The organism is Streptomyces sp. CA-142005 (genome assembly GCF_050942335.1).
Classification (GTDB): domain Bacteria; phylum Actinomycetota; class Actinomycetes; order Streptomycetales; family Streptomycetaceae; genus Streptomyces.
The window spans coordinates 55,631-111,824 of sequence record NZ_CP192078.1; the positions used below are offsets into that span (position 1 = coordinate 55,631).

The following is a 56,194-nucleotide window of genomic DNA, read 5'->3' on the forward strand; positions in this document are numbered from 1 at the left end:
CTCCAACGCATCGTTCGGAGGCTGGACGAGGACCTTCACCGATCCGCGGCTCTGCGCAGCGATCGTGGACCGGCTCACCTTCGGCGGCACCATCATCGAGACCGGCACCGACTCCTACCGCCTCGCCCGTCCCATCCCGCTCGGTTAAGACCTGGAACAGCAGTTCGGCGCCGCGGTGGTCCAGTTCCATGGAGCCGAGCTCATCGATCGCGAGGAGATCCACGCGGCCGTAGCGGGCGATGGTCTTGGTCAACTGCCTCTCGTCGACGGCCTCGACGAGCTCGTTAACGAGTCCCCCTTTCCGTGCCCCTCGCGAGCATCGACACTCACCGCACGTGTCGCCGCGTCCGACCCCGCCGCCCGCCGTCGGGGTCGATCACAGCGGCCTACGGCACGGTTCGCAGTATTCCTGACCTCCTCGCAATATGCCTCAAATCATGCGGATTCGGTGACATCATGAGTAATGAATTCCGCGTCATGACGGTCGTCCGACCAGGCGACACCCGAGCCTCTTCCTGCCTGCCAGTACGGGAAGGCGGTGAACACGTGAGCGACACCGAGCAGGAACCCACTGCGACCGAAGGAACAGAGGCGGAGACCACCCCCGAGGAGTCACCGGCCACGACTGAGACCGGCCCCGCGGAGGGCGAAGAGCCGACCCCCGAGGCGGCGGAGACGGAAACAGCAGCAGAGGAAGAACCAGCCCCCACCGAAGCCGAAGAAACCGAAGCCGAAGAACCAACCCCCACCACAGCCGAAGAAACCCAGGCCGAAGAAACCGCTACAGAGGAGTAGGAGAACGGCTGTGCGCGACGACCGTCGCGCACAGCCACGACGGCAGTCTCGAAAGCAGGCTCGGCACGCCCCTCAAGCAAACTCGCCGGCAGCCGGCTCGCTGCCCGCACCCACCGCTCACGCATCCCGCCGTGTGAGGACAGGACGTCCGGATACCTGCAGCACCGCCGATGCCACCACGGACGGGTCTCCGCAAGCCACCCAAGCGGGCCACCATCATCATGCCGTCAACGCTCTCCCGCACGCACCCCGCCACGACGCCAAGACCGCCCGGACGTTCACGCAGCACCACCTCGCCCGGCTCCTGATCATCCGCGATCTGCCGGTAGTCCCCCGAGTCGGGGCAACCCGAGAACTCGTACACCCAGCGGCCCATGCCCGCCATCCTGCCGGGAACAACAAGCACCCCACTGATCAGGCACGAAGGCGCTGGAGCGGATCCGCCCGAAGGGATGACAGACACTGCTGATCAGACAAGTCCACGCCCCCGAGGCCCTGGAGCCGTTGGTGATCACCTGACTCACGGATCTCGATGAGAAACGACGGCACTGTCGTGTCCCACGAACGCGGGACAGCCGGCCTCTCGTCACAGTGGCCGGCCGTCGATCGGGCCGACGGAGCCGGGCTGGAACGTCGTGCCGAGGTCGTACTGCGCGATCCCGAAAGGTCGAAAATCGGCATCGGCAAGGACGCGGTAGAGGAACTCCGAGGTGGACATGTCCTACCGGTGCCATGCGCCGACGTCATGGGACCGCGCGAGGACGGGGTGCTCACCCGGCCGCTCGGCATCGATCAGCCAGAAGTACTCCTCGGCCCATTCGGTGGAGCCCCACTCAACCAGCCCCTTGCCGCCCGGCGCGTAGATCGCATAGGGCTCGACGGCGGAGACCCTTCCGAGCCCGCTGTCCTGGTCGACCGACAGGGAGACCCGCCACTGTGTTAGGAAGTCGAACGCGAGGCCCTCCTCGCGCCCCAGAAAGTAGACGGAATCACCGAAGACGCCGCCGCCGAACACCTCGTAGAGCTCCTTGTAGTCCGCCGGCAGCGGGGCCCCCAGCTCTCCCTCCATCGCCGCCCAGCCGACAAAGAACCCGCGGCTCCCACCCGGTCAGTTCGATCACCCGCTGAACCCACATACAACAAACTTTTAGCACCGGCCTTCGTCCCGATGCCGCTCAACCCCTCGTCCCTCACGCCAAGATCGGCAGCTATCGCACTCAGCCCACCTCGGCGGGTTCCTCAGCCCGGGCTGGTGTGCCGGCGAGGCGACAGCAGCCGGTGCCGGTCTCGATGATGGCGCCATTGAAGGTGAGGCGGTCGACGATGGCCGCGCAGAGCCGGTGTCCTGGGTCGAGAGCAGGTCGGCGGCGTCTCACAGCAGTTGCCAGCCGATCTCGGCCGACCGGCGCAGCTCGTAGCAGAGCGGTTCACTCACGGCGAGCGGGCACCCATTCGTCCCGGGACGCGGGGCTTCACCGAGATCGCTCCAGGCCCCCGCACGGTGGCCGCGGACCACCCGGCGCTGCTGTCAGAGCCGAGTGGTCGCCGCCGAGGCCTACGCGGTCGCGTAGTCGCGGAAGCCCCGGCCGCTCTTCGTGCCGAGCAGACCGGCCTCGACCATGCGCAGCAGCAGCGGAGGCGGCAAGTACAGCGGTTCCTTGAACGCGGCGTACATCGACTCGGCGATCGCATGCGTCGCATCCAGCCCGATCAGGTCGGCGAGCGCCAGCGGGCCCATCGGGTGCGCGCAGCCGAGCACCATGGCCTGGTCGATGTCCGCGGCGCAGGCGAAGTTCGCACCCCAGCATCCGGACTGCGGCGAGCAGATACGGGATGAGCAGCGCGTTCACCACGAAGCCGGCGCGGTCGGTGGAACGGATGATGTGTTTGCCCAGCACCGCGGTGACGAAGTGCTCCGCACGCCGCTGCGTGTCCTCGCCGGTCAGCAGAGACGGCACGAGTTCCACCAGGGGGAGCAACAGGTGCGAACAGCGGCGGTCGACGCTGGACCTCAGCGGACAGCCGGTCGAGGTACAAAGCGGGTTGGCCGAGGTCGAAGTCTCCCCGTGATCGACCTGATAAGGATGAGGCCACAGCTTCAACACCGTGGCCATTGCAGGGAAGCTTCCCAGTCCACGGGGCGGCGCTACCCCGGTGGCCGCACGCCTCTGCCGCTCGTCTCAGGGCCGGAGCTTGTCGTATTGGGGGTCGAAGCAGACCAGCCCCATGGACCGCGCCAGGGACGCTGCGAAGGTGGAGGCCTCCTCGGCCATGCTGTAGCGCATCGGGAAGTAGATCAGTGGGCCTCTGGCCTCACCGATCAAGGGTCCGGTCGACCAGGGGGAGGTGTCATCCTCGTCCTCGGTCAAGTCGCACCAGCGCTCAAGGAGCCCGGCGACGTAAGCCGCGATGCGCTCAGTCGGTGGGTGGTCGGTATCCGAGTCGATGTAGCGGAGGTAGAGGTCTTCGAAGACCCGGCCAGCGGCCTTGTCGTCCGCCGGTCTCTCGCCTTCCCAGACAGCCAAGTCGTAGCTCATGCCCGCGAGACTCTCACGAGGCACCGACGCCCTGCCGAGAGGACCTCGCTCGATGCCCGGGCTCCGGGCCGTCTCTGGGCCGTGCGGGGGCGCTCAACGACGACCAACGCTGACAACCACCGACGGCTAATACTCCAGCCGTAGATCGTGATCTTCATGCTCGAGCGGCTTGTCGTCGGTAGTGGCTGGTCTGGGATCGGGCCTGGTGGCGGCGTCGCCAGACGGACCAGCCAAGCCGGTGGACAGGGTCAAAGACGCGTTGGATGACGAGCGTGATGAACAGTCGTTGGATCTCGTTGCAGGTGAGCGGTATCAGCTCGTCGGGTGAGGGATGACGGTCGTGTTCGTTCGCGCGGACGACGGCGAGGAAGGCGTGCGCAAGCATGGCCATGGTGACCCAGCGGGACCAGGACGAGTAGCGCCGGACCTGGTGCTCGTCCAAGGCCGCCAAGCCCTTGCCGGACTGGAAAAACTCCTTGACCCGCCACCTTGATCCAGCGACGCGCACCAGGGTGGTCAGCGGCACTGCGGCCGGCGAGTAGCAGAGGTAGTACGCGAGTTCGCCGGTGCTGCGGTTGCGGCGGATCAGCAACTGCTGGCTCCCGGGCCGGGGGTCGGTGAGGTCGATGACGGCCCAGTCGTAGAAGCGGTGGCCCTTGGCTCCGACCCCTGCGGACAGCTTCTGCCAGGCCCTCTTGGGCACCTTTCTGGCCAGCGTGTCCGCGCGGAACTTCCCGGCGCCTGTGGTGACTTCGTGCGAGCAGGCCACCGCTAGGACGTAGCCGGTGCCGCGTTCCTCCAGCGCGGCGCGCAGCCTCGGGTTGCCGCCGTAGGGGATTCGACCCGCGTGAACCGTCCCGCTATCCGGCTCATCAGGCCCTCGAACGCCTCCTGCCAGTGGGCAGGGTTTACGCTGTGACCTGCGGCCACCGCGTGATCTTCAGTCTTCACACACCGATGATCAACGGTGGCCGCACCCGTCTCCACAGCGCGTCAGGCTCGCGCAGCGTCTGTCTGCCGTCCTATGTCTGGAGGACTTGTGCAACGTGGCGAAGTCTGGTGGGTCCAGTTCGACGAGCGGAGGTTGGTCGTACTGCTGTCGGGAGACGACGCGTCCGGGATCCGGGTGATGCAGGTCGTCGCTCCGGCGGGCGTCGACATTAGCGGTCTGGGCATCGAAGTGATGGTGGGCGCCGGTGAAGGAGTGCCGTTCGAAGGCGTGCTGCGGCTCGCGTTCCCGCGTCCAGGCTTCACCCCTTGCACGTGGCTGACCACTGTGTCACGGGACGACCTGATAGAGCGGGCGGCCGTCCTGTCCTCGGCGAAGCTCAGCGAGATTGACGATGCCCTCCGACTCGCTGAACAAGCGCAGGAGCAGACCCCGGCGGCGACCGCGAAGCTCAGCGAGATAAGGGACGCCCTCCGTCTCGGTGAACTCGGGTGGGGGGAGAAGGAGCCGACGGCGTGGGCCGTCTCGGCCAGATGGTCGACGCTGTCCGACTGTCGCCTCGGCGCCCCTCACCATCGAGATCACGATCTACGGCTGGAGTATTAGGAGCTGTCCCGCCGATCATGTGACCCTGCCGAGTTCACATCGTTGGCCCCAGCATGAGGCGGGGTGAGCGTGGTGATCTGTCGGATGCCGAGTGGGAAAAGCTGCGGCCGTTCCTGCCGGTGAGCAACGGTCGGTGGGGCAGGTGGCGTGACCACCGGCAGGTGATCGACGGGATTCTGCACCGGGTACGGACCGGGGTGCAGTGGCGAGATCTACCGGAGCGGTTCGGGCCGTGGAAAACGGTCTACGAACGTCACCGGCTATGGTCCGGCGACGGCACCTGGGAACGCCTTCTGCAGCAGGTCCAGGCCGCGGCGGACGCGGCTGACGACATCGTCTGGGACATCTCGGTCGACTCCACGAACGTGCGCGCGCACCATCATGCCGCCGGCGCCCGCACCGACCCCCTCCCGTGCCCGTCACCTCAAAGGGGGACGAGGTGACAGAACACCAGGCCGAGACCGTGTGGCAGAGCCTGGTCGACCGCCTGGTGGAGGTGGTGCAGGAGGCGAGGGCCTGGGCCGCTCGCGGGGCGGCTTCACCAGCAAGATCCACCTGAGCACCGACGGGCGCTGCCAACCGTTGTCCCTGATCGTCACCCCCGGTCCAGTGATCTGCAGGTCGTACGCCCTGCCACCACCACCAAGCGGGGGGCACAAGCTCAGTCGGCCGCCGTGACTGCGTCCCTGATGAGGCAGCGGGCGGCTGCGTCGGTACGGGCGACGTCATGGGTCACCAGGCGGTCCGGCACAAACCGCGCAGGCCGGAGACGAGGAGGCGCCGACGAAGTTGTGCGCCTTGCTCGACGCGCACCGCGACGATCTCGGTCTCCGGAAGGCCGCCGCGCCTGCGCGGCGGTGGACCCCCGGCTGGTACTCGCCCGCCACGGCGGCCACACCCAAGCTGGCCAGTTTCGTCCACGCCTGCCGCGGCCCGCTCCGGATCGGCCGCAGCGTCCCGGACCACCAGCTCAAGTGGTCTGCCATTGATCCCGCCGACCTGAGCCGAACTTCCCGCATCTCTAGTGCAGTTGGCGATCAGTCCAGGGAACGCAGGGCGGTGTTCACGGCGTCTTCGAGGAACGCCCGGTCGGCGCGGGCCTGTCCCATGACGCGCAGCCCCTGGATGAAGGTGGTCAGGAACCGTGCGAGGCGCGCGGGATCCTTGTCGGGACCCAGCTCTCCTCGCGCCTGGGCGCGTTCCAGCGTTCCAGCGAGTGCGGATTCCACGCGCCGGAGGGTGGCGCTGACCCGTTCGACAGTCGCGGGGTCGTCGCTGCGCTCCGTGGCGGAATTGACCAGCAGGCAACCCCGTCCGGGATCGGCCAGGTCGGCTTCCGCCATCTCCGTCAGTACAGATGCGAGGGCGGGACGGATTTCGGTGGCCTCCTCCAGGCGGCAGATCAGGCCTTCGGCCTGCTGTGAGCAGTAGCGCTCCAGGGCCCGCTCGTATAGGCCGTCCTTGGAGCCGAACGCCCCATACAGGCTGCCGCTGCCGATCTCGAGTTCCGACATCAGGTCCTGCAGCGACGTCGCGGCGTAGCCGCGGCGCCAGAACAGCTCCATCGCCCGATCAACCGCCCGGTCGACGTCGAACTCGCGAGGTCTTGCCATATCGGCAACGTACCAGTTGTGGAATGTTCAATCAACTACTTCTTGTCTGCGTCGGTGGCTGCGCAGCTAGGTCTAGCTGACGCGAGGCGTTTCGGCGCGCTGCTCGCACATGCGGTCCCGGACGCGCGGTCATGCCGGGTCGGCACTCTTGGCACCGGGCCTGCGGAGAGGATGCCCTGCTCGACCATGACCCGAAGGCGGGGCTTGTCGGGCTTGCCAGAATCGGTCAGCGGCATGCGGTCGATCAGCGCCACCTCAGTAGGCCGGTACATGGTGCCCCAGCGGCTGGTGACGAAGGCCTGTACGTCGCTGCCGGTGAGGGTGCTGCTGCCCGTGGCCGGCACCACGACGGCGCACACCCGCTCTACGGCGTCGGCATCGCGGACCCCGAATACTGCGCTTTGTTCAATCTGCGGGTGGGAGTTGAGCAGGTCTTCCACTTCGGTCGGATACACGTGGCCGCCGACCACGATGATGAGGTCTTTGAACCGATCGACGACTGTCAGGTATCCGTCCGCATCCATGAATCCGACGTCGCCGGTGTGCAGCCATCCGTCCCGCAACACCTCCGCGATCAGCTGGGGCTGCTTCCAGTAGCCCTCCATGACGGTTGCCGAACGCACGCAGATCTCCCCGGTGCTCCCGATTGGCAGGGTCCGGCCTTCCGTGTCACGGATTGTCACTTGCACGTGAGGGAGGGGCCGCCCCGCCGAGCGCAGCCGCTCGGGGCGCAGCAGATCGTGTTCGGCGGGAGTGAGCGCGCTGATCACTCCCGCCTCGTTCTGGCCATAGAACTGGATGAGTACCGGGCCGAAGCGGCGGATGGCTTCAGCGATCTTTGTCGGCGAGGACGGCGTCCCGCCATAGATGATCGCCGCCAGGCTGGAGGGTCTGCTGCGCGGGTGGCAGCATGGTCCGTCAGGGCACAGGGCAGCGGAGGAAGCAGATACAGGTGAGTGATGCGCTCGCGCTCGATGGTCTCCAGCACCTCGGCCGCGTCGAAGCCGTCGAGCACCACCACCGCGCCGCCGGCACGCCCGAGTTTCCTCCAAGGGGAAGAACGAGCCGACAGGCCATCGCTTCCCCCGCGATCACGCCCCATGCCCGACCAGAGGTCGCCGCCCGGGCGTCCACGGTACCGAGACGCCCGGACCCAGGCCGGCAAGGGGCTGAATGACAGCGCCGCGGGTGTGGGCTGGGGCGTGGAAGACCTCTGGCCTGCCGGTGCGCACCGGGCATGGACGCACACCGAGTGCACCGCGCCGGCTGCCCCGTCACTGCTCAGCGCCGCATCCGCCGCAGATGCCCCACCATGCTGGTGCAGATGCCCCTCTGCGGCTTTCAGCTTCGCTGGTGACCTTCACCACCAGCATCGGCGTTCAGGGCCGATCTCAAAAGCGCTCATGAATGCGATTCCCGCTGTGCCATCCGTCGGCAGGCTGGAGGCATGTGGTCAAGCGAGGCAAGTAGGAGACACCCCGGACTCCGCTACCGGCCGGTTACGACACCCCGGGGGCGCGCACAGCTTCCGGCCGTCCCCTTCGTGCACCACCGAGGGCGAGTAGTTGACTGTTGAACTTTATTGGGTACAGTGAAGGAACAGGCAAGCCAGAGCGCTTCACCTCCGGGCTCCCCGATGCTGCCGTCGACTGCCTTACGACACTCGACGATCCTGGTGGCCCACCATTCCTCCACCCCTTATGGCCGTTCCGTCTCCACATCCTGATTATGGAATGGTCAATCCTAAACATCTGGAAGAGACATGCCTCACCTGCTCCACATCGATTCCAGCTCGCGCGGCGCTGACTCCCTCACCCGGCAGATCAGCGCTCGGTATGTCGCCGCATGGCGCCGGCAGAACCCTCAGGGCACCGTGACCTACCGGGACGTAACCGTGAACGTGCCGAACTTCGTTTCGGCGGACTGGGTCACCGGCGTCTTCGCTCCGGCCGAGTACCACACCTCGCGGACGCAGGCCGCAGTCGACGCGTCCTCCGCACTCATCAGCGAGGTGGAGGCCGCCGACGTGCTGGTGCTGGGTGTACCGATGTACAACTTCAGTGTTCCTGCGACCTTCAAGGCCTGGATCGACCAGATCTGCATGGCGGGTCGCACCTTCGCGTACGGGGCGGACGGCCCGCGCGGTCTGCTCGCCGGCAAGAAGGCGGTCATCGCGCGCGTGTCCGGCAGCGACTTCAGCAACCCCGCCTTCGCCGCCATGGACTTCCACGCCCCCTACCTGCGCGGCATCCTCGGCTTCATCGGCATCACCGACGTCGAGTTCATCGCCGTCAGCGGACAGACCCCCGAGCAGGTCGAGGCCGGGCTCACCGAGGCCGACCAGGCCATTGCTGCATCCCTCAAGGCTCTCTGAGTCGGCGAGGGATACGGGCCATCCGGCGGCAGCCGAGAAAGCACTGCTCCAGCAGCCGGCTTCCCTCGGCTGCCGCGCCGTCCGGCTTTCCCAGCGGCAGCGGCAGTCTCTACGCGACGTTCGGCTCGAAGTAAAAGCTCTACGCCCCGGCCCGGAAGAAGTACTGCTCCCACAACGCCGGAGCGCTCATCGCCGAACTGCAGTCGGTGGCCAACGTGCGATCCGCGCTGCGAGCGGCACTCATGGCCATGGCCGAGGAGGACCTGTGCGCCCCCGAACAAGGCTGTTTCCTGGTCAATGCCGCCACCGAGCCCTCCGCCGATCCGCCAACCGTGGACCGCGTCGGAGGGACGCTGCGCCTGGTGGAGAGCGCCATCACCGGGGCGCTGGAGCGGACGCAGACGCGTGGGGAGCTGTCCACCGACAAGGACCCCGCAAGGCTGGCCCGGTTCCTTACCGCCTTCATCCAAGGGAGGCATGTCATGGGCAAGGCTCACGTCGGCCGGGCATTCATGGAGAGTGCTGTCTCCAACGCTCTGACCGCCCTGGACTGACCGGAGCTGCTGCCCCGGATCCTCCTGAACAATCGCGCCTGGAGGATGTGGCGGTGACGGCACGCACCGGCCTACCGCTCTACCACTTCCATGTGCGGACCGCCGCAGCGGCCGTCTTCGCTGCCCAGCAGCTGCCATCAGCTGCTGGGCAGCCGGATCCGGGCGGACGGGGTCACCCTGGTGACTAGCTAGGCCGTGGAGCTGGTGGGCCGACGGCTGCCGACTCCCCCGTTGTGGGCCTTCACCTGTTTCGTAATGAACTACGGGGACGGCGGTGGTGTCGCGACCGTCGTGAGCAAGGGAACGGTGACCGTGTGTCGAGATCCTCAGGGTCCCAGAGGTTTCCGGGCCGCCGACGCTTGTGTCTGGCCCTGTGGGTGGGCCGTTCATACGGCGGGCCTGGCGCCGGGTGCGTGGCAGCGCTCAGCGCAGCGGGCGCAGAGAAACCGTCTCAAGGAGCTTCCGGGCCGCCCTCGCCTGACCGCGTGCCGTCCCCCTCCCCCACCCACCTTTATCCATTCACAGCAGCGTCACGTCCGGGCCGAGTGCTGGCCCGGGTCTCACTAAGGAGTCACATGATGAACAAGGTCCTGATTCCCGCTCTGGCCGCGACCGCCGTCGTCGCCGCCCTGGTCACCACGGCGCTTCCCGCATCGGCCAACGATTCCACGGCCAAGGCGGCCACGGTGTCGAGCAGTGCCACCGGGCACACCGACCCGGGGGGCGAGAAGCTCCCGGCTGGATTCACGGAGCACCGGGTCAAGGCGGGGGACGTCCACATCGACTACATAGCCGGCGGACACGGCAAGACCCTGGTGCTGCTGCACGGTTACCCGCAGACCTGGTACGAGTGGCGCAAGGTGCTTCCCGAGCTGAGCAAGCACTACTACGTCATCGCCCCCGACCTGCGCGGCGCCGGCCGCAGTGACGCACCTGCCACCGGCTACAGCAAGAAGACCCTGGCCAACGACATCCACGGGCTGCTGGTACGGCTGCACGGGACAAGGCCGTCCGGCTGGTCGGCCATGACATCGGCACCATGGTCGCCTACTCCTACGCTGCCGCCCACCCCCAGGACGTGACCAAGCTCGTGCTGAGCGAGGCCCCGATCCCCGACCAGAGCATCTTCAACTGGCCGGCACTGACCCAATCCGGCCCCGGCCTGTGGAACTTCGGTTTCTTCAACGTCACCAACGGCCTGCCCGAGCAGACGGTTCGCGGCCGTGAGACCCAGTGGGTCGCCAGCTTCAGCGACATGCTGGAGCACGACAAGAGCGGCATCAGCCGCCAGGACGCCTCGGTCTACGGCACCTATCTGAAGGACCCCGCGCACCTGAGCGCCAGCTTCAAGTGGTTCCGCACCATAAACCAGGACGTCGCCGACGACGCGGGCTATGCCAAGAACAAGCTCAGCATGCCGGTCCTCGCCATAGGCGCCCAGTACAGCCTGGGTGACCTCGTCCCCGAGCAGGTCCGCAAGTACGCCACCAACGTCAGCAGCGCGGTGGTGCCGAACTCGGGCCACTGGATCTACGAGGAGCAGCCGGCCGCGGCCACCAAGATCCTGCTGGACTTCCTGGGCAGGTGATGGGGTAGACGGCCAACCGTCAGGCGGGCCCTGACCACCAGGTCCGCGCCCGCCTCCTGTGGCTCGCGGCGGAAGTCCTCGAATGGCTGGCAGCCGTCCGGGCACACCGGGAAGCCCTTCCGGAAACACACACCTTGCCTTCGCGAGCCAGTCCAGGCAGGCAGTGACCAGGTCACCCCAACCGCCGTCGACGGTCGCGCATGTCCAGCACCCAGCCGCACTGCGGGAGATGGCTGGGCTCATGCGCCGGCACGCGGGCACCGCTACGTAACGTGCGTTTTGCACGTCGCGGACCGGCCGGTCATTGCCACCGCACACAGGAACGGGTCGTCGTCCGTGGGATACGGCTGCGGCATGACGGTCCGAGCACGTACGCCGCGCACGCCGATCCGGTGCAGTCGTATGACTCAAGTCGGCGCAGCCGCTTCGAACCTAGCGTGGCAGCCCAGGCCGCACCAGCAGCGGCAGGAGCTGACGGTGAGCGGAGCCAGAGATGACATCCCTGCCCGTCGCAGGTCTCGTCGCCGGAACGCCCGCACAGCCTGCCGACCTTGTCGTACGGAACACGAAGAGCTTCACGGGCGATGACCGACTCCCCTTCACCACCGCGCCGGCGGCCACTGCCGGCGTCATGGACACCGGGCGAGTCGTTCAGCCCTTACACCACCCGGTGGCCCATGGCATCCACGACCACGGGGCGCACTCACCCTGCCTGCCGGAATCGCCTCGGCTCTCCTGCTCGCCCTGATCCTTCTGCTCGCCGTGGCCGCCACGGCGAGCACCCCGACCGAAAGGAACCTCTCGTGACAACCGCCGACACCTCCGGATGGAGTGCCCGACGCGCGCTGCTCAAGCGTGCCGCGCTGGCCGCGTCTCTGCCTGCCGCCGCCGTGCTGGGCGGCGCCATGCCCGGCACCGCCCGCGCAGCCGACGGCCCCGACCTTCCCGACTTCGCCTCCGTGCCCAGCCAGGCCTTCGGACCGGCGCTGAACGAGAAGGGCTACTACGTGGGCAGCATCGGCGGCGCCCTGTACTGGGTCACCGACGGCAGCTACCAGGCGATGTTCCTCGCCACCCGTGAGGGCGTGGTGCTGGTCGACGCGCCGCCCACGATCGGCCACAACCTGCAGCGCGCCATCGACGACGTCACCGGACCGCTCGGCCTGCCGAACCGGGTCACGCATCTCGTCTACTCGCACTCCCACGCCGACCACATTGGCGCCGCCGGGCTGTGGGATAAGGACGTCGAGCGCATCGGCCATGTCGAGAACCGTCGCCTCCTGCGCCGCGACGCCGATCCCGAGCGGCCGGTGCCCACCACCGTCTTCGAGGACCGCCTGGCCGTCGAGGTCGGCGGCGAGCGCCTGGAACTGGCGTACCACGGCCCCAACCATTCGCCGGACAACATCTATGTGTACGCGCCCGACTACCGCACCCTGATGCTGGTCGACGTCGTCTACCCGGGCTGGGTCCCCTTCAAGGAACTCGCCGTCTCGCAGGACATCCCCGGCTGGATCAAGGCCCATGACACGGCGCTGAGCTACCCCTGGCTGACACTCGTCGGCGGCCACCTCGGGCGCCTGGGCCACCGCTCGGACGCGGAGACGCAGAAGCAGTACATGGACGACCTGACCGCCAGCACACGCGCCGCTCTCACCGGCCTTGACCCAACCCCGTACTTCGCCAAGTACGGTCCGTCCGGCAACTCCTGGGCCATCTTCAAGACATACCTGGCCGCCGTCGCCGAGCACGCGGCCGCCCCGGTGACCGAGAAGTATCTGGGGGTTCTGGCCGCAGCCGACGTCTTCACCGTGGACAACGCCGCCGCGCTGCTCGAATCGCTCCGCATCGACTCCGACGTGCTCGGCCCGTTCGGGATCCACGCATGAACCCCAAGGCACCGAGCTTCGCCTGGCTGCAGGCTTTCGGCCAAGGCATTGCCGGCAACGCGGAATTCGGCAAGACACCCCTTGAGATGCCCGTTCTGGCCGTCGGTGCGGCAGCGAGCCACGGCACACGCGTCGCGGACCAGGTGCGCCAGTATGCCCGGCACGTCCAGGGCTTGATCGTCGACGACTGCCGCCACTGGCTCTACGAGGAGCGGCCTCTCGAAACCGCCCGGCTGCGCAGAGAGTTCCTCGCCTGACACACCGGCGCGGAACTCGTACGTCTCCCGCACCGGGACCCTGCACTCTCCCGGTCCGGACTGGGGCGGCCGTCCCGACGCCCGTACTGCATTCCGCATCCGCAGTCATCCGACTCAAGCCACTCCGGATGCTTCTCACACAATTTTGCGGAGAGCCGCCCCGCGCTGACCGAGCGCCGGTTCGGCCAGGTGGCCCGACCGTCCAGGAAGGGAGTCGGCATGTCCCCAACCCGCATCCTCGTCGTCGGTGGCGGCTTCGCGGGAATCGCCTGCGCCTGTCGCCTGGAAAAGCTGCTGGCGCCTGGTGAAGCCGGGCCCGTGCTCGTCACCCCGCTCAGCCGCGCTGCGCACCGCCGTTTCCAAGACCTGTGTCGCGACCCACTGGGCTCTGCACGCTCTGACAGGTGATGACTTCGTCCGCACCAGTGTCCTGAACGGGCAGCTGAGGACCCTGCGGGCGCTGGAGCCGGGGTCCGGATACCTGGCGCCCGGGGCGCTACGGAGGTGAGGGCCGCCGTTGAGTCGGACGAGGCTGCCTGACCTCATTCGACCCTGCTCCGAGATGGCCGTTTCCATGAACTCTTCCCCTCGGCCGCGCGCCGCCCACCAGGACCGACAGCGGCACGCCGCCCGCCGCGACATGGATAGCTGCTTCCCCCTCCGCCCGCCGGGCGAGCGCGGCGCAGCCCGGCGACACCGGGCGGCACGCGCCCGCGCCGCCCGGTGCAGGCCGCCCGCGCGCTGCAGGCCATCGCAGCGAGGCCACCACCGAGGACCAGTCTGCGTCGGGACACCTCGCGGCTCGCCCTGTTCCATCCCTGATCGTGGCTCAGCTGCGCGCCGCCCATCTCAGCGGGCTTCACCGACCGACAGCCCGTCGCAAGGATCATCTGCGCCGCCTGCGCGCCATGCTCGTGGACCAGGGGCCGCAGTTCGCTGAGGCGCTCCACGCCGATCTCGGCAAGGGCCCGGTGGAGGCACACCACACCGAGATCGACTACGCCATCCGCGAGATCGACTACATCCTGGCCCACCTCGACGACTGGCTGAAGCCCCAATCCGTCCAGGTACCGCAGCAGTTGGGAAAGGCCGAGGCCTGGACGCAGCTGACGCCACTGGGCGTGGTGCTGGTCATCGCACCGTGGAACTACCCGCTTCACCTCGCCGTCGTGCCGCTGGCGGGGGCGCTCGCGGCCGGCAACACCGTGGTGGTCAAGCCCAGCGAGCTTGCCCCCGCCACGTCCAGCCTGCTGGCGCGGCTACTGCCCGGCTATCTGCAGCCGGACACAGTCGCCGTCGTGGAGGGCGGCCCGGCGCAGACCACGGCCCTCCTGGAACAGCGCTTCGATCACATCCTTTACACCGGCAACGGCGCAGTCGCGCGCACAGTCATGGCCGCCGCGGCCCGCCACCTCACCCCGGTCACCCTTGAACTCGGTGGCAAGTCACCAGTCTTCGTGGACCGCGACAGCGATGTGGAGCAGGCCGCTTCACGGCTGGTGGCGGTCAAGTTCATCAATGCCGGGCAGGCCTGCGTGGCGCCGGACTACGTCCCGACCGACCGGCAGACCGCTCCGAGGCTGGAGGACGCTCTCGCCAAGGCAGTCCACTCGGCGTACAGCTCCGACCCCGCGCTCGCCCCGGAGTACGCGAGGATCGTGAACGACCGGCACTACCGGCGCCTGGTCGGGCTGCTGGCGTCGGGCCGCATCGTCACCGGCGGTGACCACGACGCCACGACCCGCTTCATCGCCCCGACCGTGCTGGCGGACGTGGCACCGGACGCGCCCGTCATGCAGGAGGAAATCTTCGGCCCCATCCTGCCCGTGCTGACGGTCGAGGACATCGACGAGGCGATCTCCTTCATCAATTCCCGGCCCGCACCGCTGGGTCTTTATGCCTTCAGCAACAACCCCTCCACCCGGGAGCGCCTGCTCGCCGAGACCACCTCCGGCGCCATCACCTTCGGCCTGCCCATGGCCCAGTTCATCGTCCCGGAGCTGCCCTTCGGCGGCGTGGGAGAAAGTGGTTTGGGCAGCTACCACGGCCGGCACAGCGTCGTCACGTTCAGCCATCGGCGTTCGGTGGTGGCGGCCCAGCCCTCACGTCCGGGCTCGATCGGAGGGAACTCGCGCCACATCGCCACTCCGACCGCACGAGAAAACTTCGCGACCAAAGAATCGCGCCACTCACTGTAGGCATTCCGCCACGAGATGCTACTTGAGTCGGCATGAGTCCATTGCATCCCTGTACGGCACCGCGCCTCGCCTCGTCCCCCGCCGATTTCAGCCATATGACGGAAGCCACCCGCTCCCATCGCTTGAATCATGGATACGAACCACCGGGCCCCGGACGTCCCAGAAGAGCACGAGACCGAGTCCGGGAGCACCACCTGATCGCAAGGAGTGACGGACTGATGACCACGATGCGCGCTGTACGAGCCCACAAGCGGGGCGGTCCGGAGCAGCTGGTGTACGAGAACGCGCCACGTCCCGAACCGGCCGCGGGCGAGGTACTCGTGTCCGTGCACGCCGCCTCCATTACGAACGGCGAGCTCGCCTGGGACGCCGCCTGGACCGACAGCTTCGACGGGAGCGGAAGGGACCGAACGCCTGTCATCCCTTCGCACGAGGTCAGCGGAGTCGTGGCGGAGGTCGGTCGGGGGGTCACCGGCCTCTCCACGGGAGACGAGGTGTACGGGCTGATCCCGTTCACGCGTGACGGAGCCACCGCCGAGTACGTCACCGTTCCCGCGGACGCGCTGGCGGCGAAGCCGTCCCGGCTGGACCATGCCGGTGCGGCGGCCGTCCCGCTGGCGGCCCTCACGGCCTGGCAGGCGCTGGTCGGCAAGGCCTCGTTGGCGTCGGGGCAGCACGTCCTGGTCCACGGCGGTGCCGGAGGCGTCGGCTCCTTCGCCGTGCAGATCGCCGCGGCGCTCGGCGCACGCGTGACGGCAACGGCTTCCGCCCGCGACCGGGAATTCGTCTCGCGGCTCGGTGCCGACCAGGTCATCGACTACGTCGACGAGCGCTTCGAGGACCGCGTGGACAGCGCCGACATCGTGCTGGACACCGTGGGCGGGGACACGCAGGCCCGCTCGTGGGCGGCGCTGCGCCCGGGCGGCACCCTGGTCAGCATCGTGCAGCCACCGAATCCCGAGGACGCCGCCTCGCGCGGAGCCCGGGGAGTGTTCTTCGTCGTCGAGCCGGACCGTGCCGGCTGGAGTCCGTCACCGCGCTGATCGACGACGGCCGCCTCACACCGGTCGTGGACCGTGTCGTCCCCCTGTCCGAGACCCGTGCCGCCTACGAAGACCTGCAGGCCGAGCACCCCCGTGGCAAGATCGTCATCCAGGTGAGCGAGGACCACAGCACCTCCTGAATCGGTGAGCTCATGGGTCACCGGGTCGACCGCCCGGTTGCCCATGACCCATTTCCGGCGCAACCATCATGACCGCGCCCATAGGCCGCTGCATGAATCCCGGACCGGGCAGCTCATGCAGACGTTTCGCGCCCGCTCTTCACGAGCGCGCCGTAGGGCCAAAGAGCCCCTGCCTACGCGGCCGTGGCCGACTCCCGGATGCAGTGGTCAGAGCAGTCGTTCGATGTCAGCTCCGGCCAGGAATGTCTGGACCGCACCTGAATCTCTGGTTGCAGGTCACGCCGCAGGAGCCCGTACAAGCCCGACTGTCCTGCTGCGACCCAGCCACACCAAAGGCACCGAAGACGCGTGCTGAGGCCCATGAAGAAGGGCCGACCTCTTCCGATTCTGTTGCCGGGCGACCGCCCAGGACCGTCTCATCGCACCCGCCCCTTACCCGCGCTACCGTGTCCTGACCACCGGCGATGCCCACGTGTCCGCAGGTGGTGAGGCGTCGGAACGGACGGGGCGGTAGCAAGTGGCGCGCGACGAGCATCGGCTCATTGGGCGACAGGGGGAGCTCGCGCGGTTGGAGCAGGTGCTGACGGCTCCCTCGCACCAGGCCTTCACCGTGCTGCGCGGCGAAGCGGGCACGGGCAAGAGCGCGCTGCTTCAGGCAGCCATGTCGCTGGCCGGCGAGGCGGGACTGCGAGTCATCGGCGCCTCCGGCGTCGAGGCGGAGTCCAAATTGCCGTTCGCCGGTCTGCACCAGCTGCTCCTGCCGTACGGTGCCCACGTGCCCGCTACATCGCACGCGATCCTGGACCAGGTCACAGGCATGCGCGCGGGGGCGGCTCTGGGCATGGCGGAGGTCGCCGGCGCGACGCTCTCGCTCATCGCCGCCGCAGCGGAGGATCGGCCGTTGTTCCTCGCGGTCGACGATGCGCACTGGTTCGACAGCGAAAGCGCCAGGGTCTGCACGTTCGTGATGCGCCGGGCCGGTGCGGTCGGTGGCCGCGGCGCCATCACCGTACGGGCGGACATGCCGTCTGCGTTCGACGACGCCGGGCTCGAGGAGATCGAGGTCGGACCGCTGCGCGGGCAGGAGGCGGCAGCGCTGCTGGAGCGCACCGGCAGCCACCTCGACCCGCGCGCCCGTGAGCGCGTGCTGCGCTGGGCCGAGGGCAACCCACTCGCGCTGATCGAGCTGCCCAAAACGGCCGGGCGCATGCCTGCGGCCCCGTCCGAACAAGCATCTCCGCTGCCCCTCACGCGCCGCCTGGAGAGTCTGTACGCACACCGGATCTCCGAACCAGGAGGCTCTGCTGCTGGCCGCCCTGGACGGCCTGGCCTCCGTGGCCGGGCCCCGCCGTCCCGCACTGGAACGACGGCTGGGCGATGTTGACGAGGCGATCGGCCACGGTCTGCTGGTGGTCGACTCGGCAACCGGCCAGCTCGGCTTCCGGCACCCACTCGTCCGTTCCGCGGTCGTCCAGCTCTCCTCACCCAACCGCCGCAGGGCGGCCCACGCTGAACTCGCCGAGCTCTATCCGGACGACCAGGAGCGGCGGGCGCACCACCTCGCCGTGGCGACGATGGATTCGGACGAGAAGGTCGCCGCGCTGCTGGAGCACGCCGCCGAGGCAGCGACCAGGCGAGGAGCCTCTTCCGTCGCGGTGAGCTGGCTGGAGCGGGCCGCGCAGCTCAGTGAGAGACCGGATCAGCGCTCCCGGCGGCTGGCGGAGGCGGCCTTCGTCGCCGGACAGTCGGCCCAGCTCGAACGGGCACAACACCTGTCGGAGAGTGCGGGCACGGTCCAAACCGATGTGATCATCGCTGAGTGCTACGCCGCCCTGTACCGGGACGGTGAGGTGCGCACTACGCATCGTAAAGTCGTCGCCGCCTTGGAAGGGATGGCCCCTGTCCGGGACAAGCGGACGGTGGAGCGATTGATCAACCTCCTGCTGGTGATCTCCCTTTTCGCGGCCGACACCGCCACCTGGACAATCACCGAGTCCTGTGTGGACCGTTTCTGCGACCCCGCCGATCCCGCGGGGTCGGCCAGCCTTCTCCACCGCGACACGTGGGGCGACGTGGTCCGCCGGGGCGCAGGCGGCGTGGAGCGCCTGCGCCAGGAGTTCGTCCGTGCCACGTCCGACCGACCGTGGGACGCCATGCGACTGCTGGTCAGCGCCTACTATCTCGACGCACTCGACGAGTTCCGCACCCTCCTGACCCGCCTGGTGGCCCGGGAAGGAGAGGCAGGCGCCGCCGGAAACGCCATGACCCTGCTCCAACTCGTGATGCTGGACCACATGGGGGCGGGCCGCTGGGCCGACGCCGAGCAGACGGGCCACCGCGGTCTGGAGTTGACCGCACGGCACGGCTACGCGCTCTTCGACCATCAGTACCGCGCGTTCCTCGCCATGGTCGCCGCCTGCCGCGGCGACACCGGCACGGCCGACGGTCATCGCAGGGCGGTGGAGGCCTGGGCCCGGCCCCGCGGGATCGGATACCTGACCCAGTACGCGGACGCCGTCGGTGCGATGACGGCGTTGGCCCGCTCCGACTATACGGCCGCCTACCGTTTCGCGACCTGCATCACGGCACCCGGTGAGTTAGCACCCCACAACCAGCAGGCACCGCGGACCCTGCTGGACTTCGTCGAAGCGGCCGTGCGCAGCGGACACCTCGACGAGGCCCGCCGTCACGTGCAGGCGGCCGTCAACGACGGGCTGCCCGCCATTTCCCCGCGCTTGGCGCTCGTCACCGCTGCGGTGCATGCCATGACCTCACAGGATCAGGCGTCCAGCCTGTACCAGCGGGCTCTCGCGCTGCCAGGTGCCGCTGTGTTCCCCTTCGAGACCGCCCGCATCCGCCTCGCCTACGGTGAGCGATTGCGCCGTGACCATGAGACAAGGGCGGCACGGGAGCAGCTCAAGGAGGCCCTGCGCGTCCTCCCCGAGCTCGGCGCCCTGCCGTGGGCCGAGCGGGCCCGTGCAGAGCTCGCCGCCGCCGGCGCCGCATTCGGCGCGCGCGGCGAGGGATGGCAGTCGCTGACCGTGCAGGAGCGGCAGATCGCCGAACTCGCGGCGACCGGGCTGACGAACAAGGAGATCGGTGCGAAGCTGTTTCTGTCCCCCCGCACAGTCAGCTCACATCTGTACCGCATCTTCCCCAAATTGGGGATCACCAGCCGCGCCGCGCTCCGCGACGCCCTCGACGGGGGCACAAGCGCCGCTCCGCACGACGAGGTGTGACCTCACCCCACGGCACCATGTGTCCAACGTGCGTGCCCCGCACGCGGTGCCGTCCATGGGAACGACGGCGCCGCGGAGTGCCTGTCCTCAGTCATGCCTCAACCCCATCGTTTGGGTCATCTGACTGAGCCGACCGGGATGACCCTGACGGCACCTTGGAGAGCACCAAAGGAGATCGCATCAGGCGGTCCTCCGACGCAAGGAGGCTCTCATGACGGACCAGCGCACCCCCGTGGTCTTGATCCACGGGCTGTGGCTGCACTCCTCCTCCTGGCGCCCCTGGATGGAGCTGCTGCACGCCGAGGGATTCGCCCCGCTCGCCCCCGGCTGGCCCGGCGAACCGGACAACGTGCCCGACGCCCGGGCGCACCCGGAGACCATGGCCGGAGCCGGCATCAACGAGGTGACCGGGCACTACGCGGCCCTCATCGAGACATTGCCGGCCGAGCCCGTGCTGATCGGGCACTCCTTCGGCGGCCTGATCGCCCAGAAGCTCCTCGGCCTCGGCCTCGGACGGGCCGCCGTGGCGATCGACCCGGCGCCGATCAAGGGGGTGAAACCCCTGCCGTTCACGCAGCTGCGCTCGGCCTCCCCGGTTCTCCGTAACCCGGCCAACCGGTCCCGGACAGTTTCCCTGACAGCGAAGCAGTTCCGCTACGCGTTCGGCAACGCGATCCCGCAGCAGGAATCCGACGCCTTGTTCGAGGCACACGCCATACCCGCCCCGGGCCGACCGCTGTTCGAAGCAGCGTTCGCCAACTTCAGCCGCACGTCGCCGGCCGCGGTCGACACCGGCAACACCCGTCGGGGGCCTCTGTTGCTGATGTCGGGCCAGCGCGATCACACCGTGCCGGACATCGTCACTCGTGCCGCCTACAAGCTGCACGGCGACTCGACGGCGACCACCGAGCTCAAGCAGTTGCCGGACCGCGGCCATTCCCTGGTCGTCGACCAGGGCTGGCGGGCCGTCGCCGACTGCGCTCTGGGCTGGCTGGCCCGCCAGGGCATCACTGGCCGGTCCGCCACGGCCCGCCCCTGACCGCCGCGCCCCTACTGTCCACCACCCCCTGCTGCCCACCACGCACGCGCATCCAACGAACAAGGAAGACCTCATGGATCTGCACCTCAAGGACAAGGCCGTCGTCGTCACCGGTGCAAGCCGCGGCATCGGACTCGCCGTCACGCGGGCCTTCGTCGAGGAAGGCGCCCGCGTCGTGGCCGGCGCCCGCACCACCAGCCCCGAACTCGCCGAGCTGGCAGCCTCCGGAACCGTGATCCCGGTGACCGCCGACCTGGCGACGGCCGACGGCGTGGAAACGCTCATCGAGACCTCTCTGGAACGACTCGGCGGCATCGACGTCCTGGTCAACAACGTCGGCAGGGTCCAGCCACGTCTGGGCGGCTTCGCCTCCGTCACCGACGAACAGTGGCTCGAGACCCTGACCGTCAACCTCCTGAGCGCGGTACGCGCCTCACGTGCCGCTCTTCCCGCGCTGCTCGCCTCGCGCGGTTCGATCGTCACGATCAGCTCGGTCAACGCCTTCCTGCCCGATCCCGGCGTCATCGACTACACGGCCTCCAAGGCCGCCCTGACGAACTTCTCCAAGGCTCTGTCCAAGGAGGTGTCCCCGCAGGGTGTACGCGTCAACACCATCGCGCCCGGCCCGGTGACCACCGAAATCTGGACCGGTCCCGGCGGCATGGCCGACACCATCGCGACCGCCATGGGCGTCGACCGGCAGGAAGCCGTGGACCAGGCGATCAACAGTCTGGGAGGCTTCGCCACCGGTCGCTTCACCCGCCCCGAAGAGGTCGCCGACCTCGTCCTGATGCTCTCCAGCGACCGCACCGCCAACATTACAGGCACCGATTTCACCATCGACGGCGGCCTGATCAAGACCTTGTGACAGCCGCCAGTGGTTCACCGCCCGGAGGCGCGGCTCCGAACCGAGCCGCGCACAGGCCGGCACCGTTGATGCTGTTGGTCGGCCTCTCCTGCTGCAGTTCCTCGGCTGACGCACGCACACCGCTCAACAGCCGTACCCGTCCGGCAGGGCGAGTGCGGACTTCAACTCATCCAGCACCAAGATCTCCGTTACTGAAGTTCTCAGGGAGAGAACCATGACCGAGTCCGCCTCCTCCACCCTCAGCCCCCGCCAGGTCGCCCAGACGATGTACGCGGCCCTCCTCCGCTCCGACCGCGAAGCCCTCGCGGCCATCACTTCACCCGACATCGAGATCCATGTGACCAAGGAACTCCCCTACGGCGGCGACTACTCCGGGCTTCCCGGATTCGCCGCCTTGTTCAAGAACACCTTCGACCTCATCGAGAGCACGATCGAGATCGAGCAGTTCTTTGACGCAGGCTCCGACGTCGTCGCCGTCGGGCGCACCCGCGGAACAGGGCGGGCCACCGGTGCGCAGTTCGACGCGGCCATCGTGCACGTCCTCACCGTGAAGAACGGTCTGCTGGTCGGATTCGACGCCTTCGTCGAGGACAGGCCGATCACCGCAGCGATCAACGGCACCGCCGGTCAGGACTGAGGCCGGTCGCTTCCTCAAGGATCGGCGCACCAAGGTGCCGCTTGCAGCCGTACGACGCAAGCGGCGCCTTGGCATCGGCAGCCGCCCTCATGGAGCAGCTGGAATCCGCCTCGGACAGAAACCGACCTGGCCGATCCCGAGCGCGGCTGCCTGCTGTGGAGCTCGCGCGCCACTGCGCAACGAGGGAGAGAGCCTGCGCCCATGGCTGATGGGGATCGTGGATCGGTTGCCCCCGCCCAACGTGAGGTGTTCGCGCTGTGCGTGTGGTCCGGGCTGGGATATGGGGAGGCCCTGGACCGCGCCGCCGAGTGCTGGGCCGTCACAACGGTGGCCGGGGCGCCAGGAACTGGGAACGCGGCCCGGGTCTGGGCCCGGGCCGGCGTCTGGTTGGAGATCAGCTCGTGAGGCCCTGCTTGCGCAGCCAGTCCAGTCCGGCGTCCGCGACCTGGCGCCAGCCGTGGTCGATGGTGAGCGAGTGGCCGCGGTCGGCGAACTCGACGAGGTCGGTCACGGCCTCCGAGTGGCGGTACTGCTTGAGTGTGGCTTTGGTGACCGCCTCGGGGACGGTGTGGTCCTGGCCGCCCATGATCAGCAGCAGCGGCCCGCGGTCCTCGTTGAGCGTGTCGACCTTCGCCCGTGAGTGGGGCGAGAAGTTGGCCGTGGCGGCCTCGAACACGGCCTGCCGGGCGCGGGAATGGTCCACCGCTCGTACAGCTCATCGGATTCCTCGGGGCTGACGGCGTTGCCGAAGGCGAACCGGAACTGCTCGGCGGTCAGCGACACCGCACGGTGCTTGTTGGCCGGATTGGCGAACACCGGGAAGGTCAAGCGCAGCGCGGACAGGGGCAACGGAAGCACGCCCTTGATCTGTGCTGCGTCGATGGCGATCGCCGCCGCGCCCCGGTTCTGGCCGAGCAGCTTCTGGGCGATCATGCCTCCGAAGGAGTGGCCGATCAGGATCGGTGGCTCGGACTGTTCGTCGATGACGGCCGCGTAGTGCTCCACCACCTCGTCGATGCCTCGGTCCGCGATGCTCTCCGGCGCGGCCCGGGCCAGTTCCACCGTGCCCGCGACGCCGGGCCAGCCGGGCGCGACAGTCGGGTGCCCTGCCGCTTCGAACAGTTCCTGCCAGGGTGCCCAGGAGTCCCCGTGCAGCCAGAGTCCATGGATGAAGACGACGGGTGTGGCAGTGCCTGTCCTGATCGAGTCCTTCCGTCGGTAGGGAACAGCAGGCCGGATAGCGCCTGTGCCGCCTCCCATGCTTCTCCGGTTCTGGGCGCCTCCGCTTGAGTCACCTGACTGCCGGGCCGAGGGTGGCTGGGTGACCACGCGCGGGTGCAGCTCCGTCCGATGGAGCTCACAGCCGGGCACTGGGTCCAAATAGGCTGTCTCCAGGGAACGTTGCAGCCAATTGACCCAACCACGGAATCCGTGACGGGGCGTGGCGGGAGTCAGGCCGCGAGCGCTCACCGGGGTCAGGAAAGCACGGCGAGCTCCGCGTCGGCCCTGGCGGTCCACATGACCGCGCCGAGGTCGGCCAACAGGGTCCGGGCTTTCCGCAGTGCGGTTGCCGCCTTCTCGGTGTGTCCGGTTCGGCGCAGCCACGAGCCGTGGGCCAGGGCGAGGCGGGCCGCGACCCACGGCCAGCGGCTGAGGTCCGTAGCCAGGGCGCTGGTGTAGAGGGGGCCTGCGTCGGCGTCGTCGGCGAGGACAGCGCGTGCGTACGGCAGTTGGGCCGAAAGGAGCGGGGCGGGTGTGATGCAGGCGAGTCGCTCGAGTTCGGCGAGGACCGCCCTTCCCTCGGTTACGTTGCCGGTCCGTACGGCGGCCTCGGCGAACAGCGCGACGGCGTCCAGGCCCTGCCGAGCGTGGTAGGCGGCAGAATCCGTAGCGAAGAGACCGCTGTGGAACGGCTCGGCGGCATCGACGTCCTGGTCAACAACGTCGGCAGGGCACAACCGCGTCTGGGCGGCTTCCTCTCCGTCACCGACGAACAATGGCTCAACACTTTGACCATCAACCTGCTGAGCGCGGTGCGCGCATCACGCGCGGCTCTTCCCGCGCTGCTCGCCTCGCGCGGTTCCATCATCATGATCAGCTCGGTCAACGCCTTCCTGCCCGACCCCGGGGTCATCGACTACACAGCCTCCAAGGCAGCCCTGACCAATTTCTCCAAGGCTCTGTCCAAGGAAGTGTCCCCGCAGGGTGTACGCGTCAACAGCATCGCGCCCGGTCCGGTGAGCACCGACCTGTGGATGGGGCCCGGGGGCATGGCCGACACCATCGCGGCCGCCCTGGGCGTCGACCCGCAGGAAGCCGTGGACCAGGCGATCAACAGTCTTGGAGGCTTCGCCACCGGTCGCTTCACCCGCCCCGCCGAGGTCGCCAACCTCGTCCTGATGCTCTCCAGCGACCGCGCCGCCAACATCACAGGCGCCGACTTCACCATCGACGGCGGTCTCATCAAGACGCTCTGAACCAACCCCGTCGCGGCGCCCTGCGCCCGCTTCCCTCGACCTGGGAGCGAGCGCAGGCGTGTCATCGGCACACCGTTCGCGCTATGGGTAGCTCGGTGCGGTCGTCGATCGTCTTGACCTCACCCTCTGCGCGACACGCGCTCCCGGGCTGCGGCAGGCGCAGTGTGCTGGACTCGATACTGAGCCTGTGCGTGTCGAATACGCCCCCGAGGCGATGAGCAGCGCGGACTTCTACAGGCTTCTGACATCGGTCGTCATTCCACGGCCGATCGCCTGGGTCTCCAGGATCACACCGGACGGAAGTACCGAGAACCTGGCCCCGCACTCCTTCTTCAGCATCGCCAGCACCGATCCCCCGATCGTCCAGTTCACCTCCATCGGACGCAAGGACTCCCTTCGAAACGTCGAGGACACCGGGGAGTTCGTCGTCAACTTCTCCTCCGAACCACTCCTGCAGCTGATCAACGCCACCGCCATCGACTTTCCCCGGTCGGTCAGCGAATTCGACACCGCGGGCATCGAGCGCGAGGCCAGCCGGTGTGTACGTCCGCCCAGAGTGGCCGCTGCCCATGTGGCTTTGGAGTGCCGTTCACACACCACCCTGCGCATGGGCAACTCCACCCTGGTCTTCGGGCGGGTGCTCCATGCCGCGGTGGACGAGGACTACATCGTCGACGGCCTGCCCAACAGCGAGCGACTGCGGCCCCTCACCAAGCTCGGCGGCGATGAATGGGGCACGTTGGGCGAGGTCCTGCACTTGAACCGGATCCCTTACGAGGAGCCCCGCGCCAACTGATCGGGGCCACCGGCGAGGTGTTCGCCGCGTCCGACGTCGTCGTTACCCTTCCGCTCGACATCCTCGCTGGGAGTCTGACTCGAAAATGAACCACCCGGGGACAGCGGTGCAGTCAGCTCCCGCAACAGCTGTGTTGGGACCATCAGCCAGTCGCGCGCTGACAACCCCTGGGCAGGGTCGGCGCCGATCTGGTCGCCGAAGAAGGCCTGCAGATCGTTGACGTGCACCCAGTGCCGGGCCGGTGCGCCGTCAGCTGAGCGGGGCCTGCTGGAGTGCGTCGGCGAGTTCGGGGACTATCCGCTGTATGACGAGCGGCAGCTGACCTCCCCCACGCCACAGATGTGCGCGGCGCTCGAGCAGATCGTGGCCGAGCGGGTCGCCTGGCTTCTGGCCTCGGCTCGTAGGGATGAAGCCGCTGGCCGGTGTGGCTGAGAGGTGGCCGAGTTCGAGAAGGCGGCCGAGGAGCAGGGCATCCGGCCTGGCCGGTTCGGCCGGTGGGCGCTTGAGGACGTCGAGCGGCTCGCTGGCAACGAGGACCTGGGGGCGGACATCCTGGCCGCGCGGGCCCGGAGCTGGCGGCGCAGCACCTGGAGATCCGGCGCCGGGACCTGGATTACTGCATCGAGGCCGGATGGCTGGCACCGGTCAGCCACGTGCGCCGCACGGTGTGGTCAGGTGGCCGCGGCCACCAGAAGGTCGTCGAGGTGCCGATGTACCGGGTCGGGGACCTGAACGCGCTCAAGGACATCCCCGGGGTGGACTGGGAGGCGGTGCGGGCGACCAAGCCGGGCCGACCCTCCCCGCTGCGGGCCTTCGCCCAGCTGGCGCCGCAGCGGGCCGCCGTCGTCCGCGCCTTCGTCGACGAGCTGCGCGAGGCCTTCCGTCTGCCGGTCTGGGCGCGATTCGCCAACCTCGACAACCGCTGGCTGATCGACTGGGAGCCGGGCCTGGACGGCAGCCCGTCACGGGACGACGTCGCCGCGCTGCTCGCCGGCAACCCGGTCGCGTCCCGCTTCGCGGACGGCATCCAGCTGCTCGGCGCGCAGGGCAAGGCCATCCACTGGGCGCCGCGGATGCTGCAGCCGGGCGTGGCGGTCGTGCTGGACACCGAGACGCACGATCTGTGGGGCCGGGTCATGGAGGTCGCTGTGGTCGACGCGGCCACCGGCGAGGTGCTGCTGGAGAGCCTGGTCAACCCGCAGATCCCGGTGACCGAGGATGCTTTCGACGTTCACCGGATCAGTGACGCGATGGTCGCGGACGCGCCGACCTGGGACCAGGTGCTGCCGGACGTACTGCGCGTCACCGCCGGGCTGAAGATCCTTGCCTACAACGCGGAGTATGACAAGACGGTCATCGTGGGCGACTGCCTGCGAGTGGAGGCGGATCCGCAGCACCTGCGGGCGAAGCATCAGTGGGGTGCATCACCGGGCGCCGGGTTCAGACGTAGGTCCTGCGCCACTGGTCGGCCGCGCCGAGAAGGGTCATGCCGGCGGAGGTGTAGGCCTGCATGGCGCCGGTGTTGTGGGTGTCCACGTCGACGCCGACCGTGCGGTGGCCGCGGTTGCGGAGGAGGCTGAATGCGGTGGTGAGGAGTTGGGCGCCGAGGCCGTGGCGGCGGTGGGCGGGGTGGACGCCGAACCAGGCGATCCAGGCGCGGTCGACGGGGTCGCGGGCGATGAGGGCGCCGGCGGGGACGCTGTCGAGTTCGGCGAGGAGCCACAAGTCGGGGTTGTAGCCCTCGCGTCGGCGCTGGGCGTGGTGGAAGGCGTCGAAGTCCGGATGGGGGTGCTCCGGGTCGTCGGTGAAGGCCTCGTTCAGCACGGAGTGGACGGTGCGGAGGTCGGTCTCGTTCCGGGCCGCGCGCACCGCGGGCGCGGGGTGCTCGGGGAGGCGGATGGCGTCCAGGTCGACGGTGAGGCGGCTGCTGCTGTCCACGACGGTCCAGCCGCGGCTGAGGAGTTGGTCGTGGGGGAAGCAGCCAGGAAGCTGATACAGCGTCACCGGCGTGTCAGGGGTCGGCAGGTCGTGGGCGGCCCAGACGTCGAGGCGTTCCAGGAGGGTCGCGGTGACGGCAGGTGCATCCGGGGACCGGGCGACGACCAACTGGGCACGCAGCTCGCCCGGCTGAGGCGCGGGATGGAGGGCGGCGAAGCCGAGCAGGCCGCCGTCGGGGCCCGACGCGGTCCACGTGCGGGAGGGCAGGTCCAGGCCGGGGGCGGCGGCCAGCATGCTGCGCGCCTCGGCGGGGCCGGACTCGCGGCGACCGACCGTCGCCTCCTCGTCCCGGCCGAGCAGTTCGGCGAGGGCGTCGACGTCCGCCATGCAAACGGCTCTCCACTCCATTCCCGCACTGTCGCAGGACGAGGCGTTGGCCGCCAGCGGATTTAGGCGGCGCCGCGGCAGTGAGCGACGATGAGGGAGGGCGCCCACGCCTGCTCGTCCTCACAAACGGGGAAGCCGTCCGCTGACCGACGATCTCCACCGAAGTCACCCGCCCGTCACCAGCATGAAAGTACCCCGGAGCCGACGCACACCAGGCCCGTGACCTGCTACTTCACGATGCGCACCACTCAATCGGCCATCACGCGCATCTGGCGGACCTTCGGCCTCAAGCCGCATCTGGTGGACACCTTCGAGCTCTCGAAGGATCCGCAGTTCATCGAGAAGGTCCGCGATGTGGTCGGCCTGTGTCTCGCCCCCGCCCGAGCATGCGCTGGTGCTGTGTGTGGACGAGAAGACGCAGATCACGGCGTTGGACCGGTCGGCTCTGGTGCTGCCGATGATGCCGCGCATGCCAGAGCGCCGTACCCGCGACTACGTGCGCGGCGGCGCCACCACGCTCTTCGCCGCACTGAACCACCGGCGAGGCGATCGGCCAGAGCGGTGGTTCGCGCTGCTGACGGACAAACAGATACGGCGAGGTGTCCACAGGAACGTTCCGTCCCTGGAGAAGGACATCCGCAGCTGGATCAGGACCTGGAACCAAGACCCTTCGCCTGGACGAAGACCGCAGACGAGATCCTTGAACGCCTCGCCGGACGTCTGACGCGAGTTCCCGACTCGGGGCGCTAGGCCAGGGGTGGCTGGGAGAGCCACTCGGCGACCGCCTCCGAGATCGGTTGCCCGGTGGCCAGCTCGACGAAACCGAACTGGCCACCCTGGTTGCACTCCAGGAACCACCAGAGGCCGTCCTTGTCCTCGGCTAAGTCAAAGGCCGCGTATGCCAGTTGGCTGATACGGAGGTACTCACGCACCGGCCCGCCGATCCGCGCCGGCACGGGTATGGCCTCCCAGGTGTGCCCGGTGTCGCCGTAGCGTCCGTCGACCTGGTCGGGCTCGGCCGTCTTCCGGGCGGCGAACAGCCGGGTGCCGACGCAGGTCAGCCGGATGTCGGCGCGCTTGGGCACGTACCGCTGGAGCAGCGCCGGACCGGCCGCGACGGCGGAGAAGTCCGCGTCGGGCCGGATCAGCGTGGTGGGCAGGGTCAGCGCGGGATTGCCGCGCGGCGGCCCCGAGGCGGACTTCACCACGACGTCCCCGTGCTCCTCGGCGAACTGACGTGCCAGGCGCGGTGAGGTGGTGAAGACGGTCGGCGGTACGGCGAAGCCGCTGCGATGGGCGACCCTCAACTGCCAGGGTTTCAGGCGGGCCTGCTCCGCGTGGCGCGGGTGGTTCATCCAGCGGGCGGCGGCGGAATGCAACATGCCGTAGAACGCCTGACGGCTTTCGGCGGTCAGCCACGGCGAGGGCTGCGCCGCGTGCGCGGCCGGTTCGCCGGGCCGGCGCAGCCACACGGACCGCAGACCCCGCATGCTGAGCACATGCCCGCCCACCGACAGGTGGCCGTCGAAGTCGCCGTGCGCGTAGCCGGCGGACAGCACGGCCTTCCCCGGCAGGTCGGCGGGGTCCAGCCGCATCACGGGGGTGCCCGTCTCATGCAGCCTGGCCACCACCATGTCGGCGGTCACGTCCTTCTCGGAGGTGAGGATCAGTACGGTCATGCGCTTGCGTGATCGTCCGTTCGGTCGCGGATGGTCAGTCGTCGAAATGGGTCGCGGAACCGGCCGTCGACGTGGTCGTGCCGGCCGCCAGGAGCAGCTCCGGGTCGCTGACCGCCGGGCGGCCGTCGGGGAGCACGTTCAGCTGGAGCGAGGCGTCGTAGCGGTACGGCGGCAGCTGGCCCGTCATGTCTCTGGGGGCGGTGTAGTTGAGAGTGAAGGGGCGCACGTGAAACCTCCAAGATCGTCCATCACTTACCTACGTTGCCTACACATCTGCAACGGACGTGGCGTCACATCTGTCACACCAGACACGACAAGCACAGCTGTCATCTACGTCACACCGGCCGGGCCTCCCGCAGCTCCGCGAACAGCCGCCGTGCCTTCTCCGCGTCCCAGCGCACGGCGCTGCCCTTGGAAGTGCCGTTGGAGCGGTCGGACACGAGGACGGCGAGCTGTCCGCCTTCGCGGGCCGAGACGTCGCACATGGCCTGGAACAGGCGTACGAGGGCCGACAGATCTGTTTGCTTGTCGACGACGCGGGTGCGCGGCGCCGCGTTCAGCAGGGGCTGGGTGCACAGCGGATCGAGTGCCGTGCCCGGCTCGGCGGCCTGTGGGCGAGCGCGGAGAGGAACTTCCGCCGGTTCCTGCTGCGGCCAAGGTCGCCCCGCGCCTCCTGGTGCCATGGGCGGACGAACGCGAGCTCCTGGGCGCCGTCCAGGTTGTGGCAACCGTTACTCAGGTCCAGGCCGGACTCGTCGTCCTTGATGGTCCGGCCCACGCACACCGCGACGCCGCCCCTCGCGTCCACGCCGCCGACGAAAGTGGTCGACGAGCAGTCCGGTGTTCGACTCGATCGTCCGCACGAGCAACCGCGACCGCCCACGGAGTAGGCGGCGTTGAGCTTGTTCTTCGCCGGCCGGTGGTGCTTGCCGGTGCCGGGGTCGAGGGGGCCAGGGATAATCAGCTGGCCTGCGGTCCTGATCATCCCGGTCCACAACCTCGCGCACCGGCTCCGCTGGTCACAGTGGCGCCGACGTCACCAAGCCCGCGCCTCGCACTACCGACGACGAGCAACTGCCCATCCGTAGGGATCGCGGGCCCTGGGGTGGGGCCGCCCGGGCGTAGCCCCGCATGCCGGAATGCCGAACTTCCGCCGCAGGCGGCATCCATGACCGCACAGACGCTGCTGAGCCGAGGGCCGACGACGACGCAGAAGTGGAACTCATCCATGATGAGCTCGTCAACCCACCTGTGCCCTCGCTCCACCCGGGGAATCCGGTGATCGCTCACACCACCTCGCCGCCCTGGGCTATACCTGTACCGTGACTGTGCCGAGGGACATAGACGAAGTACGCAACGAACTGCGCTCTGTTCTCGATCGGTGCGAGGTGTGGCTTCGCGCCGCGTCAGCCGCCCCCGAGACTCCGGCGGAATGGCCAGAGGAGGTCCTCAGCGACGCGGGCACGATGACACGGCTGAGGACACGTGCGGCCTCAACCCTGATCAACGTGGCGCTGCTGGGTGCTTTCTCGTCCGGCAAGAGCTTCCTTCTCAGCGGTCTGCAGGGCGGGCTCGAGCTGGTCGAGGTACCGACCGCCGACGGTCACACGGCGGACAAGTTCGTGGGCCTCCTCCCTTCATCCCCCGTCCCCACCACTGCGTGTCCCGCCAGTGTGGTTCCGGTGGACGACCAGTCCAGCTTCGACGCTTCGGGCACTGGCTATCTGCGGGTGCGTTTCACGGATTCCGGCGAGGACAGGTGGGAGGAGGTGGGGAACTCCCCGGCCCCCTCTGTGGTCGCAGCGTATGCGATGCAGGATGCGGATGTGACCGACCGGCTCAGGCCTCACCGCGGACGTGAGGTGGCCGAACTCGAGATCATGCTCGCCAGCGCCAAGCTTCCGGCGAAGCTCTACGACCTGCCCGGCTACGGTTCCCCGAATCCGGTCCACGACATGATCGTCCGGACCGCGATGGCCGACGCGGACTGCTTCATGTACGTGTCGCATGCCAGCCGCACCCTCTCGGAACGTGATCTTGATCTGATCCGCTTCCTGTACGACCACTACCTGTTGTCGGGGAAACGGGTGGTGTGGGTGGTCACCGCGATCGACGCGGCAGCCAATCTCGACCTCCGGAACATCCCGGAGTGGAAGGCAACGATCGCCCGCAACAACACTTACCTGCGAGACAATTTCACGCTGCCGAACGGCCAGCCGGATCTCGGCTTCATCGGTGAAGGCTTCCTGCCTGTCTCCCCCGCTTTGGAAGCGCGTGCCGACAAACTCGGCGCAGAGGGAGCGGAGGCCGCAGCACAGCGGCAGCGTGCCGAAAGCCGCATGGAGACACTGCGCCAGGCGATCGAGGACCTGATCAGTACCGGGACCGGCGCCCGGCACATCGCCGCGGTGGCGACGGAGGCCCGGATCCTCATGACCCCGCGGCACCAGGCGCTTGCCGTGCGGCTGCGCGACGAACGCCTTGAGATCGACGAGCTCAAGGAGTTGCTGAAGAGCGAGCGGCAGCGACTGGAGCTCCTCGACACTGCATTGCCGCGCATGCGCGAGGAGCTTGAGCGCAAACTCCACAACCGCATCGCGCGGACCGTTCGCCCCTTCACCCGCCTGTCCGCCCATCTCCACGCCGAGCTGGACGATGTCATCAGGGCCACGGACCTCAACAGGCCCACCAAGGCGAACCAGATTCAGGTGTCGAAGGCCCAGGCGCTCCGGACATGGATCGAAGGACCTGCCGGTCCGGCGACACTGTGGACCGAGGAGTTCGAGGGCTTCAAGAAGGACTTGGTCCAAGCAGTGGACCAGGTCTTCGGCGACAAGGATCTCGCGGGACGGCTTCCGGACTTCGCTCTTGACGTGAACAGCCTCTCGCTTCCCCAGCAAAGCCGGCGTTCGACCACCCGCCACGACGTGGTGCAGCGGGCAGCGGCGCTGGTCGGCATCGTCACACCCGTCGCAGCCAGCGGGGGCTGGCTGTACGGTCTGGCCGCGGCCGGCACGCTCTTTCCGCCCGCAGGCCTTGTCGCCGGGATCGCCGCCCTGATCTACATCGGTGTTCAGCGCCGGAAAGGCCGGATCAGCTCCCTGCAAGTTCTCCAGGACGAGTGGATCAGCGCGATGGACGCCGAAGTTGCGGCGATCAAGGACCAGTTCACGCTGGCCACAGGTGTTCAGGGAACCGATGTCATTGATCATCTGATGGATAATCTGGCGCAATACCGGGAGCAGCTCGAACAGTCCCGCGATCGCATCAGCGAGCGCATCACGAACCCCGAGAACCAGATCCGGCAGGGACTCATCGACCATCTCGAACCGCTTTGCACCGAAGCGCAGAGTCTCGTCGAGTCCCTCCGGGCTTTGGAGGCGCTCTGACCGGGCGGCGACATCCGCATCGCGACGACCCCGGCCCGGGCCGAATCCCGAGCAGCACCGGCTGCACCAAGGCACCCTCCTCAAACGCATCCGCGGCGACCGGGTACGGCACGAAGCACTGACCGTCGGCGCCGACCCACTTCATCCTGCCTTGGTCGTGCGTGGACGGCGGCCAGGGCAACGATCAGCCGTTGCGCCGGGGTGGCGGCGATCCGTTGGACGGCGTGCACTTCGGTGTCGGTCATCGGCAGCAGGCTGCGTGGGATGTCTTCGGTCTTGAGACGGGTCGTGGGCTTGGTGAAGATCAGGCCGCGCTCCTTGGCGAGCGGAGCAGTGAGCGCAGTGCCTCGATGGTTGCGCCGCTGCCATCCGCGCAGGGGTGACAGCGCGGCCGTGACGTCGGTGTCCGTCGACCGTAGCCGCCTCCGGCGGGCCGCAACCGGTCTGCTCAGCCCAACCGAAAGGCCAGACCGAGCGTCACGTCAGGTGCTCCCTCCGGGGGCGCTCGGCCGCGCCGAGGAGCGGACACGTGGTTCTGCCGGCCCGCTGAGAAAAACCCGTGCGAGTGACCGTCATTGGAGGTCTGATTGATCGGCCACACCGATAGGGGAGGGAACATGAGTATGTCGCTGCCTACCCCGTCGTTGCACACCGCTCGCCTTCGGCTGCGTGCCTTCGAAGACGTGGATGCGAACGACCTCTTCGCACTGCACAGCAACGCCTACGTGCTGCGTTACTGGGACGCGCCACCGTGGAGCGAACGCGTGCGCGCCGAGAAGTTCATCACGGCTTCCTGGCAGATGGCACAGGAGGGCACCGGCGCGCGGCTGGCCGTAGACCGTGTCTCCGACGGGGCGTTCGTCGGCTGGTGCAGCCTCAACAGGTGGAATCCGGACTTCCGCAGCGCGTCGCTTGGCTACTGCTTCGACGATGCGGCGTGGGGCCACGGCTACGCGACCGAGGCGGCGCGCGCTTTGCTGCGGTGGGCGTTCGAAACGCTGCGTCGGTGGACGGCGCGGCCGGGGCGATGATCTTCACCTTGCACGATCTGCGGTCCTGGGCGGCCGCCCTCGCCGAAGGGACCCTGCCGTCCAAGACGACGCAGGCGGAACGGCTCACGATGACCCCGACCGGCCTTCAGGGCGTGGGCTACGGCCTGGGAGCGTTCGACAACCACGGGTGGGTAGGGCACAACGGCTCGCTGCCCGGCTACCAGACGGTGATGGTCTACCTAGCCAAGGCCAAGGCCACGCTTGTGGTGCACACCACCAGCGATATCGGTTCCCAGGGCAAGGCGCTGAGCACGAAGTTCGCCCAGGCGGTCACCAGCATCGTGACTCCGAAGAACGTCTACGACATCAGTCCCTCCTAACAGGCGTCCAAACGTGGCGTACCCCGGCCCGCACCGTGGGCGGCGGGGAGGACCCGTGCCGCGGGAACCAGTCGGGCCGGTGGCACGGCGGCGGTTCAACTGCACCTGTCTCAGCCTGGTGAATGGCCCAGGCGGCGTTGACCAGACCGATGTGACTGAAAGCCTGCGGGAAGTTGCCGAGCAGCTCACCGTTTGCCGGATCGACTTCTTCAGCAAGAAGTCCCACGTCGTTGGCGCGGTGCGCGGCTCGTTCAAAGACCGTGCGGGCCGCTTGGCTGTCGCCGGCCAAAGCCAGGGCATGGGCCAACCAGAAGGTGCACAGCAAGAAGGTGCCTTCCTCGCCGGGCAGGCCATCGTCGGCGTTCAGATAGCGGTAGACGAGGCCGTCTTCGCTGGTGAGCCGGTCACGGACGGCGTCGATGGTGGCGCGCATGCGGGGAGCGTCGGCAGGCAGGAAGCCCACGATCGGCATCATCAGCACGGAGGCGTCCAGCACCTCGCTGCCGAAGGCTTGGGTGTAGGCGCCGGCCTTCTGGCTCCAGCCGTGTTCCTCGATCGCCGCACGGATCTCCTCCCGGGCCCGCATCCATGCGGGGATGCGGGTGTGGGCACCCAGGGCGTCGGCGAGTGTCAGTGCGCGGTCGACGGCGACCCAGCACATGAGCTTGGAGTAGACGAAGTGCTGCGGGCCGCTGCGGACCTCCCAGATGCCCTGGTCGGCCTCGTTCCAGCAAGCGGCGGCCATGTCGGCGCAGGCGGCAAGGAAGGCCATGGTGGGGGCGTCCAGTGCACCGAGGTCGTCGCGCAGGCGGTGGGCGGCTGCCAGCAGCTCGCCGTAGACGTCGAGTTGCCGTTGCTGCCAGGCACCATTGCCGACGCGGACCGGGCGGCTGCCCCGCCAGCCGGGCAGACGGGGCAGTTCCCGCTCGGTCAGGTCGCGTTCGCCGCGGATGCCGAACATGATCTGCAGAGACTCGCAGGCGGCGGTGTCGCTGGCGCCGGCCTGGGCCATCCATCGAAAGAAGGCCTCTGCCTCATCGGGGCAGGCGGCCACCCACAGGGCGTCCAGGGTGAAGGAGGCGTCCCTGATCCAGGCGAAACGGTAGTCCCAGTTGCGGACGCCGCCGACGCGCTCGGGCAGGGAGGTGGTGGGGGCGGCGACGATCGCGCCGGTCGGCTGGAACGTCAGACCCTGCAGGACGCGCCCGCTGTGGTGAACCAGTTCTTCCCAGGGACCCTGGTAGGACTGGTGCATCTCGGACCAGGAGAACCAGCCGTCGACGGTGTCCTGCAGGTGCGCGACGATCTCCTCCTGCGGCACCAGCACGAGAGGGCTGCCAGCGGGCACCTGGCGCAGGGCGAAGGCGACGCGTTGGCCGGCCTCAAGGCGGGTATGGGCGCGGGCCATGCCGGAGATCTGCAGTGGCAGCGGGCAGCTCAGGCCCAGCGTGTCCGGGCCGCCGTGGCAGCGCAGTCCGCCTTCCATGGGCAGGAGCAAGGGTCTGACCAGCCCGTACTCGGGGCGGGGCGCGAACTCCATCTCGATGTCCGCACGGCCGCCCGTGCACTCCACCACCCGCAGCAGCAGATGCGGAGCCTGTTCGCCCAGGTGGTGGCCACGTTCACTCCACCCCGTGGCGAGCGCGTCGGTGACCGTCACGGTGGCGGTGGGGGTAGAAAACCGGGCGCGCAGGACCAGGCTGCGCTCGAGGTAGTACCGGCTGACGGTGTACGGGCCGGCGGGGCGGATGGACCAGTGGCCTGCCTGCGATCCCAAAAGCCGGGCAAAGACCGCCCGGGAGTCGAAGTGCGGAAAACACAGCCAGTCAATGGAACCGTCCAAGCTGACCAGCGCCGCGGTCTGGCAGTCGGAGAGCAGCGCGTAGTCCGAAATGGGACGGTCACTCGTACCGGTCACCTCCTCATGGTCTCGCCGACACGCGAGTGAGGCAGCACGGTGGGCCCAGGACGCCAGGCCGGGCGATGAACAGAGATGCCCCTGGCTCACCGCGTCGACCCGCCCCAAGTCGTCCGCGGCCGCGGGGAACCTGCCGGACCGCCGCTGCGCCCACCCCCGGCCCCCAGCAGCCGACTGACATCACCCCCACCCGTGGCGCACCCCCCCCACAAGCAGCCGAAAGAACACCCAAGACTCTGCGCGAGCTACACCACACACCACCAATCAGGCCACCCCTCACCTTCACGTTCTCGACCAACGGGATGACCTTGGGCACGGCTCATCCTTACGGCTGAGCCGGAAGTTCGTCACGAATACCGAAGGCGCCCGCAGGAGGCGGTCCAAGACTGGATGCGTGCCCTGACCAGGGCATTCACCCCACTTGAGCACTACTGACTTCGAGCGGAGCACAGCCGCATGGCTACCTTCCTTGACCAGCGGGGCAGATTCGCCTTCCGGCACCGGTTCGCCGTGGCCATCGCGTGGGTGGCACTCCTCGTTGCGGCCGGCCTCGGGGCGTCCGCGGCGACTCCTCCTGCCCCGAGTTCGTTCGCGATGCCCGGGACGGAGGCTCAGCGCGCCGTGGACCTGCTGAAGGAACGCTTCCCCGGCATGGACGCCGAGAGTGCGACGGCTCGTGTGGTGTTCAAGGCGTCGGCAGGCCACCGGGTCACCGAGCCGGCGGACCGGGCGCAGATCGTGGAAACGGTGGCTGCGCTGAAGCGGAGCTCTGCGCAGGTGGCCTCCGTCGCCAACATTCACCGTCCACACCGTCAGCAAGGACCGGACGACCGCTTACGCCCCCATCGCCTACAAGGCCAGGGCCGTGGCGTTGAGCGAGCAGACCAAGACATCCCTCCTGCGCACGGTGGAAAAGGCCCGCGCCGCCGGGCTCACCGTGGAGGTGGGAGGCAGCGCCGTGCAAGTGAAGGACGAGGGTTCCGGCATGGAGATGGTGGGCATGGCGATTGCCGCGGTGGTCCTCGTGATCACCTTCGGGTCGCTGGTGGCCGCAGGCCTGCCGCTGATCACCGCACTGCTGGGCGTGGGCATCGGCGTCTCCACCATCGGGGCGCTGGCCCGCACTCTCGACCTGGGGGATACGACGTCCACCCTGGCGTTGATGCTCGGCCTGGCGGTCGGTCCCGACTACGCCCTGTTCATCCTCACCCACTACCGCGCCGAACTGGCAGAAGGGCGGGAGAGGGAGGAGGCAGCCGGCCGGGCCGTCGGCACGGCCGGCACGGCGGTCGTCTTCGCCGGTCTCACGGTCGTTGATCGCTTTGGCGAGCCTGTCGGTGGTCGGCATCCCGGTGCTGACGAAGATGGGTCTGACCGCGGCCGCAACGGTCGCCCTGGCCGTGATCGTCGCCCTCACCCTGCTGCCGGCGCTGCTGGCCATGGCGGGCAAGCGCATCGTGGGGCGGCGCGCCCGCACCGAACCCGCACACACCGCATCCACGAAGCCGACCATCGGTTTCCACTGGGCACGTTTTGTGCTGACTCGACCCGCATCAAGAACCGAGGCCCGGTTAGGGCGCGAGCCGTTCTCGGCCGGTCGTGCCCATGCCCGTCCTCGTCGTCCACCGCAGATCGCACAATCCGTCGGTCCCGGATCGAACACGGGTCGAGATCACATGGGACCGTCTACGGCGGCGATGCCGACCAGGACGGCACCGCCGGAGGGCACCGCCGCTGTCGGCGGCAGTGCCCTCGCACTTGCTGTAATGCTCAGGAAAGTACGCACGAAATGAATCTGTCGCTAATTTCCTGGGCGTCCGTGCTCAAGCTCCGGATAGGAGCCGTATGTGCGGCATTCGCGGCTCTGCGATCCGGACCGTTCGCAGAGCCGCTACCCTCCCCCTTCCTCATGCCCCAGTCAGCGAAAGCGCGGTCAGGTTGCAGCTTGCCGACGGGTCGAGCCCCCCTTGCCGGGGTCTCAGCGTTCGAGGTGGACGCTGAGGTGCCTCTCCGTTGTGCCGGCGGGAACCGTTGTGATGTAGCCGCGGGCGTTGTGGTAGGCGCCCGTTCCGCCGGTGATGGCCAGGTCGACGGACTGCGGGGCCGGCAGGTGAAGCAGCGCCTGTCCGGCGAGTTGCCCCTCAGGCAGGGAGAACGTTCCCAGGCACTGAAGCAGCCCCGGATCCACCCGGACGTACGTGCAGACCACACCGTGGTCGCCGACCTTCTTGCCGTCACGGTAGAGGTCCTCTGTCACCACTCGTTCGTCGCCCAGGCTGACACCCTTCTTTCCCAGATCGATCTCTTCGTACTGGGTCTGCTTGCCGACCAGCTCGAACTCCTTCGAATGGCCACGCGCAAAGCCCGTCGAGTGGTCACGCTCGAAATAGCTTGAGTGGTCACGGATGTCATGCGCCACATGATGACCAGTGGTTGTCGCCGATGCCGGCGTAACGGCCACGGTGCCGGCGAGGGTCAGCGCGACGCCTGCGGCCGCGGTCAGAGAGCGAAGCTTCTTGATCTTGGACATATTCGGCATTTTTTACTCCGTTGGATTGGGCTTCTATTCGGTGCTTGAAGGGAGAGCGCGACACGGTTCGGGCGGAACTACCTGTCGCGACCCTGCTTTGCATTCAGGGTGCTTCACCCTTCAGGCCCAGATCACCGCTGCGTGCGGCGACGGGCTGCTGCAAGGCCTCATTCATCGAGCGCATCAGCATCAGGAGCCGCTCTGGAGCCAGCGCAATTAGGAGCGTATGCTCTTAGTTGTTAAGAAGATGTAAGGGCTTGAGCGGCCATCGCGGCGACTCGCCCCTGAGCGGCGAGCGGCCGTGCGGCTCTCCGGATGGGCCGTGACTTGCGTGGAGGGTTGGTGGCGCACTGGGCGATGGTTGCGGACGCCCAGATGTCGGTTCACACCCCTGAGTGCACGCAGGGCCGCATACATGTTCAGGCAGTGGGGCCAGCGTCACACGGGCCTTGACCCAAGGCCGGGTAGTTAGCGTTTTCGCAGGTCATGCAAGGTGGTTGGGGGTCCATGCCGTGGCGGCATAGAGGCCGGGGCCGAGTTTGTGGATGAGGCCGGTCTCGGCCCATCTGGAGAGCTGTCGATACATGGTCTCCATGGTGATGTCGCCGAAATGGGCGGCGATGTCACGGGGGCGCCAGAGCCGGCTGGGCTCTTTCTCCAGCAAGGCCAGGATCCGGTGACGGCGGCGCTCGGGAAGAGCGGTGTTCCGGTCGTCGCGGGAGACGACGGGGAGCTGGGGGCGGGATTGCGGAGGCTCGAGGACGGTGATGTCGAGACCGGTGATGGTGCGGCTGGTGTCGGGCCTGCCGTCCTCGTGGCGGGTGCTGTAGCGGGACATCGGTGACTTGACCTTGCGGGTGCTGACCCGCCGACGCCGGGGCGGGAGGAGTCGGGTCAGGATCCGGTGCCCGATCAGTCCGAAGCGACCTGCGTCGGCGGGGTCGGTAATGACGGCGGCGGCCCGGATGACCTGGTCACGGGCAGTCTGCAGGGCGACGGTGAAGCAGCAGCGGTCCGGGTCTGTGCCGGGGAGCGATTCGGCGGCGTCGACCATCACAGTGCGCAGGACCTGGTAGAGCGTGAGCAGGGACCACATCTCCTGCTCGATGCCTGCCGGGTCGCCCGAGCGGAGGTTGCGGCCGTTCATGATCGTGTGGCGGAGCGCGTAGTACGCCGATTCGTGTTCCCACCGCTGGTGATAGAGGCCCACCAGCATGCTGGCGGGGTGACGGCGGGCGTCGGTCAAGGTCGTGACGAGTCGGTAGGACCCGGTGAAGGATGTGCCGTCCGCACAGGTCACGGCGATTTGTGCGTCGATGATCCGCACTTTCACGGTGCCAATCGCCGACAGGTAGGAGCCATCGACGAGGCGGGCGAGGACCGGCGTGCGCCGGTTGTTGCGGAGCCGGCCCAGGACCTGGGCGCCGGTGTCCGTGACCGCCGCGAGGAAGGCGTTGCTGTCGAATCCCTTGTCCCACAGCACCAACATGTCCGACCGCAGCAGATGCAACAGCCGGCCGGCGTAACTCGTCTCACCCTCGGCGGTGGGGCCGAACACCGCGCCGACCAGGGACCGAGTGCCGGTCTCGATCAAAGTCATCAATTCCAGCGTCGGATAGCCATGATGCGAAGTCCTGCCCAGCCAGGCCCGGTTCCGCTCGGAATCGGGAACCCTCAGCGAACTGCAGCCGTCGAACGACACCGTCCGGTACGGACCAAAACAGACACCTGGCGTCGCCGGCCGGGCCAGCAACCCGGCCAGCACCTCGAACAACGCCCGCACCGGCGCGCTGCCGATCCGCCGACGCAGGTCACGCAACGCTTTCGCCGACGGACAGACCACCGGCATCCTGGACAGACCCGCAGTCAGCTTGTTCCAGACAAGCCGATAGCCGACCTCGGGGAACAGACACATCGCCAGCAGGAAGTAGACCCCGACCCGCGACGGGAGATCACGCAGCCGCTGCTGCACCGTCCTTGTCTCTGCAAGGACCGCGTCCACCAGCTCGAACGGCACGACGGCAGTCAACTCGCCCAGATGCCCGGGAGCGAACCGTCCCGCGGCCACAGTGACCGTACGGGTGATAGTCGTCAGCGCAGACGGCAGGAAACAATGACGGGGCAACGGAGCTCCTTCGGGACAAGCTGTCTTGGTCGACTGCCTGTACCAACGAGCTCCGTTGCTCTGCGTCGAGAATCCTTCAACTCACTTGCATGACCTGCGAAAACGCTAACTTCCCGGCCTTGGGCGAAGGCGAGCGAGTCATGGCCGACGCCCTCATGTACTACGCCGTCGAGAGCGAACACCGACGAAAGCTGCGCGCCCTCGTCGAAGTCGACCGCAGCACCATGAGCAGCGAGCGGTTGGCCGCGAAACTGATCGAATACGCCCGCCTGTTCCAGTACGAGGCCCAGCCCGTCGGCCAGCGGAGGCGGACCGCCGCGGGTCCTGCCTGGCTGCGCTGGTATCCGGTCTTTCCCCGCGTGCTCTTCGTGCTCACCGGCGCCTCCCGGGCCCCGCTGGAAAATCGGATGAGCGATCTGCAGGCGATGGTTGCCCACCACCCGCTCGTAGCGGCCCTCGCCCGCGAAGTCCCACTAGGAGCTGCCGTACTGGTGGGCCGCGATGCGGCGCTGGTCTTGAGTGGGACATGGGAGCTGGGCCTGTGACCGGCCGTAATGACGGTCGGATCTACGTCAGCCCGTTAGCGGACAGCCATTTCTGGGCGACGCTGTCCGGGTCGGCGCCGCTGGCTACCTGTGCGTCAAGCTCACCCAGGGCGGTGGTGGTGAGCTTGCCCGCGACGGCGTTGCAGGCATCGGCCATGGGCTGGGTCAGGACGTCCCGCTTGAACAGGGGCACGATGTTCTGGGCGGCGAATAGGTGGTGCGGGTCCTTGAGGGACACGAAGCCGTAGCGGGGGATGGCCGGGTCGGTGGAGAAGATGTCCGCGGCGTCAACGGTGCCGTTCCGCAGTGCCGTTTGGGTGATCGTTCCGGTCGGGGCGAGCGCAACGAACTGCTTGAAGGTGACGCCGTACACCTTCTTCAGACCCGGTACGCCGTAGGGGACGGTCAAAAGGGGCTGGGGGGCTCCGAGTCTGAGCCGGCCTGCGACGCGCTTCAGGTCCCCGATGCTGCTGAGGTGGTACTTGTCGGCGGTGGTCTTGGTGACGGTGATGGTGTCGGCGTCCTGAGCGGGCGCGTAGTCGGTGACCGCAAGTCCCTGCGCCTGAGCGCTGCGCCGCAGCTGGGCGTAGATGTCCTGCGGGCTGGTGGCCTTCTGCTCCGGCGAAAGGTAGTTGAGGATGGCGCCGGTGTATTCGGGGACCGCGCCGATGGAGCCCTCCTTGAGGGCGCTCATGTAGGCGGCCCGCTCGCCGATGTTGGCGTGGATCTGTACGGCGACTCCGCGGGCCTTCATCGCGTCGGCGTAGAGGTGGGCCAGCAGCTCGGACTCGGGGAAGTCGGCCGATCCCATGGTGACCTTCCCGGGGGCGGCCGGGAGGGGATGTTCTGCCGGGGAGGTGCCGCTGCTGGCCTGGGGCGGGGCGCTGGTCTGGGAGGAGGAGCCGGGGGCGCCGCATGCGCCGGCGGCGAGGGCCGTAGCCGCGATGAGTACTGCGGGCAGGATGCGCCTCATGTGAGTTCCTTCGACGAGGTGGAGTTGCTGGTGTGCGGGGTGGGGATACGCCCCTGGGCGCGGCGCGGCCGGGGGCGCGGTGTCGGTTGAGCGCCGGTGGGGGCGAGTCCGGGTGAGGTGGCCTTGCGCTGTGCCAGTGCGAGGAGGGCGTCGGCGGCGACGGCGAGAACGGCGACGGCGATGCCGGCGGCGAGCATGGCCGGGTAGCCGTAGCGGGGGTCGGCGAGGTCTTGCTGACCGTCGACGATCAGCCGTCCCAGTCCGCCGACGAGCGGCGCGTACGCGGCGACGGTCAGGGTGGCGATGACCTGGAGGGTGGCGCTGCGGACGCCGGAGATGATCAGCGGTGCCCCGGCGGGCAGCTCGACCTTGAGCACGACCTGCAGGGGGGTCATGCCGCAGCCGCGGGCGGCGTCGCGGACGGCGGGGTCGAGGGCCTGGATTCCGGCGTAGGTGCTGGTGAGGATCTGCGGTATGGCCAGCAGGACCAGCACCATGGCCGCGGGGATGAAGTAGGGGACGCTGCCGGGAGCGAGGATGCCTGGCACGCCGCCCTGGATGTGGATGTGCGGGGACAGGACCACGACCAGGAGGATGAGCAGTCCCAGGGCCGGTATGGCCCGCAGTGCGTTGGCCAGCCCGGCCACCAGGAAGGTGCCGCGGCCTGTGTGGCCGATCACGAGGCCTGCGGGGATGGCGATCAGGGCAGCCACGGTGACCACGATGAGGGTGTAGATGACGTGCTGGCGGGCATCGGCCGCCAGTCCGCCGGGGCCCCACCAGTTCAGGGGGTCGTTGAACCAGATCAGGACGCGGATCGGGCTGGGCAGGCCGTTGTCGAGGGCGAGGTTCATCGGGTCACCGCCCGCCAGGGGGTCAGCAGCCGGAGGGCGGCCACGATGGCCAGATCGAACAGGAGGGCGATGGCGGTGAAGGATATGAGGCCCAGCACGATGGGCGGGAGCGATCCGGTGTTGTTGCCGGCGAGGAAGAGCTGTCCGAGCTGAGCGGTTCCGATCACGGAGGCAGCCGAGATGAGGCTGACGTTGGAGACGGCTGCGACCCTGAGCCCGGCGCCGATGACGGGCAGCGCCAGCGGCAGTTGGACGGACAGCAGGCGCTGCCAGGTGGTGTGGCCCATGGCGGTGGCCGTCGACAGCACTGGTGCGGGAACGGAGTCCAGTCCGTCCAGGACGCTGCGCACCAGGAGAGTGAAGGTGTAGAGGGTCAGGGCGGTCACCACGTTGACCGGGGAAAGGATCTTCGTGCCCAGGACCTCGGGAATCAGGAGGAACATGACCAGGGAGGGGATCGTGTACAGAACGCCCAGTCCCGAGGTCACCAGGGTGCGCGCGGCTGGGTGGCGGTAAGCGAGCCATCCGCAGGGCAGTGCGAGGGTCAGGCCGATTGCCACTGGGAGCGTCGCCAGCCACACGGTGGTCTGGGCCCACCCGAGGATCTGGTCCTGGTGGGCGGTGAAATAGGTCCAAAGCTGGTTCACGGTCGTTCCTTGGGTCCGTCCGTGCCGGTTGCGTGGGCCGGTTGGTGTTCGGCTGCGCGCCAGTGGGAGACCCGGGTTTCGATGCGGGTCAGGACTTCGGCGGCGGTGATGGTTCCGGCCAGTTGCCCGTTGTCGTGGACGATCACTCCGCGGCCGCTGGGTGAGGACAAGGCCGCGTCCAGGGCCGCGCGCAATGTGCCGTGGGCGGGGGCGAGCGTGCCGCCCAGGTTGAGGAGTTCCGCAGTGACGGTCCCGCTGGCCTGGCAGCCGGTCAGAGCAGCTGCTGCCAGCCATCCTTGGGGGGCATCGTGGTGGTCGAGGACCAGGACCCAGCCGTCCGTGGCCCGTTCGCGGGCCAGGGTGAGGCAATCGCCGATGTGGACGGTCTCCTCATGGGCCAGCGCGAGGGGGCCGGCGTCGGCGAAAGCCAGCGCACGGTATCCGCGGTCGCGGCCGAGGAACGAGGCGACGAAGGGGTTCTTGGGCCTCGACAGCAGGTCGGCGGGGGCGCCGACCTGGGCGAGTGTCCCGCCGGCGGCCAGGACGGCGACCTTGTCTCCCAGTTTGATCGCCTCGTCGATGTCGTGGGTGACGAAGATGACCGTCTTGCCGAGATCGTGCTGCAGGCGCAGGAACTCGTTCTGCAATTGATCGCGGATCACCGGGTCGAGGGCGCTGAAGGGTTCGTCCATGAGCATCACCGGCGGGTCGGCGGCCAGTGCCCGGGCCACGCCGACACGCTGCTGCTGACCGCCGGACAGCTGGCTGGGGTAGCGGTCGGCGAGGTTGGCGTCGAGCCCGACCAGCTCGAGCAACTCGGCGGCGTGGGTGCGGGCTTGGCGGCGGGTGTGGCCGGTGAGAACGGGCACGGTGGCGATGTTGTCCAGGACGGTCTTGTGGGGGAACAGGCCTGCCTGCTGGATGACGTAGCCGATGCCGCGGCGCAGTTCGTGCGGAGGGATGGCAGCGGTGTCGCGGCCACCCAGCCATACTCGCCCGGAGGTGGGCTCCACCATGCGGTTGACCATCCGCAGCGAGGTGGTCTTGCCGCAGCCGGAGGGGCCGACCAGCACGGTTATCTCACCCGAAGCCGCCTCCAGGGTCAGGCTGTTCACGGCTACGGTCCCATCGGGATAGTTCTTGGTCACCGAATCGAACCGGATCATCGTGCATCTCCTCGCGGCCGGGCCGCGTCGCGGGAACGGGAAGGGCATGGGGACGTGGTGGTACCGGGCTGATGCGTGTCAGTGGGGGCGGGGCAGGCCGGTTCAATTCGCCCAGAGGCTAAAAATCAGGGCCCTTAACGCTGCACGGTTTCCACATGCGTCTTTTCATGCCCGGGGTCAGATTTCTCGCATGCCATGACGTCAGGCGCCGTGGCGTAATGCGTTATGGCGGCAAGCTCCGCGTGCGTGTGGTGCTGGGGGTCAGCGCGCCTTGACCTCGTTGACGTCCAGACTGCGGTCGATGCCGTGAGAGATGACCTTCTGGCCGGGCTCGAGTTCGAGGCGCTTGCCGTCGAGGTAGACCTCGACCTGGTCGGGCTCGAAGGACACCATGTCGTCGATGCGTCCGACCTCGGTGTAGGCGTTGCGGTAGGACCAGGCGGCGCGGTGGGCGTCGCCGATGTCAAAGTAGTCGCACAGGCCCTTGTAGGGGCAGAAGGTCTGTCCTTCGACGGGTCGCAGCTGGGTCTCGTCGATGTCGGCGCGCGGGACGTACCAGCGAGGGGCGAAGCCGGATTCGTAGAGCACGACGGGGTGTTCGGAGCGGGCGATCACGCTGTCGCCGAGGCGGACTTCCAAGGTGCGGGAGGTGTTGCGGATGTCGATGCGGTGATACGGGTCCGCGGCGTGACCCAGGATGCGTTCGTCCTCCTCGTAGAAGGCGTCCATCGCCCGCCACGCGAAAGCGATACGGCCCTGGAGTTCGGTGGCGTGACCGGGCAGCGCGGTGAATTCCCAGGCGGCGCGTTCGGCGGTGCGCTCGCCCGCGCGCACGGTGTACCAGGCGGTGTCTCCGAGATCCTTGTGGTGGGTGGTCTTTCCGCTCGCGACCAGGGCCTGCTCGTCGACGTCCTCGCGGGGGAAGTAGGCGACCGGGTAGCGGCCCGGTTCGTGGAGCAGGATGACGTTCTCGCTGTCGGCGATCCAGGTGTCGTTGAACTTCACGCGCATGCGGCGGCGCAGCCGCTCGGCGAACAGCAGGCGCTCGGGCAGGGGCTGGGGGGTGAGGAAGCGTCCGATCGCGCTGGCGGAGAGGGGGCCTTGCTGCCAGGACAGTCCCATGGTGTGTTGCCTTCCGTGTGCAGGGTGCGGCGTGGAACCTGCACCTTGAGGGGTGTGGGTGGTGGTCGGCGCCGGTCAGGGCGTGCAGGAGCAGCGGGAGACGGCTGCTTCGGGCCGGCGGAAGCAGATCCAGACGACCTTGCCGTCGTGGTCGGCGTCGTCGGTCTGCACTCCCCAGTCGTCGCAGAGCTCCCGGACGATGTGCATGCCTCGGCCTTCTTCGGCGCTCCAGGAGAGGCCCGGGGTGCGGACGGCGGCGCGGCGAGCGCTGTCTTGGACTTCCAGGTGAAGGCAGTAGGGGTGGCGGATGAGCCGAACCAGGTAGTCACGGCCATCCGGGCTCCCGTGTTGGACGGCGTTTCCGGCCAGTTCCGACAGGCAGACTCGGATGTCGTCCCGGCGCCCGCAGCCTCCCCAGGACTCCAGGGCTTGCATCGCGAAGGCGCGGGCGGTGCGCACTGTCTGGGGGGTGGGGCTGAAGGCCCGCTGGGCAAGGTGTGGCATGACGGATCCTTTGCCGGCTGCGGCAAGAGGGGCTGGTGGGCGGTCGCCGCAGCCGCTCGACGCCCTGCGTGTCAAGCGATGACGCGGGCGAGGAAGTCGCGGATGTGTTCGGTGATGGTCTCGAGGTGGCTTTCCAGGGCGAAGTGCCCGGACTCGATCAGGTGGATCTCGGCATCGGGCAGGTCCTGGCGGAACGCCTCCGCGCCCGCGGGGCCGAAGATCTCATCATTGGCGCCCCAGACCGCCAGCAGCGGGACCCGGGAGTCGCGGAAGTACTGGTGGACCTGCGGGTAGAGGTCCACGTTGGTGGGGTAGTCGCGGAAGAGCTTGAGCTGGATCTCGTCGTTGCCGGGCCGGTCGAGCAGCGCTTGGTCGTGGACCCAGTTGTCGGGGCTGACCAGGCTCGGGTCGGCGACACCGTTCACGTACTGCCAGCGCGTGATCTCGGGGGTCAGAGCGCCCCGCATCGGGGCTTCGGTGTCCGGTCCCGGTGCCTGGGCGTAGGCGAAGACGCCGTCCCAGAACGGCTTGACGAAGCCCTCTTCGTAGGCGTTGCCGTTCTGGGTGATGATCGCGGTGATGCGGTCCGGGGCCTGGAGTGCGAGGCGCCAGCCGATGGGCGCGCCGTAGTCCTGCACGTACATCGCGAACCGGTCGATGTCCAGCTGCTGGAGCAGGCCCGCGGTGACTTCGGTGAGGGCATCGAAGGTGTAGGGGAAGTCCTGCAGGGCGGGCATCGCGGACTGGCCGAAGCCGATGTGGTCGGGCGCGATGACGTGGTAGCGGTCGGCGAGTGCCGGGATCAGGTGGCGGAACATGTGCGAGCTGGTGGGAAAGCCGTGCAGGAGCAGCACGACGGGCGCCTTCGGGTCGCCGGCCTCCCGGTAGAAGACCTCGAGGCCGTTGACGGTGGTGGTGCGGTGGTGGACTGCGGGAGCCATGTTCCTAACCCTTCTACTGGAGGTTGAGTGGTTACATATCCAGTCGAGCACAGACGCCCTAACCTGTCAAGCTACTTTTACAGGTTAGATAGAGGGCGGATGCCGCCGGACTCGGACGGGGCGCCCATGGCTGGCCATGAGGCTGGATCCAGGGGTCGGGTCAGGGCGGGGTCCAGATCCAGCCTCCGCCCGTGGACGGCCGGGAGCCAGCGCAGCTCACCGTGAGCGCGCTCAGACGGCCGAGGTCGAGCCGTCGGTCTCGCGCAACACGGGGATCACGTCCGGCCGCCTTCCCGGGCCGGCGTGACCGACAGGCCTGAGGTGGCCGGGCGCCGGCCTGGTGCCAGCTGCTGCAGCTTTGAGTTCGAGGCCGTGCGGGCGCAAGAGGCGGCGCGGTCCTCGGGCCCGGTAACGACGCGCTACCAGGCGCAGGACGCAGAACTGCTCCTTGGGCACCGCCAGCAGGCGGGAGTGCTCGGATCCCGCAAGCGCGGCATCAAGGGCGTGCATGAGTGCGTCAAGATCGTGGGCGCCGTGGTGGCGCTGGCCGTTGAAGAAGAACGTGGGGGTGCCGGAGACCCCGTTGCGGTCGGCGGAGATGATGTCACGCTCGACCCGCTCCGCGTGGGTGCGGCGGCGCAGGTCCCGGTGGAACCGGCGCACGTCGAGGCCGAGGTCGGCGGCGTAGCCGAGCAGGTCGCTCATCTCCAGCCGGTCCTGATGCTGCAGCAGCAGGGCGTGCATGCGCCAGAAGGCACCCTGGGCCGCTGCGGCTTCCGCAGCCTCGGCGGCAAGGCGCGCGTGCGGGTGGACGTCGCTCAGGGGCAGGTGGCGCCACACGTAGCGGACGTCGGGACGAGAGAGCAGCAGATCGCGCGTGACCGGATCCGCCTCACTGCAGTGGGGGCATTCGTAGTCGCCGTACTCCACGACGGTGACCGCAGCGCGCTCGGGTCCTCGGACGTGGTCGCGAGCGGGGTCGATGCCGCCGACGAGATCAAGCAGCGGCGGCGTGGAGCCGATCAGGGCACGGTTGCGGGCGGCTTGCGGCAGCAGAGCGGTGGTGCGGTAGACGGTCCAGCTCAGCGCAGCGGAGGCCGCGGCCGCGGCCAGGATGCCAATCTTGGCCTCCTCAAGGAGCCTGCCGGAGAAGGCGAGGTTCGCGATCAGCAGGGAGACAGTGAAGCCGATGCCCGCGATGGCGCCGCTGCCGGCGACGGCGGCCCAGCCGACAGGCGGCCGCAGCTGGCCGCGGCTCAGACGCGCAACGGCCCAGGAGGTGACGACGATGGAGATCGGCTTTCCGATGACGTAGGCGAGGAAGATGCCGATGGTGACGGGAGAGCTGGCGGCCCCCCTCAGCAGGCCGGCGTTCATGGTGATGCCACCGTTGGCCAGTGCGAAGAGGGGGACGATCCCGTAGGTCGTCCACGCATGGTAGCGATGCTGCAGCCGTGCGTTGTCCGAGAGGGCGGAGACCATGCCTACGACGGCTGAGCGGGCGCGATGCGGGCTGGGCTGCTCACGGAACAGCCGGACCAGGCCGGTGGCGCGTTCCAGGTCGGTGCGCAGAGGTGCATAGGCGGAGGTGACCAGGCCGATCGCCAAGCCCGCGACGACCGGGTCGACGCCGCTGCCCATGAGTCCGGCCCACATGGTGGTGCCCAGTGCGATGACAAGGCCGCCCCGGCGGCGCACGGGCAGGGTGCGGGTCGCGAGGATGGCCGCGAAGGAAGCGCCGGCAACCGCGAGGGGGACAGGCCGGATGTCGTGACTGTAGAAGGTGGCGATCACAAGGAGCGCGACCAGGTCGTCGACGACGAACAGGGCGAGCAGGAAGGTGCGGATCCTGCCCGGCAGGCGCCGGGACATGACGCTGAAGATGCCGAGCGCCAGGGCGCTGTCGGTCGACATGGCAACCCCCCAGCCATGGGCACTGGGGCCGGTGTGGTTGACCGCAAGGTAGATCGCCACCGGGATGGCCATCGCCATCATCCCGGCGCCGACCGGCAGGAGAAGGCGGCGGCGTTCCCGCAACTCCCCCAGATCGAGTTCGGTGCGGGCCTCCAGACCGACCAGCAGAAAGAAGAAAGTCATCAGTCCGTTGTCGATCCAGGTACGCAGGTCCAGGACCAGCCGGCTGCCGCCCAGGCCGAGGCTCAGCTGCACTCCCCATGCCGCCCGGTACAAGGCCGGGAAGGCGTTGGACCAGGTCAGGGCGGCCAGCAGGGCGGCCACCAGGACTGCGGCACCACCCGATTCACCACTCAGCAGGGCCTTGGCGCGGTCGGCGGCCCGCCTCGTGCGGGAGGCTGGAGGGCTTGTCGCCGTGACGGCCTCCTCGTCGAAGGCTGTCACTATGCGCAGCCGCTCGCGCTGTTGCATCCCGGGGACGTTGACGCTGCCCTGGCACGCGGTCACGGCCCTGTCCTTCCTCTCGTGGCGGCTGCCCGCCCGGCGGGTACCGTTCAACCGACGAGCATCCAACCCTTTAAATAAATTTCACTGGTTAGAATGGCTCTCCTTCATGTAACCTGTCAAGTGAAGTAAATCGGTTAGGAGGTGGCATGGTGAGCGATCGAGAACGGCAGGACGCACTGCTGGAACTCCTCAACAGCACGCCGGTCGTCAATGGCGCCGTCCAGGACCAGCTGGCGGATCCGCAAGCGGCCAGGTCATGGCAGCAGGCCCACGGCGGCAGCGGCACCGCACAGGAGCAGGAGCACCTCGTGCAGGCCCGTGATGCCCTGCAAGAGGTGGTCCGCGGGAACCAGCCAGCCACCTCGCTGATCCCGCTCCTGAAGGACGTCACTTCCCACCCCCGCCTTTCCCCCGCGGGCGTGTCCTGGGAGCTCCAGGCCCCCACAGATCGTCGGCTGGCGGTGGAAGCGGTGCTGACCTGGGGCGCACTGCAGGAGACGATGCCCGGCAGACTGCGGCCCTGCGCCAACCCCGAGTGCCGGCGGTTCCTCCTGGACCGCAGCAAGACCAACAAGGGCCGCTGGTGCTCGATGGCCCTGTGCGGCAACCGCATGAAGGCCAGGCGCCACTACCAGCGCACCCGGGATGCAGCCGCTGAATAACTCCCGAGCCCCCAGAGCAGGCGGCGGGGCTCAGCCCTGAGCAGCAGAATCTTCCCCCGACCGGTCCCTGGCTGCGGTATCGACCGTGGGCAGCCCCCGCCGCCGCAGGTCAGCGACAAATCTGCGCACCAGCGCATCGGAAGGAACCATCGTGATCGCGACGATGTCGCGGTGCACTCGCGGCTGAAGATGCCGCACCACCGCCGAGGGCCGCCCCGCCAGCGCAGACACCGGCACGATGGTCACCCCCATGCCCGCCCCGGCCAACTGGGCAGCGGTCCGGGGACTGCGCGTGCGCAGCACGACCGTCAGGGAGGTCTGCCGAGCCGCGACGAACTGGTCGATCCACACCCCCATCCCGTTCTCCGGGTCATAGTGCACGAACGGTTCCCTCGCAAGATCCGGCACCGATACGGATTCCCGGTCCGCGAAAGGGTGGCCGGACGAGGTGACGACCACCATCTCCTCGCGGCCGAGCACCTCCACGTGAGCGGATGTGGCCGTCGGCTCGGGTCCCACAACCAGGTCCGTACCATCGGCCATCAGGTGCTCGACCATGCGGTCCGCGCTGGTGAACTCCAACAGGTCCAGCCGGACATCGGGCCACCGTGTCCGCCAGCGCCGCAGCACCGGAACCAGCAGCCAGGCCGTCATCGTCTCCGCACACGCGATCCGCAGGCGCCCCCCGAGCCCTTCCCCGACACGCCGCCCCGCCTGGACCGCACGCGATGCAGCCGCCAGGGCCACCCGCGCCTCTTCGGCGACGGCCCGGCCCGCCGCCGTGACCCGGACACCCCGGGCGAGCCGCTCCACCACCGGGGTGCCCAGCTCCCTCTCCAGTGCCGCGATCTGGTGGGAGAGCGCCGGCTGCGACATGTGCAGTACCGCTGCGGCCTTGGTCACCGATCCCTCGTCGACCAGCGCCACCAGGCACTCCAGCGACCGCAATGTGGCCATGCATCACCCTCATCATCACGCGAGCGCGCCCGGCCGCGTCACCGGACCGGAATGCGCGGGCAGCGGCCCGGAACGTCCAAAAACGAACAGAAAGCCCGGCACCAACGGGCTCCACCCTCACGCGGAACGAAAACCGCGTTCCTGCAGCGTCCACACGTTGCCGTCGGGGTCGGTGAACTCCGCGAAGCTGGCATAGTCCCGCCGCTGCGGGTCGACGCCGGGCTCGAAGCGTCCCTGCCACGTCTCGACCGGCGCCTTGTGACGGATCTCCCCCACGTCGACGCCGAGGCCCGCCAGCTCGGCGCACGCAGCCTGGAGATCGGCAACCACCAGGTACAGGCCCTTCACCGAGCCAGGCTGCGCATCGGTGAGGCCCACCCCGATCTGCACCGAGCAGGCGGAGCCAGGAGGCGTCAGCTGCACGACCCGGAAATCGGGCGTGGGTCCGTAGTCCACGTCGAGGTGGAAACCGAGCTGCTCTTGGTAGAAGGCCAATGAACGGTCGACATCACTCACAGGCAGGATGACAACCTCGAACCGGTACTCCATGTGATCATTCTGGTCCAGCGCGGCGCCGCCCCGCCACCCGCGCATCATGCGTGATCTGAATGATCAGACAAGGAAAGGCGAATGACCAGCCCAGATTCCCGCGCCTCTCAAGCATTCAGAAAATCTCGGCTGACGCCTCAAAAGGCTCATGATCGATGAATAGCGGGCGGCGCAGGCCAAGAACTAGGATCGGGCGCAGCACGTACTTCACAGCGCCATGAGGGGCTGCCCCCGGCCACCCCCAGGAGAACCGCGATGGCGACGCTGCTGTCCGTCAACGTAGGGATGCCCAAGGACGTCCCCTGGCAGGGAAGGACCGTCCACACCGGAGCGTGGAAGTCCCCCGTGCACGGCCCCCGGATGGCACGGCGGCTGAACATCGACGGAGACGGCCAAGGCGACCTGGCCGGGCACGGCGGCGAGATGCGCGCCGTCCTCGTCTACCAGGTGCAGTCCTACCAGTACTGGCAAAAGCAGCTCGGTCGCGACGACCTGACCTTCGGGATGTTCGGGGAGAACTTCACCGTCGACGGCCTGCCCGACAGCGAAGTGTGCATCGGCGACCGCTACCGCATCGGCGACGCCGAATTCGAGGTCACCCAGCCGCGCGTCACCTGCTACCGCGTCGGCATGCGCCTGGGCGAACCCGCCATGGCCTCTCTGCTGGTCGCCCACCACCGCCCCGGCTTCTACCTGCGCGTCATCACCGAGGGACACGTCCAGGCCGGTGACGAGATCACCCTCACCCGCAAGGGCCCCGAACAACTCAGCGTCGCCGACACCGACGCCCTGCTCTACCTTCCCGACCGCGACCCCGAAAAGCTGCGCAAAGCACTCAACATCCCCGCTCTCAGCCCCGGATGGCAGCAATCCTTCCGTGAACTCGCCGCCGCCCAGCAGCCCACACAGGAACCGGGATGGCCAGGCGAACGCGCCAGCGCCCAGCAACCCAGGGAAGAACAGGGATGGCCGGGCTTCAAGACCATGCGCGTCGCCCGCATCATCCCCGAGACCCCCACCGTCTCCTCGATCTACCTCGATACCACCGACGGCACCCCCCTACCGCAGCCCCACCCGGGCCAGTACCTCTCCCTCCGCCTGGACATCGGCGCAGCCGCCCCCGCCGTACGCAGCTACTCCCTGTCCTCCGCGCCCACAGCCGGCACCTATCGCATCAGCGTCAAGCACGAGCCCCACGGCCAGGTAAGCCACTACCTCCACACCAGCCTCCACCCCGGGGACCTCGTGGACGTCGCAAGCCCCCGCGGAGCCTTCGTACTCAAAGAGAGCGCCGACCCGGTCATCCTCATCTCCGCAGGCATCGGCGCCACCCCCGTGCTGGCCATGCTCCACCAACTCGCCGCCACCCAAGGCCCACGGCCTGTCTGGTGGATCCACACCGCCCACGACCGTGCCCACCACCCCTTCGCCGACGAGGCCCACACGCTCCTGGCACAACTCCCCCACGCCCACGAGCACGTCTACTACACAGCCGAAGCCCCGCATCCCGACGAGCCCCACATCACCCAGGGCCGCCCCACCGCCGCCTCACTCGCCGCCATGGGCATCCCCGCCAACGCCGACGCCTACCTCTGCGGACCACCCGCCTTCATGGACGAGCTCAGCGGCTACCTGCGCGACCACGGCCTCGATCCCGGCCGCATCCACACCGAAGCGTTCAGCGCCCTTCCCGCCATCAACCCCGGCGTCACGCCCACGGCCGTGCTCCGGCCGCACCAACCACCCGGCCCCGCCGGCACCGGGCCGCTCATCACCTTCGCCCGCAGCGGCATCACCACCCCCTGGTCACCCGCCCACGCCTCCCTCCTCGACCTCGCCGAAGCCTGCGACATCCCCACCCGATGGTCCTGCCGCACCGGCGTATGTCACACCTGCATCACCCACCTCGTCGCAGGCGACATCACCTACACCATCCCACCCCTCGAGCCCCCAGAACCCGGAACCATCCTCATCTGCTGCAGCGAGCCCACCACCGAAGTCGTCCTCGACCTCTAGCCGACGAGCAAACCCACCGGCACTCGGCCCTGCCTATGACGCCCGGGCACCCCCCTGCCTGCCAGACAAAGGTCCAGCACCCAATACAACTTGTGCAAGGCCAACGACGGGCAGGACAGACACCAGCAGTCACGCCTGACGACCACGGCCGGCACGACGCTTTGCCCTTTCGATTTCGCCCTCGATGGGCAGCCAGTAATAAGGGACAAACGCGGCGATCACAGCCACGCCCAGCACGGGAAACAAGGCGCCGAGCAGGGTTCCGGCACCGAGCCAGGCAAGGGCCAACCGGAAGCGCCGGGCGATAGCCCTCACTCCAGCGGAATCGATGGTGGCAGCGAGCAGCCGACGATCACGGCGGGCATGCCACCAGATCACGTTGAACAGAACGGCCGCGAACTCAAACGCGGCACCATGCAAGACGACCGCAACGCGCTGGCCACGCCCGTCACGGAACGCATCGGCCAGCACGGAAGCCGCGAACGGCAAGAACGCGATGTCCATCAACAGCACAGTGTTGAGGAACAGGACCACCCGGTCAGCGCTGCGGATGTGGTCGAACATGACGTGATGGTTGACCCACACCTGACCGATCAGCATAAAGCTGACACTGTACGCCAGATAAGACGGCCAGAGCGCCACGAGACCATGCACGAGATGACCCGTGTCGTGCGGCGGACGAATTTCCAGAACAAGCAGCGTTACGGCGATGGCGACAACACCGTCACTGAACGCGACCACTCTGGCAGGATCGCGCTCCACCCCGAAGGGCGTTGGCTTCGCCGGTCCATGAAGAGGCTCTGTCATCGTCCCAGTCTCAGACACCGCACACCGCCGGCCAGGACGAAAGGGCATTCCATCAATCTGATGTACACCGACGGGCTCACCAAACGCCCGCGGCTTCAAGCCCACAGAACCGCCGCAGGCTAAGGACTGGGATCAGAATGAGGTGCTTGCCGCTCAGGGATGACGGCGTGTCAGTTCTCGTTGCCAGGCCAGGCAGGGGGTGGGTGCGACCGAAGCGTGGTGGGGCAAGCCGAGGCTGGACGAGGGCGGGCTCAGGAAACGGCCTGGGCGCTACGCCGCGGGCGGCTTGTTTGGCGGTTCCCAGCCGTGGGTGAGGATGTCGAAGAGTGCCCCGACGGCGGCCCGGCGGTCCTGCCGGTCGCGAGCGAGGACCGGGATCTCGAGCACGAATCGAGCAAGAGCCACACATGCGAGGTTGTCGTGATCCACGCCGAACTCGTCTGCGATGGCTGCGCCGAGGCTGTCGCTGTACCGGGTCCACATGCGTTCGGCGTACGCGCGCAGTACCGGCGTGGAGTTCACCAGGTTGGTGAACTCGGCCGCCTGAGGATGCGCCCCGATCGCTGGCCAGGTGTCCAGCACGTGCTGTCGGAGGGCATCGAGGATGCTCTGCCCAGCGGGTCGCTGCCGCACCGCGGCGATCAATTGTGACTCTCGGTCTTCGTCCTGGTCGAAGACCAGCGCTTCCTTGCCGCTGAAGTGCTTGAACACCGTGGCGGTCGACACGTCGGCGGCGTCGGCGATGTCACGGATGCTCACCTGGTCGTAGCCGCGCTCCAGGAAGAGTTGCAGTGCGGCGTCGGCGATCGCCTGCCGGGTGGCCGCCTTCTTGCGGTCGCGGCGGCTGACAGAGGGCACGGTCATGGCTAGAGCGTACCCGACAGTCGAATCAATCGCTAAGTAGAGTCGTTGTACTTTTCTACTTGCTCTGTTTTTATGGACACTGTGCGTACCTGGCCGGCACATCGTCGTCGGCCTCGTCATCGTCTGCACCGCGCCGACCTGTTCATTGGGGAGGCCCCCTGCGTGGCACGTCCGGTGCCGAGGTCGACGATGCCCGGCCCTGCTCGCCTCCTCTTCGCCGACTGAAAGG

49 protein-coding genes and 12 pseudogenes (1 of these 61 only partly in view) are annotated in these 56,194 nt (G+C 68.3%); 28 read left to right on the forward strand and 33 right to left on the reverse strand.

Going from position 1 to position 56,194, the window contains the following annotated elements:
- Positions 1-148 (forward strand): annotated as a pseudogene (locus ACQPXS_RS00265) (ATP-binding protein); its annotated part reaches 20 nt to the left of the window's first position; the annotation flags it as partial.
- Here the strand turns inward: ACQPXS_RS00265 and ACQPXS_RS00270 are convergent.
- Positions 134-292: pseudogene (locus ACQPXS_RS00270) on the reverse strand (ATP-binding protein); the annotation flags it as partial. The pseudogenes ACQPXS_RS00265 and ACQPXS_RS00270 sit on opposite strands and share 15 nt — an antisense overlap.
- Before the next feature lie 254 nt (positions 293-546).
- Here ACQPXS_RS00270 and ACQPXS_RS00275 point away from each other — a divergent pair.
- On the forward strand, positions 547-795 hold the full coding sequence (locus ACQPXS_RS00275) for a hypothetical protein (RefSeq protein WP_433445857.1): 249 nt from the start codon (positions 547-549) through the stop codon (positions 793-795).
- A 586-nt stretch (positions 796-1,381) separates the two neighbouring features.
- On the opposite strand, the gene ACQPXS_RS00280 is transcribed toward ACQPXS_RS00275, so the two are convergent.
- The 6 genes and pseudogenes from ACQPXS_RS00280 to ACQPXS_RS00305 form a co-directional block, all read right to left on the reverse strand.
- Positions 1,382-1,513, reverse strand: a complete 132-nt coding sequence (locus ACQPXS_RS00280) for a hypothetical protein (RefSeq protein ID WP_433445858.1) — start codon at positions 1,511-1,513, stop codon at positions 1,382-1,384.
- Positions 1,514-1,516: 3 nt separating this feature from the next.
- Entirely contained in the window at positions 1,517-1,864 is a 348-nt protein-coding gene (locus ACQPXS_RS00285; RefSeq protein WP_433445859.1) for an SMI1/KNR4 family protein, read from the reverse strand.
- Positions 1,865-2,012: 148 nt separating this feature from the next.
- Positions 2,013-2,135, reverse strand: a pseudogene (locus ACQPXS_RS00290) (IS21-like element helper ATPase IstB); the annotation flags it as partial.
- Positions 2,136-2,350: 215 nt separating this feature from the next.
- Positions 2,351-2,774: pseudogene (locus ACQPXS_RS00295) on the reverse strand (3-hydroxyacyl-CoA dehydrogenase family protein); the annotation flags it as partial.
- A 201-nt stretch (positions 2,775-2,975) separates the two neighbouring features.
- Positions 2,976-3,332 (reverse strand): hypothetical protein, encoded by a 357-nt coding sequence (locus ACQPXS_RS00300; protein ID WP_433445860.1) that lies wholly within the window; start codon positions 3,330-3,332, stop codon positions 2,976-2,978.
- A gap of 154 nt (positions 3,333-3,486) precedes the next feature.
- Positions 3,487-4,179: pseudogene (locus ACQPXS_RS00305) on the reverse strand (IS701 family transposase); the annotation flags it as partial.
- Between the two features lie 192 nt (positions 4,180-4,371).
- On the opposite strand from ACQPXS_RS00305, the pseudogene ACQPXS_RS00310 reads away from it, so the two are divergent.
- Positions 4,372-4,773, forward strand: a pseudogene (locus tag ACQPXS_RS00310) (type II toxin-antitoxin system PemK/MazF family toxin); the annotation flags it as partial.
- Positions 4,774-4,940: 167 nt separating this feature from the next.
- A pseudogene (locus ACQPXS_RS00315) lies at positions 4,941-5,493 on the forward strand (IS5 family transposase); the annotation flags it as partial.
- A gap of 431 nt (positions 5,494-5,924) precedes the next feature.
- Here the strand turns inward: ACQPXS_RS00315 and ACQPXS_RS00320 are convergent.
- On the reverse strand, positions 5,925-6,500 hold the full coding sequence (locus ACQPXS_RS00320; RefSeq protein ID WP_433445861.1) for a TetR/AcrR family transcriptional regulator: 576 nt from the start codon (positions 6,498-6,500) through the stop codon (positions 5,925-5,927).
- 35 nt (positions 6,501-6,535) lie between these two features.
- Positions 6,536-7,552 carry an AMP-binding protein gene (locus ACQPXS_RS00325; RefSeq protein ID WP_433445862.1) on the reverse strand — a complete coding sequence of 339 codons (1,017 nt, stop codon included), beginning with the start codon at positions 7,550-7,552 and terminating at the stop codon, positions 6,536-6,538.
- A 710-nt stretch (positions 7,553-8,262) separates the two neighbouring features.
- On the opposite strand from ACQPXS_RS00325, the gene ACQPXS_RS00330 reads away from it, so the two are divergent.
- From ACQPXS_RS00330 to ACQPXS_RS00365, 8 genes and pseudogenes are all read left to right on the forward strand, one after another.
- Entirely contained in the window at positions 8,263-8,874 is a 612-nt protein-coding gene (locus ACQPXS_RS00330; RefSeq protein ID WP_433445863.1) for an FMN-dependent NADH-azoreductase, read from the forward strand.
- Between the two features lie 206 nt (positions 8,875-9,080).
- Positions 9,081-9,428, forward strand: coding sequence for a TetR family transcriptional regulator C-terminal domain-containing protein (locus ACQPXS_RS00335; protein WP_433445864.1), 348 nt, complete (start codon positions 9,081-9,083; stop codon positions 9,426-9,428).
- A 575-nt stretch (positions 9,429-10,003) separates the two neighbouring features.
- Positions 10,004-10,510, forward strand: a complete 507-nt coding sequence (locus tag ACQPXS_RS00340; protein ID WP_433445865.1) for an alpha/beta fold hydrolase — start codon at positions 10,004-10,006, stop codon at positions 10,508-10,510.
- Complete coding sequence (locus tag ACQPXS_RS00345) at positions 10,468-11,016, forward strand: alpha/beta fold hydrolase (RefSeq protein WP_433445866.1); 549 nt, start codon at positions 10,468-10,470, stop codon at positions 11,014-11,016. The genes ACQPXS_RS00340 and ACQPXS_RS00345 overlap by 43 nt, the downstream gene beginning before the upstream one ends.
- 803 nt (positions 11,017-11,819) lie before the next feature.
- Positions 11,820-12,905 (forward strand): MBL fold metallo-hydrolase, encoded by a 1,086-nt coding sequence (locus ACQPXS_RS00350; RefSeq protein ID WP_433445867.1) that lies wholly within the window; start codon positions 11,820-11,822, stop codon positions 12,903-12,905.
- Positions 12,902-13,162 (forward strand): alpha/beta fold hydrolase, encoded by a 261-nt coding sequence (locus ACQPXS_RS00355; protein ID WP_433445868.1) that lies wholly within the window; start codon positions 12,902-12,904, stop codon positions 13,160-13,162. Before ACQPXS_RS00350 ends, ACQPXS_RS00355 begins: the two co-directional genes overlap by 4 nt.
- A gap of 824 nt (positions 13,163-13,986) precedes the next feature.
- Complete coding sequence (locus ACQPXS_RS00360; RefSeq protein WP_433445869.1) at positions 13,987-15,360, forward strand: aldehyde dehydrogenase family protein; 1,374 nt, start codon at positions 13,987-13,989, stop codon at positions 15,358-15,360.
- A 227-nt stretch (positions 15,361-15,587) separates the two neighbouring features.
- A pseudogene (locus ACQPXS_RS00365) lies at positions 15,588-16,543 on the forward strand (NADP-dependent oxidoreductase).
- Positions 16,544-16,609: 66 nt separating this feature from the next.
- Here ACQPXS_RS00365 and ACQPXS_RS00370 read toward each other — a convergent pair.
- Entirely contained in the window at positions 16,610-16,705 is a 96-nt protein-coding gene (locus ACQPXS_RS00370) for a WhiB family transcriptional regulator (RefSeq protein ID WP_433445870.1), read from the reverse strand.
- A 355-nt stretch (positions 16,706-17,060) separates the two neighbouring features.
- Here ACQPXS_RS00370 and ACQPXS_RS00375 point away from each other — a divergent pair, with 355 nt between their 5' ends.
- From ACQPXS_RS00375 to ACQPXS_RS00395, 5 genes are all read left to right on the forward strand, one after another.
- Complete coding sequence (locus ACQPXS_RS00375; protein WP_433445871.1) at positions 17,061-17,927, forward strand: AAA family ATPase; 867 nt, start codon at positions 17,061-17,063, stop codon at positions 17,925-17,927.
- Positions 17,878-19,782 carry a helix-turn-helix transcriptional regulator gene (locus tag ACQPXS_RS00380; protein WP_433445872.1) on the forward strand — a complete coding sequence of 635 codons (1,905 nt, stop codon included), beginning with the start codon at positions 17,878-17,880 and terminating at the stop codon, positions 19,780-19,782. The genes ACQPXS_RS00375 and ACQPXS_RS00380 overlap by 50 nt, the downstream gene beginning before the upstream one ends.
- A 211-nt stretch (positions 19,783-19,993) precedes the next feature.
- A complete protein-coding gene (locus tag ACQPXS_RS00385) occupies positions 19,994-20,821 on the forward strand; it encodes an alpha/beta hydrolase (RefSeq protein ID WP_433445873.1) in 828 nt (275 codons plus the stop codon).
- Between the two features lie 73 nt (positions 20,822-20,894).
- Positions 20,895-21,689, forward strand: coding sequence for an oxidoreductase (locus tag ACQPXS_RS00390; protein ID WP_433445874.1), 795 nt, complete (start codon positions 20,895-20,897; stop codon positions 21,687-21,689).
- Between the two features lie 214 nt (positions 21,690-21,903).
- A complete protein-coding gene (locus ACQPXS_RS00395; protein ID WP_433445875.1) occupies positions 21,904-22,326 on the forward strand; it encodes a nuclear transport factor 2 family protein in 423 nt (140 codons plus the stop codon).
- 394 nt (positions 22,327-22,720) lie between these two features.
- On the opposite strand, the gene ACQPXS_RS00400 is transcribed toward ACQPXS_RS00395, so the two are convergent.
- From ACQPXS_RS00400 to ACQPXS_RS00410, 3 genes are all read right to left on the reverse strand, one after another.
- On the reverse strand, positions 22,721-22,912 hold the full coding sequence (locus ACQPXS_RS00400; RefSeq protein WP_433445876.1) for a hypothetical protein: 192 nt from the start codon (positions 22,910-22,912) through the stop codon (positions 22,721-22,723).
- A 2-nt stretch (positions 22,913-22,914) separates the two neighbouring features.
- Positions 22,915-23,586, reverse strand: coding sequence for an esterase/lipase family protein (locus ACQPXS_RS00405; protein WP_433445877.1), 672 nt, complete (start codon positions 23,584-23,586; stop codon positions 22,915-22,917).
- Between the two features lie 215 nt (positions 23,587-23,801).
- A complete protein-coding gene (locus tag ACQPXS_RS00410) occupies positions 23,802-24,284 on the reverse strand; it encodes a hypothetical protein (RefSeq protein WP_433445878.1) in 483 nt (160 codons plus the stop codon).
- On the opposite strand from ACQPXS_RS00410, the gene ACQPXS_RS00415 reads away from it, so the two are divergent.
- The 3 genes and pseudogenes from ACQPXS_RS00415 to ACQPXS_RS00425 form a co-directional block, all read left to right on the forward strand.
- On the forward strand, positions 24,231-24,803 hold the full coding sequence (locus ACQPXS_RS00415; RefSeq protein ID WP_433445879.1) for an SDR family oxidoreductase: 573 nt from the start codon (positions 24,231-24,233) through the stop codon (positions 24,801-24,803). The genes ACQPXS_RS00410 and ACQPXS_RS00415 overlap by 54 nt on opposite strands.
- Positions 24,804-24,990: 187 nt before the next feature.
- A complete protein-coding gene (locus ACQPXS_RS00420) occupies positions 24,991-25,599 on the forward strand; it encodes a flavin reductase family protein (protein WP_433445880.1) in 609 nt (202 codons plus the stop codon).
- A gap of 1,073 nt (positions 25,600-26,672) precedes the next feature.
- Positions 26,673-26,966: pseudogene (locus ACQPXS_RS00425) on the forward strand (3'-5' exonuclease); the annotation flags it as partial.
- A 73-nt stretch (positions 26,967-27,039) separates the two neighbouring features.
- Here the strand turns inward: ACQPXS_RS00425 and ACQPXS_RS00430 are convergent.
- Positions 27,040-27,924: an N-acetyltransferase gene (locus ACQPXS_RS00430; protein WP_433445881.1), complete on the reverse strand. Its 885-nt coding sequence runs from the start codon at positions 27,922-27,924 to the stop codon at positions 27,040-27,042.
- A 186-nt stretch (positions 27,925-28,110) separates the two neighbouring features.
- Here ACQPXS_RS00430 and ACQPXS_RS00435 point away from each other — a divergent pair.
- Positions 28,111-28,674 (forward strand): annotated as a pseudogene (locus tag ACQPXS_RS00435) (IS630 family transposase); the annotation flags it as partial.
- Here the strand turns inward: ACQPXS_RS00435 and tgmB are convergent.
- The 4 genes from tgmB to ACQPXS_RS00455 form a co-directional block, all read right to left on the reverse strand.
- On the reverse strand, positions 28,671-29,603 hold the full coding sequence (gene tgmB, locus ACQPXS_RS00440; RefSeq protein ID WP_433445882.1) for an ATP-grasp ribosomal peptide maturase: 933 nt from the start codon (positions 29,601-29,603) through the stop codon (positions 28,671-28,673). The pseudogene ACQPXS_RS00435 and the gene tgmB overlap by 4 nt on opposite strands.
- Before the next feature lie 34 nt (positions 29,604-29,637).
- Positions 29,638-29,829 (reverse strand): putative ATP-grasp-modified RiPP, encoded by a 192-nt coding sequence (gene tgmA / locus ACQPXS_RS00445; RefSeq protein WP_433445883.1) that lies wholly within the window; start codon positions 29,827-29,829, stop codon positions 29,638-29,640.
- 109 nt (positions 29,830-29,938) lie between these two features.
- Positions 29,939-30,088 (reverse strand): hypothetical protein, encoded by a 150-nt coding sequence (locus ACQPXS_RS00450; protein WP_433445884.1) that lies wholly within the window; start codon positions 30,086-30,088, stop codon positions 29,939-29,941.
- Between the two features lie 71 nt (positions 30,089-30,159).
- Positions 30,160-30,588 carry an LCP family protein gene (locus tag ACQPXS_RS00455; protein WP_433445885.1) on the reverse strand — a complete coding sequence of 143 codons (429 nt, stop codon included), beginning with the start codon at positions 30,586-30,588 and terminating at the stop codon, positions 30,160-30,162.
- A gap of 523 nt (positions 30,589-31,111) precedes the next feature.
- Here ACQPXS_RS00455 and ACQPXS_RS00460 point away from each other — a divergent pair.
- The 3 genes and pseudogenes from ACQPXS_RS00460 (at position 31,112) to ACQPXS_RS00470 (ending at position 34,364) form a co-directional block, all read left to right on the forward strand.
- Positions 31,112-32,992 carry a dynamin family protein gene (locus ACQPXS_RS00460; RefSeq protein WP_433445886.1) on the forward strand — a complete coding sequence of 627 codons (1,881 nt, stop codon included), beginning with the start codon at positions 31,112-31,114 and terminating at the stop codon, positions 32,990-32,992.
- 623 nt (positions 32,993-33,615) lie between these two features.
- Positions 33,616-33,993 (forward strand): annotated as a pseudogene (locus ACQPXS_RS00465) (GNAT family N-acetyltransferase); the annotation flags it as partial.
- A 26-nt stretch (positions 33,994-34,019) separates the two neighbouring features.
- On the forward strand, positions 34,020-34,364 hold the full coding sequence (locus tag ACQPXS_RS00470) for a serine hydrolase (protein WP_433445887.1): 345 nt from the start codon (positions 34,020-34,022) through the stop codon (positions 34,362-34,364).
- Here ACQPXS_RS00470 and ACQPXS_RS00475 read toward each other — a convergent pair.
- Positions 34,351-36,282 (reverse strand): glycoside hydrolase family 15 protein, encoded by a 1,932-nt coding sequence (locus ACQPXS_RS00475; protein WP_433445888.1) that lies wholly within the window; start codon positions 36,280-36,282, stop codon positions 34,351-34,353. The two genes, ACQPXS_RS00470 and ACQPXS_RS00475, sit on opposite strands and share 14 nt — an antisense overlap.
- Before the next feature lie 456 nt (positions 36,283-36,738).
- Between ACQPXS_RS00475 and ACQPXS_RS00480 the strand changes: the two are divergent.
- A pseudogene (locus ACQPXS_RS00480) lies at positions 36,739-37,832 on the forward strand (MMPL family transporter); the annotation flags it as partial.
- 428 nt (positions 37,833-38,260) lie between these two features.
- Here ACQPXS_RS00480 and ACQPXS_RS00485 read toward each other — a convergent pair.
- Both ACQPXS_RS00485 and ACQPXS_RS00490 read right to left on the reverse strand, forming a co-directional pair.
- Positions 38,261-38,812 (reverse strand): allene oxide cyclase barrel-like domain-containing protein, encoded by a 552-nt coding sequence (locus tag ACQPXS_RS00485; RefSeq protein ID WP_433445889.1) that lies wholly within the window; start codon positions 38,810-38,812, stop codon positions 38,261-38,263.
- Between the two features lie 484 nt (positions 38,813-39,296).
- Positions 39,297-40,880 carry an IS4 family transposase gene (locus ACQPXS_RS00490; RefSeq protein ID WP_433445890.1) on the reverse strand — a complete coding sequence of 528 codons (1,584 nt, stop codon included), beginning with the start codon at positions 40,878-40,880 and terminating at the stop codon, positions 39,297-39,299.
- A 146-nt stretch (positions 40,881-41,026) separates the two neighbouring features.
- Between ACQPXS_RS00490 and ACQPXS_RS00495 the strand changes: the two genes are divergently transcribed.
- On the forward strand, positions 41,027-41,482 hold the full coding sequence (locus ACQPXS_RS00495; RefSeq protein WP_433445891.1) for a replication-relaxation family protein: 456 nt from the start codon (positions 41,027-41,029) through the stop codon (positions 41,480-41,482).
- 22 nt (positions 41,483-41,504) lie between these two features.
- Here ACQPXS_RS00495 and ACQPXS_RS00500 read toward each other — a convergent pair whose 3' ends face one another.
- From ACQPXS_RS00500 to ACQPXS_RS00535, 8 genes are all read right to left on the reverse strand, one after another.
- Positions 41,505-42,455, reverse strand: a complete 951-nt coding sequence (locus ACQPXS_RS00500) for an ABC transporter substrate-binding protein (RefSeq protein WP_433445892.1) — start codon at positions 42,453-42,455, stop codon at positions 41,505-41,507.
- A complete protein-coding gene (locus ACQPXS_RS00505) occupies positions 42,452-43,309 on the reverse strand; it encodes an ABC transporter permease (RefSeq protein ID WP_433445893.1) in 858 nt (285 codons plus the stop codon). The genes ACQPXS_RS00500 and ACQPXS_RS00505 overlap by 4 nt, the downstream gene beginning before the upstream one ends.
- Positions 43,306-43,956 (reverse strand): ABC transporter permease, encoded by a 651-nt coding sequence (locus ACQPXS_RS00510; RefSeq protein WP_433445894.1) that lies wholly within the window; start codon positions 43,954-43,956, stop codon positions 43,306-43,308. The genes ACQPXS_RS00505 and ACQPXS_RS00510 overlap by 4 nt, the downstream gene beginning before the upstream one ends.
- Positions 43,953-45,122 carry an ATP-binding cassette domain-containing protein gene (locus tag ACQPXS_RS00515; RefSeq protein WP_433445895.1) on the reverse strand — a complete coding sequence of 390 codons (1,170 nt, stop codon included), beginning with the start codon at positions 45,120-45,122 and terminating at the stop codon, positions 43,953-43,955. Before ACQPXS_RS00515 ends, ACQPXS_RS00510 begins: the two co-directional genes overlap by 4 nt.
- A 261-nt stretch (positions 45,123-45,383) precedes the next feature.
- The gene (locus ACQPXS_RS00520; RefSeq protein ID WP_433445896.1) at positions 45,384-46,244 is read right to left on the reverse strand and encodes a DUF427 domain-containing protein; all 861 of its coding nucleotides are present in this window, start codon (positions 46,242-46,244) and stop codon (positions 45,384-45,386) included.
- Positions 46,245-46,319: 75 nt separating this feature from the next.
- Positions 46,320-46,748 (reverse strand): ATP-binding protein, encoded by a 429-nt coding sequence (locus ACQPXS_RS00525; RefSeq protein ID WP_433445897.1) that lies wholly within the window; start codon positions 46,746-46,748, stop codon positions 46,320-46,322.
- A gap of 71 nt (positions 46,749-46,819) precedes the next feature.
- A complete protein-coding gene (locus ACQPXS_RS00530) occupies positions 46,820-47,689 on the reverse strand; it encodes an alpha/beta fold hydrolase (RefSeq protein WP_433445898.1) in 870 nt (289 codons plus the stop codon).
- Between the two features lie 231 nt (positions 47,690-47,920).
- Positions 47,921-50,110: a Na+/H+ antiporter NhaA gene (locus tag ACQPXS_RS00535; protein ID WP_433445899.1), complete on the reverse strand. Its 2,190-nt coding sequence runs from the start codon at positions 50,108-50,110 to the stop codon at positions 47,921-47,923.
- 146 nt (positions 50,111-50,256) lie between these two features.
- On the opposite strand from ACQPXS_RS00535, the gene ACQPXS_RS00540 reads away from it, so the two are divergent.
- A complete protein-coding gene (locus tag ACQPXS_RS00540; protein WP_433445900.1) occupies positions 50,257-50,772 on the forward strand; it encodes a CGNR zinc finger domain-containing protein in 516 nt (171 codons plus the stop codon).
- Positions 50,773-50,802: 30 nt separating this feature from the next.
- Here ACQPXS_RS00540 and ACQPXS_RS00545 read toward each other — a convergent pair whose 3' ends face one another.
- Positions 50,803-51,729 (reverse strand): LysR family transcriptional regulator, encoded by a 927-nt coding sequence (locus tag ACQPXS_RS00545; protein WP_433445901.1) that lies wholly within the window; start codon positions 51,727-51,729, stop codon positions 50,803-50,805.
- Positions 51,730-51,846: 117 nt separating this feature from the next.
- Positions 51,847-52,278, reverse strand: a complete 432-nt coding sequence (locus tag ACQPXS_RS00550; protein WP_433445902.1) for a VOC family protein — start codon at positions 52,276-52,278, stop codon at positions 51,847-51,849.
- A 255-nt stretch (positions 52,279-52,533) separates the two neighbouring features.
- Here ACQPXS_RS00550 and ACQPXS_RS00555 point away from each other — a divergent pair, with 255 nt between their 5' ends.
- Positions 52,534-54,294: an MOSC domain-containing protein gene (locus tag ACQPXS_RS00555; protein ID WP_433445903.1), complete on the forward strand. Its 1,761-nt coding sequence runs from the start codon at positions 52,534-52,536 to the stop codon at positions 54,292-54,294.
- Between the two features lie 129 nt (positions 54,295-54,423).
- Here the strand turns inward: ACQPXS_RS00555 and ACQPXS_RS00560 are convergent, their stop codons facing one another.
- On the reverse strand, positions 54,424-55,101 hold the full coding sequence (locus ACQPXS_RS00560) for a TMEM175 family protein (RefSeq protein WP_433445904.1): 678 nt from the start codon (positions 55,099-55,101) through the stop codon (positions 54,424-54,426).
- Between the two features lie 270 nt (positions 55,102-55,371).
- Positions 55,372-55,965, reverse strand: a complete 594-nt coding sequence (locus ACQPXS_RS00565; protein WP_433445905.1) for a TetR/AcrR family transcriptional regulator — start codon at positions 55,963-55,965, stop codon at positions 55,372-55,374.
- Between the last annotated feature and the right edge of the window lie 229 nt (positions 55,966-56,194).

Bases quoted from the DNA above. Each gene is read 5' to 3' on its own strand.
- ACQPXS_RS00280 (WP_433445858.1), bottom strand. From the start codon at position 1,513: ATGTCCACCTCGGAGTTCCTCTACCGCGTCCTTGCCGATGCCGATTTT.
- ACQPXS_RS00285 (WP_433445859.1), bottom strand. From the start codon at position 1,864: ATGGAGGGAGAGCTGGGGGCCCCGCTGCCGGCGGACTACAAGGAGCTC.
- ACQPXS_RS00300 (WP_433445860.1), bottom strand. From the start codon at position 3,332: ATGAGCTACGACTTGGCTGTCTGGGAAGGCGAGAGACCGGCGGACGAC.
- ACQPXS_RS00320 (WP_433445861.1), bottom strand. From the start codon at position 6,500: ATGGCAAGACCTCGCGAGTTCGACGTCGACCGGGCGGTTGATCGGGCG.
- ACQPXS_RS00330 (WP_433445863.1), top strand. From the start codon at position 8,263: ATGCCTCACCTGCTCCACATCGATTCCAGCTCGCGCGGCGCTGACTCC.
- ACQPXS_RS00340 (WP_433445865.1), top strand. From the start codon at position 10,004: ATGATGAACAAGGTCCTGATTCCCGCTCTGGCCGCGACCGCCGTCGTC.
- ACQPXS_RS00345 (WP_433445866.1), top strand. From the start codon at position 10,468: ATGGTCGCCTACTCCTACGCTGCCGCCCACCCCCAGGACGTGACCAAG.
- ACQPXS_RS00355 (WP_433445868.1), top strand. From the start codon at position 12,902: ATGAACCCCAAGGCACCGAGCTTCGCCTGGCTGCAGGCTTTCGGCCAA.
- ACQPXS_RS00385 (WP_433445873.1), top strand. From the start codon at position 19,994: ATGACGGACCAGCGCACCCCCGTGGTCTTGATCCACGGGCTGTGGCTG.
- ACQPXS_RS00390 (WP_433445874.1), top strand. From the start codon at position 20,895: ATGGATCTGCACCTCAAGGACAAGGCCGTCGTCGTCACCGGTGCAAGC.
- ACQPXS_RS00395 (WP_433445875.1), top strand. From the start codon at position 21,904: ATGACCGAGTCCGCCTCCTCCACCCTCAGCCCCCGCCAGGTCGCCCAG.
- ACQPXS_RS00400 (WP_433445876.1), bottom strand. From the start codon at position 22,912: ATGGGCGGCCAGGACCACACCGTCCCCGAGGCGGTCACCAAAGCCACA.
- ACQPXS_RS00405 (WP_433445877.1), bottom strand. From the start codon at position 23,586: ATGGGAGGCGGCACAGGCGCTATCCGGCCTGCTGTTCCCTACCGACGG.
- ACQPXS_RS00430 (WP_433445881.1), bottom strand. From the start codon at position 27,924: ATGGCGGACGTCGACGCCCTCGCCGAACTGCTCGGCCGGGACGAGGAG.
- tgmB (WP_433445882.1), bottom strand. From the start codon at position 29,603: ATGACCGTACTGATCCTCACCTCCGAGAAGGACGTGACCGCCGACATG.
- ACQPXS_RS00450 (WP_433445884.1), bottom strand. From the start codon at position 30,088: ATGTGCGACGTCTCGGCCCGCGAAGGCGGACAGCTCGCCGTCCTCGTG.
- ACQPXS_RS00455 (WP_433445885.1), bottom strand. From the start codon at position 30,588: ATGATCAGGACCGCAGGCCAGCTGATTATCCCTGGCCCCCTCGACCCC.
- ACQPXS_RS00470 (WP_433445887.1), top strand. From the start codon at position 34,020: ATGATCTTCACCTTGCACGATCTGCGGTCCTGGGCGGCCGCCCTCGCC.
- ACQPXS_RS00485 (WP_433445889.1), bottom strand. From the start codon at position 38,812: ATGTCCAAGATCAAGAAGCTTCGCTCTCTGACCGCGGCCGCAGGCGTC.
- ACQPXS_RS00495 (WP_433445891.1), top strand. From the start codon at position 41,027: ATGACCTGCGAAAACGCTAACTTCCCGGCCTTGGGCGAAGGCGAGCGA.
- ACQPXS_RS00500 (WP_433445892.1), bottom strand. From the start codon at position 42,455: ATGAGGCGCATCCTGCCCGCAGTACTCATCGCGGCTACGGCCCTCGCC.
- ACQPXS_RS00505 (WP_433445893.1), bottom strand. From the start codon at position 43,309: ATGAACCTCGCCCTCGACAACGGCCTGCCCAGCCCGATCCGCGTCCTG.
- ACQPXS_RS00515 (WP_433445895.1), bottom strand. From the start codon at position 45,122: ATGATCCGGTTCGATTCGGTGACCAAGAACTATCCCGATGGGACCGTA.
- ACQPXS_RS00520 (WP_433445896.1), bottom strand. From the start codon at position 46,244: ATGGGACTGTCCTGGCAGCAAGGCCCCCTCTCCGCCAGCGCGATCGGA.
- ACQPXS_RS00525 (WP_433445897.1), bottom strand. From the start codon at position 46,748: ATGCCACACCTTGCCCAGCGGGCCTTCAGCCCCACCCCCCAGACAGTG.
- ACQPXS_RS00530 (WP_433445898.1), bottom strand. From the start codon at position 47,689: ATGGCTCCCGCAGTCCACCACCGCACCACCACCGTCAACGGCCTCGAG.
- ACQPXS_RS00540 (WP_433445900.1), top strand. From the start codon at position 50,257: ATGGTGAGCGATCGAGAACGGCAGGACGCACTGCTGGAACTCCTCAAC.
- ACQPXS_RS00545 (WP_433445901.1), bottom strand. From the start codon at position 51,729: ATGGCCACATTGCGGTCGCTGGAGTGCCTGGTGGCGCTGGTCGACGAG.
- ACQPXS_RS00550 (WP_433445902.1), bottom strand. From the start codon at position 52,278: ATGGAGTACCGGTTCGAGGTTGTCATCCTGCCTGTGAGTGATGTCGAC.
- ACQPXS_RS00555 (WP_433445903.1), top strand. From the start codon at position 52,534: ATGGCGACGCTGCTGTCCGTCAACGTAGGGATGCCCAAGGACGTCCCC.
- ACQPXS_RS00560 (WP_433445904.1), bottom strand. From the start codon at position 55,101: ATGACAGAGCCTCTTCATGGACCGGCGAAGCCAACGCCCTTCGGGGTG.
- ACQPXS_RS00565 (WP_433445905.1), bottom strand. From the start codon at position 55,965: ATGACCGTGCCCTCTGTCAGCCGCCGCGACCGCAAGAAGGCGGCCACC.